The organism is Streptomyces sp. URMC 129, from assembly GCF_051386415.1.
GTDB lineage: Bacteria > Actinomycetota > Actinomycetes > Streptomycetales > Streptomycetaceae > Streptomyces.
The window spans coordinates 1-54,623 of sequence record NZ_JBPQTQ010000012.1 but is presented as its reverse complement, the minus strand read 5'-3'; the positions used below and the strand labels follow the sequence as shown (position 1 = coordinate 54,623).

Here is a 54,623-nt window from a genome sequence, read left to right as displayed (position 1 = left end):
CCCACCGGGCCCGCGCCCGCGCCCGGCGCGACACCGCCGCGCGTGCCGCTGCCGCGCCGCGCGGCGGCCGAACTGGTCGGCACGGCGGCCCTGGTGGCGGTGGTGATCGGCTCGGGCATCCAGGCCACCGGGCTGACCGACGACGTCGGCGTCCAGCTCCTGGCCAACGCGCTGGCCACCGTCTTCGGCCTCGGCGTGCTCATCGCCCTCCTCGGCCCGGTCTCCGGCGCGCACTTCAACCCCGTGGTCACCCTGGCCGAGTGGTGGACCGCCCGGCGCGGCGGGCCCGGCGTCACCGCCCGCGAGGCCGCGCTCTACATACCGGCCCAGACCGCCGGGGCGATCGGCGGCGCGATCCTGGCCAACGCCATGTTCGACCTGCCGGCCGTCGAGTGGTCCGCGCACGAGCGGTCCGCCGGGCACCTGCTGCTGGGCGAGGTCGTGGCGACCGCCGGGCTGGTGCTGCTGATCTTCGGCCTCGCCCGCACCGGCCGCCTGGCCCTGGCCGCACCGGCCGTGGCCTCCTACATCGGCGCGGCGTACTGGTTCACCTCCTCGACCTCCTTCGCCAACCCGGCCGTCACCGCCGGGCGCGCCTTCAGCGACACGTTCGCGGGCATCGACCCCGCCTCGGTGCCCGGCTTCGTCGGCGCGCAACTCCTCGGCGGCGTCGCGGGCCTGGCCCTGGTCGCCCTCGTCTTCGGCCGCCGCGCCGGGAGTTGAGCGGGGCAATACACTTCCCGGAGACGGGGGAAGCGTCGCCGGACGGGGGGCCGTGGAGTGGCATCGACCGCGTATCCGCCACGGGTGTTCATCAGCCACAGCTCGCGGCTGCGCACCCCCTCGGAGCTGCGCCCTGGGGACACCCTCAACAGGCACCGCCACCGCAAGAAGTTCGTCGCCACCCTGCTGCGCCTGCTGGAGACCGGGCTGACGGCGGCCGGGTTCGAGGTGTGGATCGACCGCGGCCGGCTCCCCCCGGGCGAGCCGTTCGACCCGAAGATCCACGTGGCCCTGCAACGCTGCGACATCGCGGTGTTCCTCATCGACCTCGACGCGCTCGACGCCGCCTACGTCCGCAAGGAGGCCACCATCCTGATGTGGCGGCTCCAGATGGGCGACACCCACGTCGTGCTGCCCGTGCTGCTCGGCGGCGTCACCGAACGGGACCTCGCCGCCAGCGGCCTCGGCGCCCCGGTCGGCCTCGACACCCTGGTCACGCTGCGGCCCGCCACCACCAAGCTCAACCGGACGGCGGCCGAGACGGTCGCCCGGGAGGTCACCGAGGCGCTCACGCACCGCCTCCCCGAGGCGCCGCCACCGGCCGCCGCCACCCCCGCCGCCCGCTGGATCCACGACTTCGCGGAGTACATCTCCGGCATCTCGGAGGAGCGGCTGTGGCGGGTGGCGGAACGCCTCGGATTCGGCCCGGACGACTGGGCGCGGGCGCGCGAGGACCCCCACCTTGCGGTGGCCTCCGCCATGCTGGGCGCCGACCTCGCCCCGGCGTCCCAGGCCATCGTGCAACTCGCGGATCTGATCGACGAGGAGGGCGCCCGGACCCGCGTGGTACGCCGCGCGCTGCCGCTGTGGGTCGACCTCGACGCGGCCAAGATCGTCGCCGACGTCACGAAACTCCCCGCCCACCGCAGGGTCCTCGCCCTCACCACCCCCGCGCTGCGCCTCGCGGAACACGTCGTCCAGCGCGCCACCTGCGCGGCACCCGAATACGCCACGCAGCGCCTGCCCGACGCCGTCGGGGAGGCCGCCCACGCCGAGCTGCTGGAGCGCTACGACACCACCCTGCGCCGGCTGCTGCACCTGTCCGCGCGCGACTCCCCGGACGAGATCGCCGCCGAACTCGACTCCCTGGGCGGCGGCGTCTTCGTCCTGCTCCGCTGCGAGAACCTGCGCCCCGGCACCGCGGCGAGCGTGCTCGGCGCCCTGCGCGGCCGATTTCCCGGCGTCGTTTTCGTCGCGCTGGCCAGGAAGGAGAGCCTAGTGTGGCAGCAACTCGACGCGCCGCAGGCGTATCGCGGGCTGGACGACGGCCAGGAGCGCAGCGCCCGCAGGTACGTCAGCCGGACGGCGAAGCTGATAGGGGAGGACATCGCCGTTGACAGTGACGACTAGACCAGTGGTGAGCCGCCGATGAGCGGCGAGTCCGGGCTCGATGAGCTGCTGGCGGCGGTCGACGGGCTGCCGACCGTCCCGCCGGACGCGAGCGGGGTACCGCGCCGCGGCGACACGCGGGACGGGCGCGTCTACGTCACCTCGCCGGAGATCGTCACGGCGGTCAAGGTCGCGCTGGTGACGGGCCGTCCGCTGCTGCTCTCCGGCGCGCCCGGCTGCGGCAAGTCCAGCCTGGCCGGCTATCTGGCCCGTCATCTCGCCCTGGACTACTTCGAGTTCACCGTGACCGACAGCGCCGACCCGCAGCACCTGCTGTGGCGGATGGACACGGTCCGCCGGCTCAACGACGCCCAGCTCGGGCTGCTGAACGCCGAGCGCGGCCGGGACCTGGCCCACCCCTACCTGGAGCCGGGCCCGCTGTGGTGGAGCCTCAGCCCGGAGACCGCGCGGCTGCGCGGTGCCCCGCCCGGCGCGGCCGGACCGGACGGCTTCGTCCCCGCCGCCCCGCCCGTCCAGTTGCCGGACCACACCCCGGCCAGGCCCGGCGCCGTGCTGCTCATCGACGAGATCGACAAGGCCGACAGCTCGTTCTGCAACGGGCTGCTCGTCCCGCTCGGCAGCCGGCAGTTCTTCGTCCCGCCCATCGAGACCCTGGTGCGGGCCGACGAGGGGCGGCTGCCCGGCAGCCCGATCGTCCTCATCACCACCAACAACGAGCGCGACCTGCCCGGCGCGTTCGTCCGCCGCTGCGTGGCCCTGTCCATCCCGCCGCCCGACGCGGACAGGCTGATCGAGATCGCCGGCCGGCACTTCGGCGGCCAGGACCTGCCCGAGGAGGCCCGGCAGCAGATCGCCCTGCTCGCCAAGCGCGTCACCGGCCAGGAGCACCGGGAACAGACCGGCCGGCCGGCGAGCACCGCGGAGTTCCTCGACCTGGTGCAGACCCTGCTCGCCCTCGGGATCGGCCTGGACAGCGAGGAGTGGTCCACGGTCGAGCAACTCATCATCGAGAAACGGGACGTCCGCAGCTCCAGGCTGCTGGAGTGGTAGCGATGGAGCTCGCCGACGCGCTCAGGATCCTCGCGAGGAGCCGGCACTTCGAGGGCGCGGAGCTGGACCTGGCGCTGTCCTACGTGGGCTGTGCCCGCTCCGCCGGGCCGGGCGGGGCGGCACCGGCCGCCGCCGACCCCGACGCCGCGGGCGACGAGCCCGGGGCCGGGGCGCCCGCGGACGACGCGCTGCTCACCCGCGGCCGGACCGACGGCTGGTCCCTGCTCAGCGACGCCGAACTCGACGCCGCGGCCGTGGACTGGGACGACACCGCCCGGGGGCCGGGCGAGCCGGGCGGCGCTCCCGGCCCGCACGGCCGGCGCCCCGGCGCCCGGCACCGCCGCGCGCGCACCCCCGATCCGCGCCACATCACCCCGTTCGTCCTGGACGGCGACCGCGTGCCGGCCCCGGCCCCCCGGTACGACCCCGTGCCGCCGCCGCTCCCGGCCGACGCCCCGGCCCCGGCGTCCGCCACCCACTCCGTGATCGACCCGCGCACCGCCGCCACCACCCTGCACACGCTGCTGAAGCGGCCGGTGCGCGGCGCCGAGATCGACGTCGACGAGCTGGTCCGGCAGCTCGCCCTGGCCCTGCCGGTCACCCGGGCCCCGCGGCTGGAGCAGGACCAGACCGGCCCGCCGCTGCATCTGCTGTACGACACCAGCCTGTTGATCGGCCCGTACGCCGGTGACGTGCGGCAGCTCGTCCTCCTGGTGCAGGGCCTGTTCGCGGCCGGGGGGCTCCAGGTCCGCGCCTTCCGGGGCAGTCTGCGCGGCGGCTGCGGCAGCGGCCCGGTGTGGACCTGGCGGCCGTTCCAGATTCCCGCCCGCCCGTCCACGGTCCTCCTCATCAGCGGCAGCTTCGGCGACAACCTGCCGCAGCGGGGCCGCGAGCTGGAGGAGTTCACGGCCGAACTCCAGCGCAAGGGCCACCACGCCCGCGTGCTGTGGCTGGGCGACCCGCCCGGCCTGCGCGAGGCCGGCCGCACGACATGGCGGGTGATCAGGACATGACGGCAGGCGGGGACCCGGCCGGCCTGCTCTCCCCGGAGCTGCGCCGCCGTCTGGAGGAGCCCCTGGCGGGCGTCACCGACCCCGGACTGCTGGTCCTGGCCGCCGCCCTGTGCACGCCGCCGCTCGTCCCGTACCGCCTGCTGCGCCGCATGCGGCGGGCGCTGCTGCCGCCCGGCACCCTCGGGGTGGAGGGCGTCCTGTGCTCCGCGTGGTTCGTGGAGAGCGCCGCGGCCGACGGCTTCGCCCTCGACCCGGGCTTCGTCACCGCGCTGCGCGGCAGGCTGCGCCGGGCGCTGGCCGACGACGGCCTGGCCGCGGACCGGGAGGCGCTGCGCGGCCTGATCGAGGACGAGACGGCCGCTCTCGCGCCGCTGCTGCGGCTGGAGGAGAGCCTGTGCTGGGCGTACGTCACCGAGCCGGACTTCGGGCCCGTCGTCAACCGCATCCTGACGCGGGTCGTCCACTCGGTGGCGCGGGACCACCGCACCCGGATCCTGACCTGGGTGGCGGGGGCGTTCTCGCGGCTGCCGGCCGACGTGTTCACCGGCTCGGCGGCCTGGGTGCTCGCCCAGCTCTGCGGCGCGGCCGGTCTGCCCCGGCCGAAGCTCGACTGGCCCGCCGGGGGCGTCGACGACGAGTTGCTGCACGACGCGATGGCGCTGCTGCCGGACACGCTGCTGGGTCTGCACCGGGACGGCGAGACGCTGGAGATCGGCCTGATCGGCGGGCGCCGCCGGGTGGCCATCCCGGTGCCCGCCGTGACGCCGAAGCTGGTGACGGTGGTGCGGCACGGCGCGGAGCCGGTGACGACGCGCATGGTGGTGGACCTGTCCACCGGGCCCGTCCGCGTTCCCACCGGCCGCGCGGCGGTCGACATCCGGGACATGAGCGGCCGGGTCTACCGGCTGGCCGAGTTCGCGGCGGACACGGAGACCGCGCCGGAGGACGCCGACGTCGCGGAGACCCTGGCCGAGCTCGACCGCCGCTGGCGGGCGCGGCAGACGTTCGCCGCCGACGTCACCCGCGTGCTGCCCAGCGGCAAGGGACTCATCGTCTCCTTCCCGGAGTTCCCCGGCTGCACGGCGCTGCTGCCGGCGAGCCGGGCGCACGTGCGGCAGGCGTTGAGCCAGCTCGTGGACCGGCGGGTCCGGGTCCGGGTCATCAACATGGACCGGCCGCTGCAGCGGGTCGTCGTGGAGCGGGTGCCGGGGCAGTGGAGCAGCGGCACCCTTCAGGTCGGCACCCGGTTCCGCGGTCCGGTCACCAACAAGGTGTCGTTCGGCGTCTTCGTCTCGTTCGCGGAGGCGGCCGGGCTGGAGGAGATCGACTTCGACGGGCCCCGGCTGGACGGCCTGGTCCACCGCACCGAGCTGGAGTGGTCCCACGAGTGGAGCGACGCCCGGGAGTTCCCGGTCGAGCTCGGGGACCTCGTCGACGTCCACGTGCTGGACATCGACGCCGAGCGGCAGCGGGTCACCCTGTCGTTCAAGCGCACCCGGCCCGATCCCTGGGACGTCACGCTGTCGCGGGTCCACGTGGGCGACCGGATCACCGGGCCGGTGGTGCGGGTCCTGCCGTTCGGCTGGTTCGTCCGGGTGGCGGAGGGCGTCGACGCGCTGCTGCACCCGTCCGAGGCGCCGGAGGGCAGCGAGTTCCCCGTCGGGTCGGAGATCTCCTGCTGGGTCCTGGCCGTCGACCCGGAACGGCGGCGGATCTCGCTCACGCTGCGCCCCCCGCCGTGGCCGGACGCTGCCTGACGCCGGGCGCCCGCTGTCCGGGCGCCCGCTGTCCGGCGCGCGCGAGCGGGCCCCGCCGGGCGTGAACCGGCGGGGCCCGCCCGCGTCATCCCGCCCGCGTCATCCCGGCCACGTCAGCCGGTCAGCCGTGCGGTCGGTCACCGTCGGTCATCCGGCGTCCGGGACGGGGTCGCAGGCGCCGTCGATGAAGGTGATGGAGCCGGCGCCACCGCCCTCGGTGAGGATCACCGTGTCCCCGTCGTCCAGGTGGTAGGTGAAGTCCTCCGCCTCGCCGCCGGTCGTGCCCTGTTCCCCGTCGCCGGGCTCCCCGCCGTCGGGGGCGTGGGCCCGCGCCACCTCCGGACCGATCACCGTCGCCCCGCCCGCGACGCTGGTGAAGGCCGCGGTGTCGGCGCCGGGCGGGGGCGGCGGCAGCTTCCCGGGGGCCCCGGGCGCGGCATCGTCGTCGAACGGCCGGCAGAGGTAGCCCTCCGGCGGGTTGGAGACGGTCGCCACCCCGGCGTCCCGCAGCATCCGGGCGAACTCGTCCACCTCCTCCGCGCCCTCGGGCCACTGGGAGATGTGCACGACGATGCCGCCGTCACCGGTGCGCTCCACCGCGTAGGCGGGGGTGCCCGCCCCGCCGGGCAGCAGGACGAAGGCGGCGGCCACGGCGGCGGCGCCCGCCAGGCCCAGCCCGGCCCGGCCCGGGGTCACCAGCCGGCGGCGGGCCGCCGGCCGGCGCTCCCCGGCGGCGGCCAGCGCGACTTCGCGCTTCAGTTCGGTCAGCAGACGGTCCTCGAAGGTCGTGGTCATGATTCGCTCCCGGAGTACGAAACGATCGGGTGGCCGGCCGGGGACGCCTGCGCGGCGGCGCGCAGCGTCCGGCGTGCGCGGTGCAGGCGCACCCGCGCGGTGACGGACCGGATGCCCAGCGCCGCGGCGGCCTCCGCGACGGTGAGCTGGTCGGCGACGATGAGTTCCATGACGGCCCGTTCCCCCTCGGGCAGGTCCGCGAGGGCGGCCAGCGCCCGGCGGCCGTCGCTCTGCGCGGCGAGCTTGTCCTCCAGCCGCGCGATGTCGTCCGGCTCCAGCAGACGGCGCCCGGCGATGCGGCCGGTGAGGAGCGACTCGCGGGCGGCGCGGCGCCGTTCGGCCGAGGCGACGTTGCGCGCCACGCCGTACAGCCAGGCCCGCTCGCTGCCCCGCTGCGGCCGGTAGGTGTGACCGGAGTCGATCACCGCGAGGAACACCTCGGCGGTCAGGTCGGCCACCGTGTGCGGGTCCGCCACACGGCGCGCGATGAACCCCGTCACCGCGTCGATGTGGCGCCGGTAGAACTCTTCGAACGCGCCCGGGTCCCGGGCCGCCGCGGCGGGCCCGCCCCGGCTCCTGTTGCTCATGTTCACGCGAGTGTTCACGCGAGGGTGTCCTCTCCTGGTCCTGCCTGACACCTGTACTTGGCAGGACGCGGGAGAAGCGTTACCGACGCGCTCAGCCCGGCTGTCCGGCCGGGGCCAGGCCGGCGGACGGGAACGAGCCGGGCCGGGCGGTCGTCGGCCTCCGGCTCGCGGACGAGCGGCAGCACCCGGGACCCGAAGTACGCGACCTCCTCCTGGCGGTGGAGGAAGCCGAGCAGGACGGCGATCTGCTCGGGGGTGCCGATCAGGCCGGTGCGGAACCCGTCGTGGTACTGCACCAGGTTCTCGTACGTGGAGTCCTGCCACGTGCCCTTGCCGTCGGCGGTCGGCGGGCCCGCCTGCCGGACGGCGGCCCCGAAGCCCTCGACGGCCTCGGTGTCCGCGCGGGCGACGATCTCGCGCGGCACCTCCGCTCCCGGGCGAGGACCTGCTCCGTGATGTCGGACCCGGCCGTGAAGACGCCGCGCACCCGGCCGGACGGATCGCGCATCGGTGACATGGTGACCGCCCAGGTCGTCACCCGGGGGTCGCCGGGGGTCGGTGCGGACACCTCGTAGCGGATCGGCTCCCCGGTCCTGCCCACGGCGCAGCACGTCCACCACCGAGTCCGAGAAGGCCGGCGCCGAGGGCTCCCGACCGGCCTGGGCCCGCAGGCGCACGTCGTCCACGACGTCCCCGGGCACCTCCCGGCCCGCCGGTCCGAGCAGCCGCCGGGGCGCGGCGTTCATCCGCGGGATCCGTCCGTCGAGGCCGTGGACGGCCGGGGTGAGCGGGGAGTCCGCGAAGGCCCACGCCACCATCGCGGACTCCTCCGGCGCGGCCGTCAGGAACCCCTGGTACCCGCCCGCGCCGTCCACCAGGGGCAGCGCCCGCGCGCTCGTCCTCACCACCCCGCCGTCCCGGTGCCGCAGTGCCAGCGGGCCGCTCCAGCCCCAGGGCCCGGCCACACAGCGGCGGACGAGTTCCGAGACGTCCTCCGCGAGCAGGCCGGCGCCCGGGGTCCCGACGGCGTCTTCCGTGGCGACGCGAGCAGTTCCGCCGCCCCCGGCTCCACGCCGTGACGACGCCCCGGGGGTCCACCGCCGCCGACGCGACGGCGCCGGGCACCACGAAGGCGCTGTCCGCCTCCCGTGGCCCGGACGGTCGGTCCATCGGCGCTCATCCTCACCACCGCGGACGCCGTCCGCCGTGACACGCGCGGAGGATCGCCGCGCTGCCGCCGACGACGACGGTCAGCGCTCCTCGCCCGGCCGTCGGGGTGACAGCGCCGGGCCGCCGGTCCGGGCTCAGCCGGGCGCGGGGCCGGGGACGCGGACGGCGAGGAGGGCGACGTCGTCCTCGTTGGCGTCGGGGCGGACCCGGGCCAGCAGCCGGTCGCAGAACGCGTCCAGGGAGTGGTGGGCCAGGGCGCTGGCCTCCCGGCGGAGGCGGGTCAGGCCCTCGTCGATGGAGGTGCCGGGGGACTCGACCAGGCCGTCGGTGTAGAACACGAGCGTGGACCGGGGCGGCAGCGTGGCGGTGGCGTCGGCGCGGTGGGCGGTGATGCCGGTGCCGAGCAGCAGGGAGGAGCCGGCTTCGAGGAAGTGCGACCGCCCGTCGGGGTCGATGAGCAGCGGCGGCGGATGCCCGGCGTTGGTCCAGCACACCTGCCACCGGCCGTCCGCCGCCCGCTTCATCCGGGCGAACACCAGGGTGGCCATCGACGCCTCGGCCAGGTGCACGACCGCCCGGTCGAGCCGGTCGACGACCTTGCTCGGCGGCTCCTCGTGGGACCACGCGTAGGCGCGGAGCATGTTGCGCACCTGCGCCATCCCGGCGGCGGCGTCGAGGTCGTGACCGACCACGTCGCCGATCGCCAGGGCGGTCGCCCCGTCGGACAGCACGAACGCGTCGTACCAGTCGCCGCCGACCTGGGAGGCGAGCGGCGCGGGGACGTAGCGCGCGGTCATCGCGAGGCCCGGCACGCGGGGCAGCTGCGGCAGCAGATGCCGCTGCATGGTCTCCGAGACCCGCCGCTGCCGCTGGTAGAGGCGCGCGTTGTCCAGCGCCAGCCCCGCCCGGCGGGCGATGTCGTTGAGCAGGGACAGCTCGGCGCCGCCGAACGCGCCGGGCCGGGTGGAGCGGCCCAGGGTCAGGGCGCCGAGCACGTCCCGCAGGCCGCGGATCGGCGCGATGGCCGCGGAGTGCATGCCGGTGGCCCGGAACAGGGCCTGCTGCGCGACGGCGATGCCCGAGTCAGGCGGCCCCTGGTAGTTCTCCGGACCGGCCAGGGACGGGGCCGCGCCGCGCAGCGCCCGGGACAGGGGCATCGGGGACTCCTGCGGCACGGGCGGCATCGGGCCCTGGAGGTCCTCCCGGTTGACCAGGACGCCGTCCTCGTGGCCGACCACGGCGGTGCGCCAGACCTCCTCCTGCTCGGTGATCAGGTCGATCACCACCCAGTCCCCCAGCCGTGGCACCAACAGCCGGACCAGCCGCCGCAGGGCCTCGTCGATGTCCAGGGTGGAGGTGAGGAGCGTGGTGGTCTCCGCGAGCAGCGCCAGCCGGTCCAGCTCGGACAGCGGCACGGACGGGTCGCTCCGCTCCCAGTCGGTGCCGCCGACGCCCACGGCGGCCCCGGAGCCCCCGCCGGGGACGGTCTCGTGGAAGACGACCAGCGCGCCCACCGTCTCCTCGCCGATCCGGCACGGGGTGACCAGCCACGCCATCGGCAGCGGGGTGCCGTCCCCGCGCTCGAACCAGCCCTCGTCGGCCTGCACGGTCCGGCGGCCGAGGAAGGCGTGCATCATCGGGCACTGGGCGCGGGGGAGGGTCTGCCCGGTGCTGTCGCGGTGCAGCAGGTCGTGCGCGTCCTCGCCGAGCAGGTTCCCGGCGCTCCGGCCCAGCAGCGCCTCGGCGCGGGCGTTCACGTCGATGATCCGGCCGCGGTCGTCCACCACGTACATCCCGAGGTCGGGGAGGTCGGGCAGCCCGCCGAGCAGGTCGGCCCGCTGGGCGGGACGCCTCGGACCGGCTCTCCCGTCGTCGTCCGGAACGGTCATGACCGCGCCGCCTCCCGCTGCCCGCTCGAAGCTCCCTGTGCCGGAACACCTTGCCACGGAAAGCGGGGGCGGTGGCCCGGTCCCGGAACCCGGGTATCGCGCCTCGCCGGTCGCGGCCCGGTGCAACGGGCCGGTCCGCGGGCCCGGCGGCGGAGCCGCACGGGTGAAGGGGCGATCCGGGCGAAACGTGCTTATGGTGCTGAATACCCCCCTCGTGGGGTGACCGGGGGTGACGGACACCCGGCCCGCCGCGTCGGGCAGCCGCCCGCACAGGAGGCACACATGCGAAAGTCCACCTGGGTCCTCACGGGCTCGGCAGCCCTGCTGCTGGCGGCCTCGGCCGTGACCCGGCTGGCGGTCTACCCGGCCATCGACCAGGTCCCGTCCGACCTCGACGTCACGCTCGCCTACGAGGGGAAGGCGTCCCTGCTCAACGCCTCCGCCCTGGAGTCCGGCGATCTGGCCGACGCGTTCCTGCGGGACGTGCCCGTGACCGTGGACCGCCGCGTCAAGGTCGAGGACACCAGCGGTGACACGGCGACCGTCTCCGACCGGCAGACCCTGAACGGCCCCGACGGCGAGCAGCTCGCCGACGTCAGGAACCGCTGGGCCCTGGACCGCCGCGACCTGGACGACCGGCCGGTGCCGGAGGGCAGCGACGCCGAGCCGCACCGCGGGCTGGTGATCGGATGGCCGCTGGACCCGGAGCAGCGGGACTACCGGTGGTGGGACTTCGCCACCGGCACCGAGGTGGACGCCGTCCACGACGGCACCGAGTCGGTGGCGGGCCGCACTGCGTACGTGTACCGGATCCGGGCCGAGGGGCCGCTCACCGACCCCGACCTCTCCGCCGACCTGCCCCCGGCGCTGCCCAAGGAGGCCGTGAGCGGCATCGCCGCCGCCCTCCCGGCCGACCAGCGGCCGGAGGCCGCCGGGCTCGCGGCGCTGCCCGACACCGTGCCGCTCACCTACACGTCCACCACCGACCTGCGGGTCTGGGTCGACGCGGACACCGGCGTCGTGGTCGACACCGAGCAGCGCCGCGTCCTGGTCGCCCACACCACCGACGAGGCCGGGGCGGTGACGCTGTTCCCCGTCTCCGACGTGGACGTGCGCCTCACCGGCGACAGCGTGCGGGACCGGGCGGACTACGCCGAATCCGCCGCCCGCGCCCTGTGGCTGGTGGGCACTGTCCTGCCCCTGGCGCTGCTCGTGCTCGCCCTGCTGCTGCTCGCGACGGTGGCCTGGCGCGCCCGCAAGCGGCGGCTCTAGCCGCCTCGCGGAGAGCGGTCAGGGCCGGGCGCTCCGCTTGTGGGCGCCCGGGTGGGCGTGCCGGGCCGGGCCGCCGAGCGTCATCTGGCGGACGATCTGCTGGAACGCGGCGAGGGCGGAGATCGGCGGGATGCCCGCGACGGCGACGCCGGTCACGGTCATCGGCGCCTGGGAGACGCACAGGACGACCGCGAAGCCGGAGAACACCATCACCACCGACCAGGAGTGCTTGGTGTGCCGCTGGTACAGGGCGGCGCGCAGGATCGACAGGGACGCCACCAGCCACGGGCCGTAGATCAGCAGCGGCCAGCAGGACGTCAGGGCGGGGGAGGTGGCGGAGGCCGCCGCGTCCCGCAGCGGGTCGTAGGAGACGAGCCCGCCCAGCACGCTGAGCATGGCGACCAGCGCGGTGGCCAGGGCCGCCAGCAGCAGGCTGACCCAGCGCAGATACCGCAGGCGGGACCACTCGACGCGGCGCGCGGCGGGCTCCCGCCGCCGGCGGTGCCGGGCGGCGGGGTTCTCCCGGGAGGACCGGGGCGCCGGGATGCCGACCACCCGGGTGCCGGCGGCGGGGGCGCGCAGCCGCCGGGTGCTGTCCCAGTCGTCGTCCAGCCACCCGCCCATCAGCGCGGCGTCGGCATCGGCGTCGGGCCCGGGATCGGGCCAGGTCAGCAGATGTGTCTCGTCCGCCGCGGTCCACGGGCAGACACGGGGGTCGTGTGTCACGTGTGCGGGCCCCCTTTCCGCTCGGGGCGCGGCTCGTGCGCGGAGTGTGGCAAGGTCATACGTCGCCAACGAGACCTTTGCCCGGTGGATATGGCTTTCGGTCGTTCATCCTTCCTTCGTGGGGTTTGCGGGCTCTTGGTGCCTCGTGTCTCCCTCTCGGGTGCGGCGTGTCGAGGTGCGCGCGGGCGCCGTGCGGGTCGTCCCGGCGGACGGTTTACGGTCGGGGCGTGCCCACGATCGCCCGACCGGAAGGCTCCGCCGTGCTCGTCGCCCGCTCCGTCGCCCTCTTCGCCGTCGCCGCGCTCTTCGAGATCGGCGGCGCCTGGCTGGTCTGGCAGGGCCTGCGCGAACACCGCGGCTGGGTCTGGACCGGCGCCGGAGCCGTCGCCCTCGGGCTCTACGGGGTGGTGGCCACGTTCCAGCACGACGACAACTTCGGCCGCGTCCTGGCCGCCTACGGCGGGATCTTCGTCGCCGGGTCGATCGCGTGGGGCGTCGTCGCGGACGGCTACCGCCCCGACCGCTGGGACCTCGCCGGCGCGGCGGTGTGCCTGGCCGGGATGGCACTGATCATGTACGCACCCCGCGGCCACTGAAACCACCGCCGCACCGGGCGGGCCCCCCGTTCGCCGCCCCATGAAGGTCCCATGAGGGCCCCATGAAGGCCCCGGCCACGTAGGAGCCACGTGACCGGAGCCTTCCCGCCCCCCCTTCGGGCGAGACCACGGTAAGGAACGGGCGGGCGGGCGGACCAGGGTGCACGGTGCGCGATTCCGGCCGCCGGGTGTGCACGGTGCTCAACCGGCGGGCGCGGCACCCGTGATGGTCAGGGCGTGGACCAGGTCGTGGACGCCGGAGCCGGTGGTGAGCAGGTCGCGGTTGAGCAGGCGCTCGGCGGTGCGGAGGCGGGCCCGGACGGTGTTGCGGCCGATGCCCAGGTGCCGGGCGGTCCGCTGGGCGTCGGCGTTGGCGTCGATCCACGCGCGCAGGGTGGCGGGCAGGTCCCGGTGGCGGGTCTGCCGCAGGGGGCGGAGGAACTCCTCGGCCCAGGCGACGGCCGGAGCGGTGCGCAGCAGCTCCGCCAGCGCGGGCCCCGGCCGTTCCGGATCGGCCGCGGCGTCGGGCGGCGGGTCGGCGAGACTGAGCGCCAGGTCGAGCACGGCGCGGGAGCGGATGTCGTCCAGGTCCATGCCGAGCGCCTGTTCGGCGCGCCTGAGATGGGCGGTGACGGTGTTGCGGCTGATGTGCAGCAGGCGGGCGACGGCGCACCGGGAGAAGGTCAGGGCGAGGCGGGTGACCTCGACGGTGAGCTTCGGCAGGGAGTGCGTCGGCCGCAGGACGGCGCGGGCCCAGACGACGGCCTCCGGGCGCGGCAGCAGACCCGTCAGCGGCGCCTGGCCCCGGTAGGCGGCCACGCGGTCGGGGGAGTTGCGGGCGACGGCCAGGGCGTGCAGGGCCTGCCCGTACGCCTCGCCCGTCGCGTGGAGCGGGTGCGGGCCGCTGATGCCGAGCAGGTAGTGCGGGTTCTCGTCGACCAGGCGGCGCAGCACCTCGTCATGGCCGCCGCCGCGCCCGGACGGCCCGGGCGGCCCGGGGTGGCCGGACGTGCCGTCGCCCCCGGGCCGGTCCGGGGGTTCGGGGACGAGGCAGATCAGGTGCTCCTCGAACGCCGGGCAGTGCACCATCAGGCCCGAGCCGTGGTAGCCCGACGGGTCCTGGTGGGCCTGCGCGATCCGGTCGCGGTCCTCCGGCGAGCAGTGCAGCACGTGCACCCGCAGGCGGTCCGCGTCCAGCAGCGCGGGCACGGCCTCGGTGGTGATGCGGCGGGCCAGGGCCAGGTCGCCGGTCAGCAGGGCCGTGAACACGGCGAACCTGAGCTGCCGGGCCTTCCCCTGGTAGCCGCGGGACACCTCGCCGTCCTGCCGCGCGCGGGCCAGGAGCGCGGCGACGCTGCCGGTGTGCGAGGCGAGCGACACCACCTCCCGGCTCAGCGGCGCGGAACTTGCCGTCACCAGCACCGGCCGGGGCCCGCCCGGGCCGAGGGCTTCGAGGTGGACCTGCCGCGCGCCGACCTCCACGGCCGCCGCGGCCATCTGTCCGCCGGACAGCCGGGCGAGGAGGGGCTCCAGCGGTTCGAGGACGTCGAGGGGGAAGCGCTCGGTGGCCGCGACGACCTCGCCCTCGCCGCTGATCAGCGCGGCCTGCGCACCGGTCTGCCGGTGCAACCAGGCGAAGACGTCGCTGAGTTCGGGGCCCGCGGGCCGGGACGTCTGGCGCCGCAGCTCGCGCAGGAGTTCGTCGAGACGTTCCGCGCGCCACCGTTCCGTACCGGCCTGACCGCTCACCGACGTGTCCTCCCCTGGCCCGCCCCGGCGCGGACTCACCCCCAGTCATAGCCCGATCGCGCCCGGCGCGCGAGGCGAGTGTCAGCCGACTGTGCCGCCGCCCGCCTCGATCAGGTGCAGCAACTCGTCGGCCGCGCGCTCCACTTCGTGGGGACGGCCGGGGCGGACCAGGTGTCCGGCCTTGTCGCCCCACTTCGGGGAGACGTGGTACCGGGTGCCGTTGAGCCGCATCGCGAGCGTCTTCCCGCCGGTGAAGCGGACCTTGCTCGCCCGGACGCGGCCCATCGGGGCGCTGTCGATCACGCGGCCCCGGGAGCCGAGGAGTTCGAGGACGCCGTTCTCGACGATCACGTAGCCGTGCTGGGCGAGCGGCCGGATGCCCTTGCCGATCTGCACCTGGTCGACGACGTATTCGGGTTCAGCGTGGGCGGTCATGCCGTCCTCCGTTTCTTCCGGGATACGGAACTCCCCGGGTACCCACCGCCGTTGAGCGAAACCCCGCCAACCGGCCCGGGCGGCGACGGGGAACGGTAGCAGTACGCGGCGCAGGCCCACAGACGGATGGCTCCCGTCGTGCCCACCTGGCGCGCCAGGACGCCGAGATACGCGCCGCACAGCGCGCAGTGGGTGCCGGCCGTCTGCCCCGGCGTGAGCCCGGCGCTCATCTCCGGCCGCCCCGGCCCGGCCGGACGCTGCGGGTGATCCACAGCAGGGTGGTGGACCGCATGGTGAACGTCTCCCCGCCCTGGAACTCCAGCCGCTTGCCGCCGTGCGGCAGCGCCACCATGTCCCGGACGGTGTGCACCTGCCCGCCGACCAGGAGCTGATCCCCACACCGGACGGCCGAGGCATCGACCTCGACCGCCACCATCACGCCGGGCGGCGCCGTCATCGATCGGTTTCCCGTCCTCCGGGGGCCGGGCACGAGTGGTCCTCACCGCTGAGGACCAAGTGCCCGCAGCCGCAGCGGCGCAATGCCCGGACCGGTACGGGGAAGCGCAGCACCGGCTCCGGCGTGGGCAACGATGGGGACGTGCTCTCGCCTTGAGGGCCCGTGATCACCTCCCGTAGTGTTGTCGCTACGAAAAGGAAACGCGTGGAGCAGTGCCGGCAGCGGACGCCGGGCCGGACTCTTCGCCGGACTTTCCGGCCGGACGACGGACTTTGACGGGCTTGTGTCCGCAGTACGGTGAGCTTGGAAGAAGCAGGAGGCACCCATGGCCGAGCCGACTCCTTTCCAGGAGGAGTGCGTCAGACGGGGATGGGAGCGGCCGGCCGCGTTCCTCCGGGCCTACAACGAGACGGCGCAGCTCATCGGGGAAGAGGCAACGCTCACAGACCGTCGACTACGTCGCTGGCGGCAGCCGGACCCACCGTGTCCGCGTTCTCGGGCATGGCGCGTACTGCACGCGATGTTCGGTACCAACCCCGAGGAACTCGGGTTTCCCAGCCCGCCGTTCCCTCCCGACGAAGCCGTGCCTCAACCTCATCAAGGATCGAGTGTGGACAGACGTGCGTTCGTCGCTGACACCATCGGTGCGACAACGGGCCTTTCTCTGCCTCAGGCGAGAGTTGCGGGTACGACACACGTGGCCGAACTCCGGGAAGGGCTACGGTCGCTGTACGCCCTCGACGACGCCTACGGCGGAGTCGATGTGCGCTCGTTGGCCGTGCGGCACCTGAGCCGTGTACGCCGAGTCATCAACACCACCAGTTGCCCGGAGTCCATCGCGCGCCAATTGCAGCTACTGGCTGGGGAAACGGCCGAGCATTGTGCTTGGCTGCACTACGATGCCGACGATCAGGAACAGGCGCGTCGTTACTGGGGCGAGGCCCTCGCTATCGGAACCATGCTCGGAGACACCGGTCTTGAGGCCCTGGTACTGGCATCCCTGAGCATGCAGTCGCTCCACGACGGGCGGCCACGGGACGGCTACGACTTCGCCCGCGCCGCACGGCAGCGAGCGCAGAGCATGGGTTCTCCGAAGCTCATTTCCTTGGTCGCCGCTCGCGAGGCCCGAGCACTGGCCCAGTTGCGCGACGTGCGCGCTGCGCGCCGTGTCTTCGCCGAGGCCATGCGGATGGCGGACCGGGAGGGAGGCAGGCCCGCGCCTGCCTGGGCCGCCTTCCACGGACAGGCGGAGATCGACTTCGCGCAGGGGTTGTTGCACGCGGAGACGGGCCATCACAAGGCGGCTGTGCCCTTCCTTCGTGCTTCCCTGGGACACCAGGGAAGCACCTACGGCCGCAACAGAGCCTTGTACCGGCTCACCCTGGCGCGGAGTCTGATCCACAGCGGGGAAGCCGAAGAAGCCGCCCACGAAGCAGTGGGGGCACTGGAGCATCTGGTCGAAGTCCGGTCCGGCCGTGTCCTGCGCCGGTTGGCGCAGGTCCGTGATGGGCTGGCCGTGATCGACACCGCTTCGGCCCGGTCGGCAGTGGGCGTGATCAACGCACACCTCGGGTGAGGAGATGCTCCATGGGCGAGGACCTTGTCGTGCGGCGCGCCGGGGGTGGCGACGGGGCCGGGGAGCTTCTTGACGCGTTCCTGCCCGCCTACACCGAGGTCTACGCCGAGCCGCCGTACCGCGAAGGGCCGCAGGACGTCGCGGAGTTCGTGGCGGGCTACCCGCACCAGGTCGGCCGGCCCGGCTTCCGGCTGGTGTTCGCGGAGAGCGGCCGGGAGGTCGTCGGCTTCTCCTTCGGCTACCGGCTGGCGCCCGACACGGCATGGTGGGACGGCTCGCTCGAACCGCTGCCCGGGGACTTCACCAGGGAGACCGGCCACCGGACGTTCGCCGTCATCGAACTCGCCGTACGCGCGCGTTGGCGCCGTCGTGGGGTCGCGGCGCGGCTGCACGGCGAGTTGGTCCGGGGCCTGGCCGTGGAACGCCTCACGCTCACCGTGCGGCCCGAACCGGAGGCGGCTCCGGCCCGTGCGGCCTACGCCGCGTGGAACTACCACAAGGTCGGGCGGTCACGGCCGTGGGACGGGGCGCCGTTGTACGACCTCATGGTGCGCGACGCGGCAACGACCCCACAGGGCTGAGGTGGGCCGACTCCTGCTCCCGCCCGGTGGGCGGGCGGGTGGCGGACCGGTGGGCCAGGCACAGCTTCGTCAGCTCGGCGTTGAACTGCGCGCCCGTCAGCAGCGTCAGGTTGGACACCCACAGCCACACCAGGAAGACCACGATCCCCGCCAGCGAGCCGTACAGCCGGTTGTAGGCGCTCACGTGCGAGGCGTACAGGGCGAAGAACGCCGACGCCGCCAGCCACAGCAGCACCGCCAGCGCGCCGCCCGGCACCCCCCGGTGCGGGGGCCGGGCACCGGCCGGGCCGGTCCGGAACAGCACCAGCACCAGGCCCGTGACCAGCACCAGCAGCAGCGGCCACTTCAGCACGTTCCACGCCGTCGTGCCCGCCTCCACGGTGTCCAGCATGCGCCCGATCGCGCGGACCGCCCCGGCCGTCAGCACCAGCACCGTCGCGCTGGCGACCAGCAGCGCCAGCAGCCCCAGCGCGGTGAGCAGCGTGCGCGGCACCGCCCGCCACGGCGGCCTGCGGTCCACGACGCCGTGCATGTTGTGCAGCACCCGCCGGAAGACGCTCAGGTAGTTGTACGCCGACAGCAGCGCGCTCACCGTGCCGATGACCGCCAGCAGCCACGCCGCCGAGGGCTGGTCCGCCAACTCCACCAGCGCGGTGCGCACCTCGTACCGGGAGTCGGCCGGGACCAGCGAGCTGAGCTGGCCGATCAGCTCCGGCGCGGCCGACGGATGGGCCAGGCTCGCCAGCGACAGCACGACCAGCACGGTCGGGAAGACGGCGAGCACCGAGTAGTACGTCAGCGCCGCGGCCCAGTGGTCGATGTCGTCCCGCCACAGCGACACCGGGGTCCGGCGCAGTGCCACTGCCCAGCGTTCTGGCCGCAGTTGATCGTCGTGCATGGCCGAGTCACCCGATCCTGGCCGCCACGAGGAGATGCACGGCCCAGACGGCGAGCACCGCGACTATCACTCCCACCGCCGGGGAAGTCCGTTGCGTCCAGTGCAGCTTGCCGTGTTCGCGCATGGTCTCCTCCTTCCTGCTGTTCCTGGTACGGCCCGGTCCCGCCGTCACTGCACGCGGGGCTCGCCGTCCCCCAAGTCCTCGTCGGGCAGCCGGACATCGACGACCGAGATGTTGACCTCCACGACCTCCAGGCCGGTCATCCGCTCCACGGCCGCTATCACGTTCTCCCGGACGTCCCGCGCCACGTCCGTGATCGGCACCCCGTACTCGACCATCACGTCGAGGTCCACGGCCGTCTGCCGCTGCCCGACCTCCACCTTCACGCCCCGGCTCACGCTCGGCCGCCCGCCCGGCACCCGGTCGCGCACCGCGCCGAGCGTACGGGACAGGGTGCCGCCCAGCGCGAACACCCCGGGCACCTCGCGCGCGGCCAGACCGGCGATCTTCTCCACCACACCGCCCGCGATCGACGTCCGGCCGCGGGTCGCCGCGGGCTCCTGGGCCCCGGCCGAGCCCTCGCTCACCGTCGTGCCCGAACGGCCCGCGGGAGCGGCGGCGGACGCGGACCCGCGGGCGGACGGGGACGCGGAGGCGGACACCGGGGCGGGGACGACGACGTCGGTGGCGTGGTCCGTGTCGTGGGAGGCTGTCTGCACAACCATGGCTGTTCCTTTCAGTCCTGACCGGGCGTCGGCTCGGCGTTTTCGCTCCGACACCCTGTTGGACACTGTGCGGCGCGATTCGTCACGCTCGTTTACCCAACTTTTTCCATGAACCGACGACGAACCGACGACGAAGGAGCCGGTGCGTGGCCGACGAGGCGGCGTCAGGGACGCCCGACGCCCTGCTGGCGGTCCGGGCCGGAGAGGGCGACGAGGGCGCCTTCGAGGTGCTGGTCCGGCGGCACGGCCCGGCACTGCTGCGGCTCGCCACCCACCTGCTGGGCGACCCGGCCGACGCGGAGGACGCCGTGCAGGAGGCGTTCGTCAGCGCGTGGCGGCGACTGCCGGAATTCCGGGGCGACGCCGCGTTCGCCAGCTGGATGTTCCGCATCGTCACCAATCGTTGTCTGAATCAGCTCCGCTCCCGGCACGGCGCGGCTCCCCTCGACACGGTGTCCGAGCGCGCCGCACCCGAGCATCTGACGTCGCCCGCGCGTACGGTCGAATCGACGGCCGCGGTCCGCGCGCTGCACGCCGCGCTGGCACGGCTGTCCCCGGAACAACGCGCCTGCTGGGTGCTGCGGGAGTTCCACGGGTTGTCGTACCAGGACATCGCGCAGGCGGTCGGCATCAGCCAACAGGCCGTCCGCGGCCGGATCTTCCGGGCCAGACGCTACCTCACGGAGGCGATGGAAGCATGGCGCTGAACGAACCGCCCGGCGAACGGTCCGGTGAGCCGGCGGACGAGCCCGTCGACGGCGAACCGCTGCCCTGCGGACGGTCGTTGAGGGAGGTCTGGGATCTCTGGGACGAGGGCCCGGCGGACGCCGACCCCCACCTCCGCTCCTGCCCCCACTGTACGGCCGCCCTCGACGAGCTGCGCCTGCTCGGGGACGTGGTGCGGCAGACCCGGACGGCCGAGCCGGCCGAGCCCGGGACGCACGCGGTGACCGCCCGCGTGATGGACATCGTGCGGCTGGAGCTGCGGCCGGGCCGCACCCTGCCGCTGGGCGAGCCGGACGAGGACACGTGGGTGGTGGAGGCGGCGGCGGCCCGGGTCTGCCGCGCCGCCGCCGAGTCGCTGCCCGGCGTGCGGGCCGGGAGCTGCCGCGTCGCACCCCCGGAGGACGGCGCCCGGCGCGGCCCGGTGCGGGTGCGGCTGGAGATCGTGGCGGACCTGTCGTGGACGGTCCCGGCGCTGGCGGACGCGGTCCGGGACCGCGTCGCGGCGGCGGCCCGGGAAGACCTCGGCCTGGACGTGGACGCCATCGACGTGGCCGTGGTGGACATGACCGACGCGGGCGGAGCAGCACGCGAGGAGATGCCGTGAGCGCCGCACGCGTGGCCGCCGGGCTGGGGATGGCGACGCAGGCCGCCGCCTCTCGCCGCGGGGGCGGAGAAGCGAGCGAGGAGATGCCGTGAGCGCCGCACGCGTGGCCGCCGGGCTGGGGATGGCGACGCAGGCCGCCGCCTCTCGCCGTGGGGGCGGAGAAGCGAGCGAGGAGATGCCGTGAGCGGTGGCGGGCACACAGAGCTGGAGACCCTGGTGCGGCAGACCGCCGCGACGGCGGCCCGCCGGGTGCCGGGCGTGGCGTTCCTGCGCCCCGGCCTCACGGACCGGCTGCGCGGCGCGGGGGCGGGCCGGGCCTCCCGGAGCGTGGCGGGTGTCCGGGCGACGCGCCGTCCGGGCGGCGGCTGGGACGTCACCGTTCACCTGGCCACCCTGCACGGCCACCGGGCCCTGGACGTGACGCGCGCGGTCCGGGCCGCGGTGACGGCGGCGGTCGCCGAGGCCGTGGGCGATCCCGGGTGCCCGGTCCGGGTGACGGTCACGGTGACCGGGCTGGCCTGACGCCTGATGTGCGAGCCCGGCCCGGCCGCGTCAGGATGGAGGGACGGAGCCAAGGAAGCGAGGCGCAGCATGGAAACCGAGACCTGGAACGTCCGGGTGTCCATCGACTCCGAGGGCCGCCTGACCCGGGCGGAGGCGCGGCTGACCGACAAGCCGGACACCGTACTGGTCAGCGAGGGCACGGCCCGCGCCAACCCGGAGGACGAGAACGTCCCCGCGATCGGCCGCGAACTGGCCGTCGCCCGCGCCCTGTCCGAGCTGTCCCACCAGCTGGTGCACCTCGCGGTCCAGGACATCGAGTCCCACACGCACCAGCCGGTGACCCACCTGCGCACCTGAGCACGACGGCCGCCGTCCCGGGCGCGCGGCGCGCCGACCTATCCTGGCGCGGTGACCAGCACCTCTTTGTCCGTCCCCGAGCAGCTGCGCGCCGCGCTCGACCGGCTGCTCGACGGCCTGCCGCAGCGCCAGGCGGCCTCGGCCGTCGAGCGGCTGATGGCCGGGTACCGGGGGCAGTCCCCGGCCGGCGCGCCGGTGCTCCGGGACCGCGCCGACGCGGTGGCGTACGCCGCCTACCGGATGCCCGCCACGTTCGCGGCGGTCTCCGCCGCGCTCCGGCGGCTCGCCGCCCGGCTGCCCGGCTGGACGCCCGGCGGCCACCTCGACCTGGGCGGCGGCACCGGCGCGGCCGTCTGGGCGGCGGCGGAGATCTGGCCTGACGGGGACCGGGAGACCGTCGTCCTCGACCGGGCCGGGCCCGCCATCGACCTCGGCCGCGAGCTGGTACGGCTCGCCCCCGGCAGCCCGCTGCGGGCGGCGCAGTGGCGCCTGGAGAGCATCGGCGCCACCCCGCCCGCGATTCCCGCGCTGCCCCTGACCGACCTCGTCACCGTCTCCTACGTGCTGGGCGAGCTGCCCGAGGCCGTCCGCGACGCCGTCGTCGACGCGGTGGCACGGGCCGGGGCCGCCGTGGTCCTGGTCGAGCCGGGCACCCCGGACGGCTACCTGCGCATCCGGGCCGCGCGCGACCGCCTGGTCGCCGCGGGGCTGCGCGTCCTGGCGCCCTGCCCGCACGACGGCGCGTGCCCCATCGCGGTCGGCAGCGACTGGTGCCACTTCGCGGCCCGCGTCAGCCGCTCGGCACTCCACCGGCGGGTGAAAGGCGGCGTTCTCCCGTACGAGGACGAGAAGTTCGCCTACGTGGCCGCCGTCCGCCCCGGCCCGGACCCGGCGGCGACACCGGACCCCGCGCGGATCGTGCGCCGGCCGCTGCTGCGCAAGGGGCAGGTGCTGCTGGACCTGTGCACGCGGGACGAGGGCCTGCGCCGCGAGACCGTCTCCAAGCGCCGGGGCCCGGAATACCGGGCGGCGCGGGACGCCGGGTGGGGGGAGTCCTGGCCGGTTTCTCCCGATTACCCATCCGAGCCCGTCTCAGGGCAGGATGTGCGCCACACCGGCGACCAGACCGTGCAGTAGCGGAATAAACAGCCCGGGCAGCGGTGCTGCTGGGCTTACCGGGATGGAAGTGAAGGCGCTAGGAGGCCCATGGAACGCGAGAGCCGAGTGCCCCGCTGGTTGCGTCGCGGAGCCCGGGGCGCCGCCGCCGGAGCCGCCGCCGCCCGTGCCCGTGAGGAGCTGCTGCTCGCCGCCGCCGAGGCGGGGTTCCCGCTGGCGCCCGCCGCGTACCCGCAGGACTACGGCTGTTCCTGCGAACGCATCGGCTGTCCCACCCCCGCCCGCCACCCCGTCTCCCTGACCTGGGCCACCCAGGCGACGACCGACCGGGACCAGATCCTGCGCTGGCTGCGCGCCGACCCCAGCGCGAACTTCGTCACCGCCACCGGCCGGGCCCACGACGTCCTGGACGTCCCGGCCGCCGCGGGCTACGCGGCGCTGGACCGGCTGACTGCCGAGGGCGTCGAGGTCGGCCCGGTCGCGGTGGCCGACCCGGACCGGGTCCTCTTCTTCACCACGACCCGCGGCACGCCGGACGACGAGGACGAGTGGTGGCCGTGCGAGCTGGACTGCCACCCGGAGACCATGGACGAACACCCGGGCCTGCGCTGGCACTGCCGCGGCAGCTACGTCCTGCTCCCCCCGTCCCGCCTCCCGTCCGCCGCCGACGACGCCTCGGTCCGCTGGCTCCGCGGCCCCGAACACCCCCTCCCCGAACCCCTGACCCTGCTCGAAGCCCTCACCGACGCCTGCGCCCACCACGCGGCAACGGAACCGGCTCACTGAGCGGCACGAACGCCCAGGTCGGGAAAGAACGGCGAGCACTATCAGCCCATCAGGCCACCGTCACGCCTCGGTGATCGGCCCATGCCTCGGCTGCTTCGGCCATGGCCCTGAGCCACGATTCCTCGGGCTTCTGTCGGGCGAACGCCCAGTGCATCCGGACCCTGGTGGCGGCGAAGGCATCGATCGCCTCCGGGGCCGCGGTCGCCCACGCCTTGCATCCGGCAGCCCACGACTCGGCGGATGCGGGGCTGTGACCGGATGACACGAGCTGCACCACGAGGCGAGCCGACATGGTGGCGCTGCCGCACGGCGGCAAGCGGCTGGAGTTCCAGGGCGGGGAGACGTTCACCATGCGGTCCACCACGCTGCTGTGGATCACCCGCCGTGTCCGGCCGGGCCGGGGCGGCCGGAGATGAGTGCCGGGCTCACGTGGGGACAGACGGCCGGCACCCACTGCGCGCTGTGCGGGGCCTATCTCGGCATCCTGGCCCGCGAGATCGGCACCCGCGGAGCCACCCGCCTCTGGGCCTGCGCCCCCTACTGCCCCCGCTCCCTTACGGCATCTCGTCGTTCACCAGAAGCAGGCCCTGTAGCGCCGCTTCCGTGGCCCGCTGATACTGGCTAATGGGCCTTCGAGTACGCGTATGAACGTCCAGCGAGCAGAGATGGATGCTGAGAGAGACGTACCACGAGTGGCAGCCGAACGCCTCCGGCGCTGGCGCTCCGTGATAGTCGTTCAGGCACTCATCGCGAGGAGTTTGTGCAGCCGTTCCCCGGCCTGGCCCACTGCGATGGTCTCCGTCTCGCCCGTCTTCCGGGAGGTGAGCTCCACCGTGCCGCCTGCGATCCCCCGTCGGCTGACGGTCACGCGGTAGGGGATTCCGATCAGCTCGATGTCCCTGAACTTGGCGCCAGGGCGTTCGTCCCGGTCATCGAGGACCGTGTCGACGCCCTCGGCCACCAGCCCGCTGTAGAGGTCTTCCGCCGCCTGCCGGACCGCCGCGTCGTCTCCGTTCAGGAGTACGACAGCCACCTGGAACGGAGCCACCGCGACCGGCCAGACGATGCCCTTCTCGTCGTTACCGCCCTCGACGATCGCCGCCATCGCCCGTTCGACGCCGATCCCATAACAGCCCATGATCGGCTTCACCGTGGCGCCCTGCGAGTCCAGTACCGTGACGTCGAGGGCTTCCGTGTACTTGTGGCCGAGCTTGAAAATGTGTCCCACTTCCACGGTCCGTACGGCGTCCAGCGGGCTGCCGCACTGGGGACAGGGCTCGCCGGCGGTGACCTCCCGCAGGTCCGCCCACCGGGCAACGGCGATGTCGCGCTCGACGTTCACGCCGCGCACATGCCGGCCGTCCGTGTTCGCGCCCGTCGCCATGTCGCGACGCCCCCGCAAGGCTTCGTCGGCGATCACGGGCAGGCCGGTGACGCCGACCGCCCCCAGGCTGCCAGGGCGCGCCCCCAGCGCTGCGATGATCTCCTCTTCGCGGGCCGGGCGGGCGGCGACGGCACCCGTGGCATCCGTCAGCTTCTGCTCGATCAAGGCGTGGTCGCCCCGCAGCAGGACCAACGTCAGTTGGTCGTCCAGCACATACACGAGCGTCTTGATCTGGCGGTCAGCGGCAAGGCCGTGCCGTACGGCCAGATCCTCGATCGTACGGACGCCGGGGGTGTCGAAACGCTCGGGCTGGGCCAGCCGCTCCGCGTCCTGGACGGGCGCGAGTGCGGATGTGGCCTTCTCGACATTGGCCGCGTAATCGCAGGCCAGGCAGCGGACCACGATGTCCTCACCGGCCTCGGAGGGGCACATGAACTCGACCGACGTGCTCCCGCCCATGCTTCCGCTGGAAGCCTGAACGGGAATAGCCGGAACGCCCAGCCGGTCGAAGATGCGCCGGTACGCCTCGAAGTGCAGGTCGAAGGACCGGTCGAGCCCTTCGGGGCCCAGGTCGAAGCTGTAGGAGTCCTTCATCGTGAACTCACGAACCCGGATCAGGCCGGACTTCGGCCGTGGCTCGTCCCGGAACTTCGTCTGGAACTGGTACCACATCTGGGGAAGCTGCTTGTAGGACTTCAGCTCCCGCGCCAGCGAGGTGATCACTTCCTCGTGGGTCATGCCCAACGCCAGCTCCGCCCCCTTGCGATCGGTCAGGCGGAACATTTCCTCGCCCATGGCGTCCCAGCGCCCCGACTTCTCCCAGAGCTCGCGGGGGTGCACCGTCGGCATGACGAACTCCTGGGCGCCGATCCGGGTCATCTCCTCACGGATCACCTCGGTCACCTTGGCTCGCACCCGCACGGCGAGCGGCAACAACGAGTAGTGCCCGGCCATGAGCTGCCGGATGAAGCCCGCCCGGACCAGCAGTCGGTGACTGACGGCGTCCGCCTCGGCCGGATCTTCCCGGAGGGTCGGTGTGTATAGCTGAGACCAGCGCATGAGCAGCAACCTAACGTACCGAGGCAGACCGGAAACAGTCATGGCAGCGGGCCGGGAACTCCCGGCACTGCGCTGCTGGCACGGGCCCCTCAGATCATGCCCTGGTGCCGGGCTCACCTGGGCACAGACGGCCGGCACCCACTGCGCGCTGTGGGGGCCTGTCCCGGCATCCTGGCCCGCGAGATCGGCACCCGCGGAGCCACCCGCCTCCGGGCCTGCACCCCCTACCGCGCTCGCCCCCGACGCCGGACGGCCGGAAGCGTCACCCGGAGGCCACCTTGACGGGTGGCCGGACCGAGGCGACGCTCGTGCCCATCGCTCATGTGAGTGCTCACAGAGGAGACTGGTGGCAACAGCGGTACGTGAGGCACTGTCCAGGGCCAGGCGCTCGGCGGTTCACCTGGAGATGCGCGACAGCTACATGCGCGACGACCCGGCGTTCCTCCGCTGGCAGGAGGGATACCGGCCGGACCCGGACGACCGGGCGTCGTGGTGGCGTTCGTGGCTCGACGTCGTGGCCGGGACGACCGGCCGGGGCGTGGTGATGCGCCGTCTCCGTGTCGTGTCCGAGCCGATCAGCGACTACATCAGGTACGAGTACGACGGAACGTTCACCAACGTCGCGGCCGGCGAAGAGGTTCGCTGGCTGCCGAGGTCGAGGGCACGCGACCTGCTGCTTCCGGTGCTGGACGGCTGGGTGATCGACAACGAACTGCTGATCCTCCACCACTTCAGCGGCGACGGGCAGTGGACCGGACCGGGGATGGAGGTCTCCACCGATCCGGCTCTGGTCAGGCTGTACGGCACGGCGTACGAGTCCGCTTGGGAACGGGCGATTCCGCACGCAGAGTACCGGCCCGCGTAGACGTCAGGCGAGGTACTTCCCGTGCGGGATCGCGCGTTCCCACACCGCGTCGAACGTGGCGGCGCACCGCTCCGCCACGGCCGGGTCTTCGACCTGGTCCGTGTGCACCCATCGGCCGTTGCCGTCGAAGATGTTGAACTGGACGACGCGGCCGTCGAACAGCCAGAAGTCGTTTCCCGGCAGGCACAGATCCGATGCGTTCCGCCGGGGCAGCCAGCGGACTTCCTCGCCGGCCGCCACGTTGGTGAACGTGAACGAGTGCTCATAGGCGATGTAGTCACTCACCGGCTCGGAGACCACGCGGGCGCGGCGCATCGCAACGCCCCTGCCGGTGACCTCCTGAACCAGGTCCAGCCACGGACGCCACCAGGAGGCCCGGTCGGATGGATCCAGACGATGCCCCTGCTTCCAGGCCGCGAAGCCCTCGATCTCGTTCTCCACACCGTAGGTGTCGCGCATCTCCAGATGAACCGCCGAGCGTTCGGCGGAGCGGAGCAGGTCGGCAAAGCTGCTCAGGCTCTGCGACATCCAGCGCCTCCCTCAGGACCAGGATCATGGAACGGGCCGTCCTTCGTCCCCACAAACCTTAGGCCCACAACGCCCGTGCGTGCCGGGTCCGTTGCCCTGTGTGGGGGCTACGGCGTCATCAGGGGGCGGAGGAACGCCTGGGCGTCCTGGAGGGATGCGCCCGGGGTGCCGGTGTGGTCGACCGAGGGGTAGGTCTTGTACGTCAGGGGCTCGCCGGCCGCCGTCAGGTCGTCCACCAACTGGTCGGTCAGGAACTGCGCCACCACCTCGTCCGCCTCGCCCTGGGCGATGAACACCGGGGCGTCGTAGCCGCTGGTCGGGACGTCGAACGTCGCGCTCATCACCTCCTCGAACGCGTCGTCCAGCGGCTTGCTCAGCAGTTCACCGATGTCGATGCCCTGGGTGCGCTCCCACATCGCCGGGTTGCACAGCGTCTCGGCGTCCGTGACCACCTCCCGGCCGAGCGGGCTCAGGTAGGAGTCCATGGAGAAGCCGGGGTTGGCGGCCTCCAGGCCGGCGAAGATGTAGGCGAGCAGCGGCACCAGCTCCGGCGTGAGCGTGATGTCCGGGTTCAACTCGGAGACGATCGGCGTCAGGTTGGACGGCGGCGCGCTCGCCACCGTGCCCCGGAAGTCCAGCTCGGGGGCGTACTCCTCCGCGAGATTGCCGGTGAACAGCGCGGCGTGCCCGCCCTGCGACTCCCCGGCCACGGCCCACCGGTCCGCGAACAGCTTCGGGGCCAGCTTCCGTGCCGTGCGCACGATGTCGACGACGCCGCGCGCCGCCACCTCGCCGTCCAGATACGGGTGGACGCCGGGGCCGCCGAGGCCCGCGTAGTCCGTGGCGACGACGGCGTAGCCCGCCTGGAGCCACGCGCTCAGATAGCTCTTGCGGCTGATCGACGCGGGGTTGGCCGACGGTGCGCAGGCGTCCCCGAGTCCGGTCGTGCCGTGGGCCCAGGACAGCACCGGCCAGCCACCGGCCGGGGGCGTGCCGCTGGGCGTGTAGATCAGCCCGCTCACCACGATGGGTTCGCCGCCGACCCCGGTCGAGGTGTACGTGATCCGCGCGCCGAACCCGGTGCCCGCCGGCCGTTGGGCCGCAGTCAGTGTCTTGATGCTGAGCACGGTTCCGGTGCCCGGCGCGGCGGTGACGGTGGGCAGCGCCGCCGATGCCGGTGCGAGACCGGTGACGGAGCCGAACGCGACCGTGGTGAGGGCGAGCGAAGCGGCCACGGCCGCCCGGCGCAGATTCATGGCCGGAGGATAGGCAGCGACACCGGCCGCCCGGGAGGGCGGTGGCGGGAATTGTTGCGGGCCGGACAAGCGCGGGCCGCCGCCTTGGCAGCGGCCGAGTGCCACGCGATCCGCTACTCGCCCGTCGCCGCGACGACGCCCGCGAGGCCGCCCTGGATCTCGATCTCGCCCTCGCCCTCGGGGACCCGGGCGGCCAGCGTGACCACCCATTCCATCGTCAGCGCCTGTTCGGCCGGGGACTCCATCAGGGACTCCACCAGCGGGTCCACCACCAGCGGCTCACCGGGAGCCATGGTCTTCTTCTCGAAGTTCTGCGAGGTGAACAGCACCAGCGCGCCGCCGTCCTTCAGGCGCAGCGCCGCCGGCGTGTAAGCCGGGTCCTCGGCCGCCTGGTCGCGGAACTCGGTGACGAACTCCGGCTGCGAGTTGGCCGCTTCGCGCGCCGCCAGGACGTCCGTGGTCCACGGGCCGTCGGTGAACGGGCCCTCGCCCTCGCTCGCCAGGTAGTCGGCGTAGGCCGCGCTCATCCCGCCCGGATCCATGGCGAGCCCGGAGGCGTTGTCGCCCCCGGCCGGGATGTCCTCCAGGTAGCCGTCCGCGTCCTCCGCGAACTCCGGGAACGTCGCCTCCGGCAGCAGCGAGAGATAGGAGACGGCCCACTGCTCGTCGATGCTGTCGCGGGTGAAGATCATCAGCCAGCGGTTCTCGGCGTCCCGGGTGTTCTGGGCGTCCACCGCGAAGAACTTGGGCCAGCCCGCCTGCTGGGGTATGTGGTAGTGCGCGTCGGTGAACTCGGAGGGCGTGTAGTTGATGTTGCCCTCGGGAGTCACCGCGTGCTTGGCGGTCAGCTCCGCCTCCCGGATCGCGCCCCACGGGCCCGTCTCCACCGTCGAGATGAGCTCCGCGTCGTACGCCTCCAGGGCCTCGTTGCTGGTCTCCACGTAGCGCTCGAACGCCTGCCGCGCCTCGTCCTCGGAAGCAGTCGGCACGACGGCGCTCGCACCGTCCACCGCCACCGACAACTTGCTGCAGCCCGACAGGGACGTCACCACCGCCAGGGCCGTGACCAGCCCCGCCGTGGCCGTCGTCAGTCGTGCTCGCACCCGCATCGTGGGCCCTCCCCGTAGGTCTCGCTCCGGCGTTCTCGCTCCGGCCCACGCATCGTATCCGTGTGCCGCGTGCGATGATGCGCCGCATGGCGGGGACGACGGACACCATGACCTTCGGCGCGGCGATCGCGCGGCTGCGCGGCGCGCAGAAGAGCGCGAAGGGCGTTTCGCTGTACTCGCGCTACGTCAACCGGCCGCTGGGCCGGGTGCTGGCCGCCGCCGCCTACCGGGCCGGGCTCACCCCGAACCAGGTGACCGGCGTCAGCGCGGTGTTCAGCTTCGCCGCCGTCGCCGCCGTCGCCCTCGCGCGGCCGTCGTGGGGGCTGGCCCTGGCGGTGTACGCGGGTCTCGTGCTCGGCTTCGCGTTCGACTCGGCCGACGGTCAACTCGCGCGGCTGCGCGGGGAGTCGAGCCCGGCGGGGGAGTGGCTCGACCATGTCGTGGACTGCGCGAAGATCACCGCGATGCACACCGCCGTGCTGATCTCGTTCCACCGCTTCTTCGCCCTGCCCTCGGAGGGCTGGCTGCTGGTGCCGCCGGCGTTCCAGTTCGCCGCCGTGCTGATCTTCTTCGGCGGGCTCCTCACCGACAAGCTCAAGCCCAAGGCCACGGCCTCGCAGGGCGGCACGCCGCCCCCCTCGCGGCTGCGCGCCGTCGCGCTGCTGCCCGTGGACTACGGCGTGCTGTGCGCCGTGTTCCTGCTGCTCGGCAGCGAGGACGCCTTCCGGTTCGGCTACGCGGCGCTGTGCGCGGTCTACGTGCTCTTCTTGGCCGCGTTCTCGGTGAAGTGGTTCCGCGAGCTGTCGGCCCTCAGCGCGTCCAGGGCGCCCCTGAGCTGAGTGCTGGACGTGTGCACGGTGTAGGGGAAGTAGACGATCTCCACGCCCACGGACGCGAAGTCGCGCTCCAGCTTCTCGCCCTTGGGGGTGCCCCGCCAGTCGTCGCCCTTGAACAGCACGTCGAACCGGACCTGTTGCCACGTCTCCAGCTTGTCCGGCACCGTCTCCACGAACGCCGCGTCCACGTAGCGGATGCTGCGGACGATCTCCAGCCGCTCCACGAGCGGGATCACCGGCGGGCGTCCCTTCGCGAGCTCCGCCATCTCGTCCGAGACGACCCCGGCGACGAGGTAGTCGCAGCGGCTTCTGGCATGTCTGAGCACGTTCAGGTGCCCGACGTGGAAGAGGTCGTAGACCCCCGGCGCGTAACCTACGGTGTGCGGCATTTGCCCGAACCCCCCACTGGATTCACCGGCCTCCCCGGCCCCTCGGCCGGACCACCGAACCATAACGCCGGAACGGCCGCCGGTGAGGTCCGCATGCTGACATGGGGTGGAGTTCTGCCGATAGGCTGGATACTCATCGCAGTCGGGGGAGGCGGATCGAGGGGGAGGAGTCTCACAGTGCGCGACATGCCACGCTCCGGCGGCGAACGCTTGCTGCTCGTGTCGACGAACTACGCGCCGGAACAGGCCGGTATCGGCCCGTACGCGACGCAGATGGCCGAGCACTTCGCCGCCGCGCGCGGCGCCGAGGTGCACGTGCTCGCGGGCATGCCGCACTACCCGGCCTGGCGCGTCGAGGCGGCGTACCGGGGCACGTGGCGCGCCGCCGAGGAGCGCGCCGGGGTGCTCATACACCGAAGACGCCACTCCGTGCCCACGCGCCAGACGGCCGCCCGCCGGGCCCTGTACGAGGCGTCGATCCTCGCCCACGGCCTCGTCGCGCCCCCGCGCCTGGCCCGCCCCGACGCCGTGCTCGCCCAGGTGCCCAGCCTGGCCGGCGGCGTGCTCGCGGGCCGCCTCGCGCGCCGGTACGGAGTCCCGTATGTCCCGATCGTGCAGGACCTGATGGGCGCCGCCGCCGAGCAGAGCGGCATCAGCGGAGGCGGCCGGGCCGCGTCCGCCGCGTCCGCCGTGGAGCGCCGCATGCTGCGCGGCGCCACGCTGGTCGGCATCATCCACGACACCTTCCGCGAGCGCGTCCACGCGCTCGGCGTCCCCGAGGACCGCGTCCGCCTCGTGCCCAACTGGTCGCACGTCAGCGGCCCCGTCCGGCCGCGCGAGAAGACCCGCGCCGGGCTCGGCTGGCCGCCGGACCAGACCGTGCTGCTGCACTCGGGGAACATGGGCCTCAAACAGGGCCTCGACGTCCTGGTCGACACCGCCCGCCACGCGCCCGAGCTGCGCGTCGTGCTGATGGGCGACGGCAGCCAGCGCCCGCGCCTGACCGAGCTGGCCGCCGGGGTGCCCAACGTCGAGTTCCTGCCGCCCGCCGCCCCCGAGGACTTCCCGGACGTGCTGGCCGCGGCCGACGCGCTCGTCGTCACCCAGCGCGCCGCCGTCCTCGACATGAGCGTGCCGTCCAAGCTCACCTCCTACTTCGCGGCCGGCCGGCCCGTCATCGCCTCGGTCGCCGCCGAGGGCGGCACCGCGCAGGAGATCCGCCGCTCCGGCGCCGGCCGCCTCGTCCCGCCCGAGGACCCCGCCGCGCTGGCCGCCGCCGCCCGCGCGCTGGCCGCCGACCCCCGCGCCGCCGACGCCATCGGGACCCGGGGCGCCGGGTATGCCCGCGACCACCTGTCCCGCGAGGCGGGGCTGGCCCGGGTGACCGCACTGCTCGACGAGGCACTGTCCCTGGCCGGGCGCCCCGTCCGGAAGGAAAGAAGAGACGCATGAGCGCAGCGCGCGACGACAGCCGCGGCTTCGCGGTCCACGGCGGACAGGGCGGACAGGGCGGCCCTTCCGGCCACCCGTACGACGAACCGGACCTGCTGCGGGACCAGTTCCGCCAGTTGCTGCGCTACCGGCTGCTCATCATCTGCGGCATCCTGCTCGGCCTGGCCGGCGGCGGCTGGCTCGGCGTGACCGCCAGCGAGACGTACATCGCCACCAGCGAGATCACCGTCCGGGTGCCGACGGCCGATCCGCTGGCCGAGACCACCGCCGTTGACCCCGTGGTGATGGGCTCCGAGCGCCGCACCGCCGTGAGCAACATCGTCGCCCAGCGCGCGGCCGAGAAGCTCGGCGTCCCCGCCGACCGGGCCAAGGGCCTCAAGAGCGGCCTCCAGGTCACCAACCCGCCCAACACCGAGGTGCTGCGCTTCGCGTACTCGGCGGACGACCCCGAGGTGGCCGCCCAGCGGGCCAACGCCTTCGTCGACGCGTACCTGGAGAACCGCGAGGACGACGCGCTGGCCAGCATCCAGCGCACCGTCGACTCCTACCAGGAGCAGCGCGAGCCGCTGCTGGAGCAGCGTGCCGACCTGGAGGACCGCCTCGCCGTCAGCGTCGAGGGCACCACCGGCTACGACCGCATCATCGCGGACCTGTCGGGCGTCAACGACGAGATCGCCGACATCAACGCCGACATCGCCGCCCTCTCGGCCCTCGACACCACCGGCGGCCGGGTCATCACCGAGGCCACCCCGCCCGGCAGCCCGTCCGGCCCCGGCCTGCCGCTGCTGCTCGGCCTCGGCTACGTCGTCGGCATCGGCATCGGGCTGCTGGCCGCCTGGGTGCGGCTGGTGTTCGACCCCACCGTCCGGTCGGCGGGCGACGTCACCCGCGCCCTGCGCGCCCCCGTGCTCGGGGTGCTGCCCCGCACCGGCCGCGGCCACCCCGACCAGCTCCTCGCGGAGGGCAGGCTGGCCGAGGAGTACCGCTCGGTCGCGTTCCGGCTCGCCTACGACGAGACGTTCGCCCAGCGCCGCCGGCTGCTGGTGGTCGCGCCGCGCGGCAGCATCGAGACCCCGCTGGCCGCCTCGGTCAACCTCACCGCCGCCTTCGCGGAGATGGGCATGGACGCCCTGCTCGTCGAGGCCGACCTGCGCACGCCCACGCTCACCGACCAGCTCCGGCACGCCGACGGCGTCCGCCCCGGCTGGGCCAGCACGCCCGCCCGCGGCGACGGCGGCTGGCCGGCCGGCCTGCGCGTGCCGATAGACGCCGGCGAGTCCGGCATCTTCGACCTGGTGCCCGGCCGCCGCGTGCGGAACGTGCCGCGCGCCCTCACCTCCCCGGCCGCCACCCAGCTCATCGGGCACGCCGACACCCGGGGCTCGGTCGTCGTCGTCCTGGCGCCGGCCGTGCTGTCCTACGCCGACGCCATCGCGCTGATCGACCGCGTCGACGGCGTGCTCGTGGTGTGCGACCCCAGCCAGGTGCGCCGCGACGACCTCGCCCGGGTGCGGGAGCTGGTGGTCGGCGCGGGCGGCATCCTGCTCGGCGCGGTGCTGCACTCCTGGGGCAGCGGCAGCGACCACGACCGGCGCGACCCGCACGACGGCGAGGCCCCCCGGCACGCCGCGCCCGCCGCGGGTTCCGGCGCCCCGGCCGCGCCGCGCCCGCGCGCCGACGACCGCGTCCGGTACCGCGACGCCCCCGCGCGGGACCGCGAGCGGGAGCGGGAGCGCGAGCGCCGCCTGCCCCGGCCGCCGGATCCCGAGCTGCGCGACATCGGCTCGGAGACGCTGGGGCTGCGCATCCTCGACCCGAGCGACCTGGAAGACGGCTCCCCCCGCCAGTGACGGCCGTGACGAAACGCAACGCGGCGGCCGTCGCATCGGTCGCGGACCAGGGCGTGGCCGCGCTCACCAACATCGCCGTGGTGGTGTGCGCGGCCCGGCAGTCCACCGCCGCGGACTTCGCCTCGTTCGCCGTGGTCTACACCGTCTTCGCGCTGCTGCTGGGCGTGGCCGGGGCCTACGTCGGGCAGGCGCTGGTGCTGCGCCGGGGACCGGACGACGAGCTGCACGGGCACTGCGTGGCGTCGGGCGCCTTCACGTTCTACGCCTCGGCGCTGCTCGGCGCGGCCCTGTCCCTCGTCACCTTCGCGATCCCCGGCGGCATCGCCGGGGGCCTTGCGGCGCTCGGCCTGGTGCTGCCGGTCGTGCTCACGCAGGACACGCTGCGGTACGCCTTCGCCGTGCTGCACCGCCCGCACCTGGCGCTGGCCGCCGACACGGTGCGCTGCGCCGTGGCGATCCCGGTGCTGGCGCTCCAGCCGTACGGCACCGGGCCCGGCCGCATGGTGCTGGTCTGGGGGCTGTCGGCGCTGCCGGCGGTCCTGCTGTCGGTGCTGCTGCTGGCCCGCCTCGCGCGCGGCGCGGTGCGTGGCGCGGTGCGCGGCGCGCGGGTCCGTGCGCTGCTGGACCCCCGGCACCTGGGGCGCCGGTTCGCGGTGGAGTTCGGCGTGGGCAACGGCGCCTCGCAGCTCGCCATCGTCGGCCTCGGCGTCCTGGGCAGCCCGCTGGCGGTCGGCGCCCTGCGCGGCGCCTCCACGCTCTTCGGGCCGATGAACGTGCTGTTCAACGCGGCGACCGGCTTCGGCCCGCCGCTGCTGAGCCGGGTCCGCACCCCGCACGGGCAGGCCCGCGCCGCGGCCCTGGTGGGCGGTGGCCTGGCGGCGGTCGCCGCGCTGGTGGCCACCGCGCTGGCCGTGCTGCCCGACGGCCTGGGCCGGGAACTGCTCGGCGACACCTGGGAGTCGGCGGCCCGGCTGCTGCCCGCGACGGGCAGCCAGTACGCGGCGATGGCGATGGGCACGTGCGGCCTGCTCCTGCTGCGGGTGCTGGCGCCGCGCGCCACGCTCTCCATCCAGGTGGTGTTCTCGGCGGTGTCCGTCGCCAGCCTGCTGACCGGCTACGCCGTCGGCGGTGTGCCGGGCGCGGCCTGGGGCCTGTGCGTCGGCTCGGCCGTCAAGGCGGGCGCGGTGTGGCTGCGGGCCGCGCTGGAGCTGCGGACGGTCGTGCGGCACTGAGCCGCCCCGTGGCCGGGCCCGGGCGTCAGGTGCCGAGCTGCCACACCGCGTGCGCGAAGGCGTCGGCGGTGCGGTCGAGGGCGGTCCCGGAGACGTTGTCGAGGTCGTCGCACGCCTGGTGGTAGCAGGGGTCGAACGGCTCGCCCGCCGTTCCGTCCCACAGCGCGGCCTGGTCCTCGGTCATGATCTCCGCGGCGCCGGTGAACACGCCGCTGACCGGGATGCCCGCGTCGAGGAACGGGACGTGGTCGCCGCGCCCGGCCATCGCGGCGGCCGGTTCGGTGGGGACGCCGTGCGCGTCGAACCAGTCGGTGAGGGCGGCGGCGAGCGTGGGGTCGTCGTCGTAGACGAAGTAGCCGGTGTTGACGGAGCCGACCATGTCGGCGTTGAGGTAGCCGGTGAGGGCGGCGCGGTCGGCGTCGGGGAGGCTGTCGAGGTAGTGGCCGGAGCCGATCAGGCCCACCTCCTCGGCGCCCCACCAGGCGAACCGCAGCGCCGTCTCCGGCCGCAGGTCGGCCTCCGCGACGGCCAGGGCCACCGCGAGGAGGACGGCCGAGCCGGAGCCGTTGTCGTTCGCGCCGGGCGCCCCCGGCACGGTGTCGAGGTGCGCGCCGGCGAGCAGCGCCCCGTCGCCGGTGGCGTGCGGCCACTCCGCGATCAGGTTGTAGCCGGTGGTCCCGGCGTGGGTGAACTTCTGCTTCACCGTCTCGAACCCGGCCTCGTCCAGCAGGGCCTGGAGGTGGTCCACGGCGGCGGCGTGTCCCGGCCCGCCGTGGGCGCGGTCGCCGCCGGTCGCGTCGGTGAGCTCGGTCAGGTCGGCGAGGTGGCCGAGGACGGCGGCGGCGTCGATGTCGGGCGCGGCGGTGGCGGCCGTGCCGGGGCGTGGCGCGGCGGCTCCGGGGCGTGGCGCGGCGGCGGCGGTGCCTGTGAGCAGGAGGAGGCAGGCGGTCAGGGCGGCGGCGCGGGCGCGGAGGGAGTGGGGGAGGTGGGTCACGGCCCGCATCGTGCCGCGCCGGGACCGCGCCGGGCGGCCCGCCTCACCGGAGCTGGGCCCTCGGATCCCCGCGCAGGGTGGTCACCAGGGCCAGGCAGAGCAGCGCGATGCCGATCCGGCCGGACGCCTGGAGCAGGGAGCCGCGCAGCAGGATGAAGCTGTACCCGGCGAGGACGGGGACGACGACGGCCAGCACGTTGCCCGGCGAGGGATCGTCCACCGTCTGCTGCACGTACCGGCGGTCGGTGCGGGCGGCCAGGTAGCCCACGGCGAGGAAGCCGCCGATCATGCCGGCCGCCCCGAAGTCGAGCCACAGCTCGGCCCAGAGCGGGGAGGAGAGGTTGGCGCTGTTGGTGCCCATCCAGCCGCCGACCAGGAAGCCGGTGTCCTGCGGCTTGCCCTCCCACACGCCGCGCGGCACGAAGAACAGCGCGGCGCCCGCCACCTGCTTGCCGTAGGTGTGGCCGTGGCCGTCGGCCTCGTAGGTGATGGTGTTGGCGAACATGTTGACCTGGTCGTAGTCCTTGACGACCAGCGGCTCCAGCAGCGACTGGGTCTCCACCTCCTGCCGCCCGTTCTCGTCGTAGCGGAAGCGGTCGGTGAACGGGAAGACCAGCAGCGCGAAGATCACGCCCAGCGCCAGCGCCGCCCGGTACATCACGGGGCTGCGCGGGAAGACGGTGAAGAGCAGCGCGAAGAGGACCGTGAGGAACCAGTAGCGCGGGTTGGAGATCGGGTTGTTGACGATCGCGTTGATCACCAGCAGCCCGGCCCAGGGCAGCAGCACGCTCGGCCGCCGCCGCGCCGAGCGGGAGGTGACCATCCAGCGGGTCAGGAAGAGCAGCGCGAGCATCGCCGGGACGGTGCCGAAGCCGCGCAGCAGCGCGTTGCCCGCCTCGCCGCCCCCGCCGTCGGCGGCCCCGGCGCCGGTGGCCGCGTCGAGGCTGGCGCTGATCTCCTGGCGGCTGGCGAAGAAGACCGCCGGGCCGCCCAACTGCACGATGAGCAGCGCGCTCGCCACGTAGGCGACGGCGATCAGGATGTAGAGCCGCTGCCGGTGCACGGCGGCGGGCGGCCGGCGCCGGCCGCGCATCGAGGGGCGGTGCCGGGCCAGCAGCGCGCCGACGTCGAACGCGGCCATCCCGCACAGCACCAGCGCGGTCGCGAGCTGGGTGTCGCCGCGCGGGCCGAGCACGGGCGTCGGGTCGCGGCCCAGGACGCTCTGCGCGAGCGGCGCGATGCCCATGGCCAGGTAGCTGAACAGCCAGAAGGCGCCCTGGATCAGCCGCCGCCGCCCCGAGAGCACCATCGCGCACAGGCGGATCCCGGCGTACCCGGCGACGACGAGCTGGAGATAGAAGGTGGTGTCGCGGACGCCCTCGCCCGGGTGCGCGGCCACCGCCAGGGGCAGCACGCAGACGATTCCGGCGACCAGCGGCACGGACAGCGGCCGGGACAGCACGGCCCGGCCCCCCGGCACCTGCCGCGCCCGCGCGGCGAAGTCCACCGCCACCGTCCCACCCCCTGCGCGCCTGCCCTGCCCCCGGCCGAGCGGCCAGTCTAAGCGGTGGCCCGGCCGCGTGGAGGCCGGGTGGAGGCCGGCCGGATACGGCTCCGCAACAGGCGGTGAACACTGGCCAAAGGCTCACCGACCGGGGCCGCCGGGCCGTGTCCGGGCTCGTAGGGTGGCCCCACCCCCACTCATGTCGATCAGTGGCGCTCGCGCGAGGCGGAGGCGGAGGCGGTCATGGGCAACTTCCCGTGGGAGGTCATTCTCGCGGTCCTCGGTGTCGTCGTGCCGATCATCGCCGCGCTCTACGAGTTCGTGGTCTTCGGCCGCAAGCGCCTCGGCTACCGCGTGCAGATGGACACCACCGCCACCGAGGAGGTCCACTCCGAGTACGCGGGCGCCCTCCAGGAGTTGTGCCGGGCGGACGGCACACCGCTGGCCGACCCGTCGTTCGTGCTGCTGCGCATCGAGAACAACGGCGCCATCCACATCGACACCAGCGACTACGCGGTGCTCGACGACGACAAGGTCGGCATCCGCGTCCGCTTCCCCGGCCGTCGCGTCGCCGGGATGGTGGTGACCGAGCTCAGCGACACGTTCCTGCGCCACTCGTTCGGCGACGGCTCGGGGCTCAGCGTCCGCGACGGCGTGATCGAACTGCCCAAGGTGCCCATGAACCGCGGCGCGCACTACAAGGTGCTGGCCGCCCTGGAGCGGGCCGACGAGACCACCCCGGGCGCCGCACCGCGCGGTGAGTTCGACCCGCCGGAGATCATCGGCGGCATCAAGGGCGGCGTGGGCAACGGCGGCGTGCAGGAGACCCAGAGCAGAACCGGCACCTCCTGGCAGGCCGTGACCCTGATCTGCTTCCTCGTGCTGGTCATCCTCGGCCAGTTCGGCCTCACCCTGGGCGAGGACGACACCGCCGCCCCGCTGGACTGCGCGACCGGCCACCTGACCCTCACCGGCTCCACCGCCTTCGCACCCGTGCTGCGCGAGGCGTCCGACGCCTACGCGGAGACGTGCCCGGACGCCACGTTCACCCTCGACGCGCGCGGCAGCCACGGCGGGCTGGACGAGCTGGACCGGGTGGGCCGGGAGAGCGGCTCGGAGAGCCCGGGCATGCTGGCGTTCTCCGACGGCCCCGCCACCGCCGAGCACGCGCGGCTGCGGCAGCGCCCCATCGCGTTCTCCCTCTTCACCCTGGTCGTCAGCGAGGAGGCCGGGGTCGAGCGCCTCAGCCTCGACGACGTCAGACGGGTCTTCACCGGGGAGGTCGCCAACTGGAGCGACGTCGGCGGGCACGACGTGCCGGTCCGCCTCGTCGGCCGGCTCACCAACTCCGGCACCCGCAGCACCTTCGAGCGGCGTGTCCTGGACAACGAGTCCGAGCCCCCGCTGACCTCGCAGGACTGCCGGCGGCTGCTGGAGGGCCGCGGCGGCGTCGTCCGGTGCGAGGTGGAGGGCACCGCCCAGGTCCTCGACACCGTCGCCCGCGTCGACGGCGCGGTCGGCTACAGCGCGGTGGGCGAGGCCGAGGAGCACGACGACGAGCTGGTCCTCGTGCAGATCGACGGCCAGGACGCCTCCCTCGAAGCCGCCGATCTCGGCACGTACCCCTTCTGGGAGACGGAGTACGCCTACACCTACGGCGAGCCCGCCGCCGACTCCCTCGCCGCCAGCTTCCTGCGCTACCTGACGAACGAGGTCGGCCAGGACATCGTGCGGTCCCACGACCACCACCCCTGCGCCCAGCTCCGGAACCCCCTGCTGTGCCAGCCCGAGACCGGGGAGAACGCCCCCGCCGTACGGTGACGCACGGACCGTGCGGCAGGATGGCGGTATGACGGACACCCTCTCCGCGCTGGTGTTCCGGCGGGCGGACGACCGGGACGTGCCCGAGCTGGTCCGGCTGCGCGACACCGCCGCGCGCTGGCAGATGGAACGCGGCATCGACCAGTGGCGCCCGGGGGAGCTGGGGCCCGGCCACTTCCGCGCGCGGCTGCGCGAGGGCGAGGTCTGGATCGCGACGCTCGGCCCGGACGGGCCGCTCGCCGGCGCCTGGGAGCTGTGGTGGGAGGACCCGGCGGCCTGGGGCGACCAGCCGCCCGACGCGGGATACATCCACCGCCTGATGATCGACCGCCGCACGGCACCGCCCGGCGCCGGCCGCCGGATGCTGGACGGGGCGGAGCGGCGCATCGCGGCCACCGGCCGCACGCTGGCCCGCCTGGACTGCCTGTCCACCAACCCGCGCCTGCGCCAGTACTACCAGGACGCGGGCTACGTGGTGCGGGGCGAGCAGCCGGGGAAGGACGGCGACGGCGGGAAGCGGTACGCGGTGACGCTGCTGGAGAAGCCCCTTGCGCGTCGTTGAGCTGCACACCTACCCGGTCAAGGGCTGCGCGGGCGTGTCCCTGACCACCGCCGTCACGACCCCGGCCGGGCTCGCCCACGACCGGACGTTCATGGTCACCGACGCGGACGGCGTCTTCCGCACCCAGCGCCGCGACCCGCGCCTGGCCCTGATCCGCCCCCGCGTCGCGCCGGACGGCACGGCACTGACCCTGGCCGCCCCGGACCGCGACCCGCTCGCCGTCCCCGTGACCACCACGGCGCCGCGCCGCCCGGTCCTGCTGTTCAAGGACCACTTCGAGGGCATCGACCAGGGCGAGGCGGCGGCCGAGTGGCTCACGGAGTTCCTCGGCGCCCCCAGCCGCCTGGTCCGCGTCCCCCCGGACCACGACCGCTCGTGCGGCTACGCGGACAGTTGCGCGGTCCACCTCACCACCCGCGTCTCCCTGGCCGCCCTCGACGCCCGCACCCCCGGCACGGCCGGACCGCTGCCGATGGCCCGCTTCCGCCCCAACATCGTGCTGGACGGCGAACCCGGCGCCCCCCACACGGAGGACCGCCTGCGCCGCCTCACGATCGGCACCACGGGCCTCGCCTTCACCAAGACGGCGATCCGCTGCTCGGTCACCCTGATCGACCCCACCACCGCCCACCGCGCCGGCCCGGAACCCCTCCGCACCCTGGCCACCTACCGCCGCACCCCGGAGGGCGGCGTCTCGTTCGGCGTCAAGTTCGCCGTGACCACCCCCGGCGCACTGTCCCTCGGCGACGAGGCGACGGTGACGCAGTGGGCGCGGTAGGCAGGCGGCGCGGCCTCATCGCGGGCCGCGCGGTGGGGACCGGCCGGTTCCGCACCGGCCAGATCCGCTGCCGTGACCCCTACCACGACCCGTGGAACGGCGAGGAGCGCGCGGGCTGGTGCCGCACCTGCGACCGCTGCGGCGGCGACGGCTGCTGTGACCGCGACCGCGGCTGCTGAGCCCGCGCCGCTCCCCGGCGTTCACCGGCTGCCGCCGGGTGTGCTCAGGGACGTGGGACGCCGATCGGGTTGGGCATCGGGATCACGCCGCTGTCGATCAGGTGGCGGCTGAGGGGGGTCGCCAGGCGGATCGCCTCCTCGGTGTCCTCGCGGCCGAGGTGGGTCACGGGGTCGGCGGCCAGGCGGTCGGTGTCCTCCTCGATCGTCAGCCGCAGCGCGTGGCCGCGGTCGGTGAGTCTGCCGTCGGCGGTCAGCAGGCCCCGCGTCATGAGGCGTTCGCGGGCGCGGTCCCACTCCTCGTCCGTCCAGCCGCGGCTGGTCTGGATGACGTCCCGCGAGACGGCGCCGGTCGCCACGTGCGTCATGCCCGCCTCGACCCCGGTCAGGCCCGCGTGCACCAGCGCGACGACGTGCCCGTCACCGCGGTGTTCGCGCAGCACCGTGGCCGCCAGCCATAACCGGCCGACCAGCGCGGCCGGCCGGGGCACCGCCGACCAGGCGGCGGCCAGCGCCCGCCCCTCGTGGCCGCAGCCCCGCACGGCCCGCTCCAGCAGGACGGTCAGCCGCTCCAGTTCCTCGCGCTCCACGAGCGGCAGGGCCCGTTCCAGCGCCGCCTGCGCGGCGCCCATCCGGGTCCGCAGCACCTTCTCCGGCGAGGCGTAGGACCAGGCGTCGGGCAGCGCCCGCCCGACGCGGCGCGGCGGGAAGGCGAAGAACAGGGCCTGCGCGGCGCCCGCGTCCAGCGGCCCGGCGGGCGCCACGCGGCCGGCGAAGTACCCCATCCACCAGCCGATGAGCCCGGCGGAACGGGCCGCCTCGGCCGGCTCCGGGGCGAAGTACACCACCGCGTGCAGCGGTTCGGTCGCCTTCCACAGCCGTCTGGCGAGCGTGTCGGTCCCGGCCACGTGGCACCGCCTTCCGTTGTATACGGATTCCACCGGGGACACATCATCCGTCGCCGGCCCGGAGAAGGGGAGTGCGCCTGCCGGGGCCGCCGGTGGTGAGACTTCCCACAGCCGGACGGGAGTCCAGGACTGCGCGATCACCCGCTCCGCCGCCACCCCGGTCCGCGCCCGGGCGACGGCCGCCTTCCCCGCCACGGCGTCCCCGCCGCGTTCGCCCACCGGTACCGTGCGGTCGTCCCGTCCTCCGCGACCTTCTCGGCCGTCGCGTACAGCCCCATCCGCCACCGGTCACTCGGTGCGATCAGTCCGGTACTCGCTCGAACGGGAGTCAAACACCCGCACGACCTGAGATCATCGTGCGAGCACTCGGTGCCGGAGGAGCGCCGGAAGAGTGCCGGAGGAGGGGAGCAGCCGTGAAGGTGCTGCATGTGGTGACCCTGCACACGCCGACGCACGAGTTCGGCGGGCCCACGCGGGTCGCGCTGAACCTGTGCCGGGGGCTGCGCGAGCGGGGGGAGCGGGCGGTGCTCGTCGCGCTCGGCGACGGGTTCGGCGGGGAGCCGCTGCCGCGGGACGTGGACGGGGTGCCCGTCCGGCTGTTCCAGGCGCGGCACGTGCTGCCCCGGTTCGAGGTGAGCGGCATCACCTCGCCCGACCTGCTGGCCAGGGCCTGGGGATACGTGCGGTCGGCGGACGTCGTGCACGTCCACCTCATGCGGGACCTGATCACGCTGCCCATCGCCCTGCTCGCCCTCCAGGCCGGGACGCCGCTGGTGCTCCAGACCCACGGCATGGTCGACCCGACGGAGAAGCGCGTGGCGCGGCTCGTCGACGCGCTCGGGGTGCGGCGGGTGCTGAGGAAGGCCGACGCCGTGCTCTGCCTCACCGACCGCGAACTCCGCGAGACCGCCGAAGTGGTGGCGCCCGAGCCCATCGCGCCGCAGTTCCGGCTCGTCAACGGCGTGGCCGCGCAGGAGAAGCGGCGCGCGACGGCCGGGCCGCCGACCGTGCTGTACCTGGCGCGGGTGCAGGCCGGGAAGCGGCCGGAGGACTTCGTCGGCGCCATGCCCGCCGTCCTGGAGCGGTACCCCGACGCGCGGTTCGTGCTCGCCGGGCCCGACACCGGCGCGCTGGAGGAGACGCTGGCCCGGGCCGAGGCGCTGGGCGTGCGCGGCTCGCTGGACTACGTGGGCGCGCTGGACGGCGACGAGGTGACGGAACAGCTCCGCGCCGCCGACGTGTTCGTGCTGCCGTCGGTGCAGGACGCGTTCTCCGTCTCCGTCCTGGAGTCGATGTCCGTCGGCACGCCCGTCGTCGTCACCGCCACCACGGGCCTGGCACCCGACGTCGAACGGGCGGGCGCCGGGCGGGTGGTGGCGAGCGAGCCGGACGCCGACAACGGGCCGCTGGTCGCGCGGGCCGTGCTGGAGCTGCTCGACCCGGAGGCCAACGAGGCAGCCTCCATCGCCGCGTTCGAACTCGTGCGCAAAAGCTTCACCATCGACAGCGTGCTCGATACGCTGCTCGGCATCTACGCACGTCTGCGCACGCGGGCGTGAAGGTGTCGTGCGCGCTCACCGCACCCGCCCCCTCCCAGGAGCGGTGGGCGCGCACCGGCGCATCGCGGCGGCGCGCTACGCCGACCGGCCGCCGCGCATCTCCCGCGCCTTGAGGCCGATCTGCCAGCGGTAGAAGCTCATCGCCAGCGCGTAGTCGAACCCGGCCCGGCCGTCGAGGAAGCCCCGCCGGTAGACGTAGGCGTAGGCGAACGACACCAGCGGCTTCAGCGGCGCCCGGTGGAAGAGCTGGCCCTGCCGGGTCTTGGCGCTCCGGATCTGCTCCCGCACCTCGGGGTGCTCCTCCAGCCACGCCTCCCAGTCCGAGTACCGGTTGTGCCGGTCGAACCAGGTGCGGACCGGGTCGAGGTCCATGTGCTCGATCGGGGCCCTCAGCCGGTACACCGGGTCGGCCAACGGCTGGTAGTGGCCCTCCTGTTCGCCCATGCCGGGCGCGTCCAGGTCGTCCGGCTCGGGGAACCGGGCACGGGTGCGGTCCAGCAGCGCGCGCTTGACGATGGTGTAGCCGTGCCGCAGCCGCTTCCCGCCGAACCAGTAGCCCAGCGGGATGTCGAACGCGGCCGGCTTGACCGGCCGGCCGTCCAGGAAGATGCGGCGCAGCTCGGCCAGCAGCTCCGCGCTGGGCATCTCGTCGCCGTCGATGAACAGCATCCACGGGATCTCGGGCCGCACGTGGTCCAGGCACCACTGCTTCTTCTTGGGGTACTTGCCGTCCCACGTGTACGGAACGACCTCCGCGCCCTCGGCCTTGGCGAGCGCGCGGGTGTCGTCCGTGCTGTCGGAGTCGACGACGACCACGGCCGCGAAGTGATCGATGACCGAACGCACCGTGGTGGTGATGTTGGCCGCCTCGTTCTTGGTCGGTATCGCCACCACGATCGGTAGACGGGTCACGCTTCTCCCTCGGTTTGTCGTTCACTCGTCCCGGGACTCGGCCTGGGACTCGGCCAGCAGGTCGGCGTACTCCGGGCACAGGTGCTCCACGGCGGCCTCGGCGTTCGGGATCTCGCCCTCGGCCAGCGCCTCCGGGATGGCCCCGGGGTCGTGCCGGTCGAGATAGCCGAGGCGGTCGCACGCCTCCGTGCCCAGCTCCAGGACGGCCGCGGGATCCGCGCCCTCCGGGACCCGGTCGGCCAGGTACTCCTGCTGCTCCTCGGTGAACTCGCCCTCCGGGGGCGTCAGTTCGTCCGTGGGCACCGTCTCGTCCGGGATGCCGTCGTCGGTCGGCTCGCCGCTCCCGCCGTCCTGGCCCTCCACCGAGGGCGAGGCCGAGGGGTCGGGCGGGGCCGCGTCGTCGCCGCCACCGCCACCGCCGCCGCAGGCGGTCAGGGACAGGGCCAACGCCGCCGCCGCGGCGGCCACCAGGGCCGCCGCGGCACGCGATGCCCGCGCGGTACGCGTCAGGCGCAGGTGCATCAGGGTGCTCCGAAGGTCAGCAGGAGCTGGGGACGGTAACTCGACGTGGTGTACTCGCTGGACCACAGCCACAGGCTGTCCGTCCCGGTGCTGGTCAGCGCCAGGTCGAGCGACCCGCCCAGGGCCGATCTGATGGTGTTCAGATCGAGCTGGACCGTGTGCGAACCACCGGGCGTGTCCGGCGCGTTGAGCGTGCCGAGCACTGTGCTGCCGAGCGCCGGTCTGGTGCCGTAGGTGGTATCGCTCTCCGTCCACGAGCCGGTGATCGGCACGACGCGGAACTCGTCCACCGATCCGGCGACCGAGTCGCTGCTGACCCGGACCCGCAGCGCGGCGCTCTTCAGCACCTGGCCCGAGGGGGCCGACGGCAGGTCGAAGTCGAGGTAGCTCTCGTACGCCGAGGAGCCGCGCACCGCGAGCGAGGTGCTGTTCCCGTAATTGCTGCTGGCAGCCGCGCCGTTGACATAGGTGTCGGCCGTCGGCTCCACCGCGGTGACCGTGTCGGTCGGCGCCGTCGCCGCCGCGTAGTGCGCGGCGATGCGGGACGCGGAGAGCTGGCTGCCGTAGATCGCGACCTCGTCCATCTGGCCGTTGAAGAAGTCGCTCGACGGGCGGCCCGGCCAGCCCAGCAGGCTGTCACCGCCGGTGCGCCAGTAACTCGTGGCGTTCCGGGTCGAGGTGGTCAGGATGCTGCTGGCGACCTGCTGCCCGTCGACGTACAGCCGCATGCCGTTGGCGCCGACCGTGGCGGCCACGTGGTGCCAGCGGCCGTCGTTGTACGAGCGGGAGCTGGTGATCGTCCGGTACGTGGTGTTGTACAGGCCGAACGTCAGCCGGCCGTCGTTGAGCATGTACAGCTTGTTGTCACGGGTGGTGCTGGTCTCCTGGGTGCGGTTGCCCTGGCCGATGAGCTGGCCGCCGGAGGTGGTCGAGGTCTTGAACCACGTCTCCAGGGTCAGCCGCGTGACGCCCGAGTAGATCCGCTCGCTGGAGGTCCACTCGTCGGTGCCGTTGTAGGCGATGCCGGTGGCGTCGGGGCCGGGCACGGCCGGCGGGGTCACGCCGCGCGTCGGGCCGCCGCGGTGGACGCCGTTGCTGTTGTTGCCCGAGGAGTCGGACGCGAAGGTGTTCGCCGGCTCGTCGAACCGCCAGTACAGCAGGGGGTTGTCGGCGCGCACGGCGTTGGCGTAGGGCTGGCCGCTGCTCGCCGCCGTGATGGTGACCGGCGTCGACAGGGCGCTGACGTTGCCGGCGGCGTCGGTGGCGGTCACCCGGTAGGTGTGGGACTCGCCCGCCGTGACGTTCGTGTCGGCGTACGTCATCTGGGGCCGCACCCACGGCAGCGACGAGGCGTTCACCGTGTGGACCGGTGTGCTGCCGCCGTCGCGGTAGACGCGGTAGGTGAGCAGGCTGTCGTCCAGGTCGAGGCTGGGCCGCCAGGTGAAGTCGATCCGGCCGGGCACCAGGCTGGTGGCGTGGGTCTCCGGCGTCGACGGGGCGCCGCTGTCGGGCGAGCTGGCGAACCGGGTCAGGCCCCACTGCGCCACGCCGTTGACGGTGGTGAAGCCGCCGCCGACCCACAGGAAGTCCCGGTCGTCGGTCGGGTGGTCGGTGGACATGGCCAGCACGCGCGGGCCGATCGCCTCACCGAGGCCGTCGTTGGTGTTGGGGAACCAGCTGAGCTTCGTCTGGTCCGTCACGTCCTGCGCGAACAGGTGGTAGCGCGGCTGGTTGGGGAACTCGCCCATGCTGGAGCAGTCGTGCGCGTGGTGGGCGCTGTACAGGGCGTCGTTGTACGGCAGGACGTCCTGGGTGGCGCCCAGGCAGGTGTCGCGCCAGCGCTGGTCGAACGTCTCCAGGCTGAACGCGGCCCTGCCGTCGAACACCCCGCTGCCGGAGCCCTCGTTGCCGGTGTAGAAGCTGGTGGAGTCGACGGCGATGGACTGCACCGTCGAGTTGGTGTGGAAGAACCCGACCGGGTAGGTGCGGACGTTGGCGCCGGTGTCGGCGTCCACGACGGCCAGGGCGTGCGAGTCCGCGCCGTTCATGCGGAAGAAGTCGCCGCCGAGGATGATGTGTTCGCCGTCCGGGGTGAGCGCGATCGCCTTGCCGATCTCGTCGGCGTCGGCCCGCCAGCTCTGCACGGCGCCCGCGGTGTCGACCAGGCCGAACCGGTTCCGGGCCACGCCGCTCAGCTCGGTGAAGTCGCCGCCCAGGTAGACGCGGTCGGTGTCCGCCTCGATGGCCCGGACGATGCCGTTGGCCGCGGTCGGGAAGGACTTGCGGGTGCAGGTCGGGATGTCGAACGCGGCCAGGCTGCTCGCGCCGACGCCGTTCACCGAGCCGAAACTGCCGCCGACGTACAGCGTGTTCCCGTCGGGGGAGACGTCCATCGCGCGGATCGTGGCGGTGCCCGAGCCGATGGTGAACGACAGGTCGCAGCCCTCGACCGGCTCGCCCGTCGCGGCGTCCAGCGCCGCGAAGTTGACCGCGGGCTGCTCCTGGGTGCCGGAGGCGGCCCCCGGCGGGCGGATGGTCGAGAACGTGCCGCCGACGTAGACCACGCCGTCGGACTCGGCCATCGCGTGGACGATGCCGTTGGTCTGCCACGTCGGCAGGTCCTCGGCCGTCACGCCGACCGGCGGCGTGAGGGCCTCGGCGGACGAGCCGTTCAGGACATCCGTCCCGGCCAGCACGCCCGAGGCCAGCGCCAGCACGGCACCGACGGCCACTCCGGCCCGCAGACCGCGCCTGCGGTGTCTGCCGCGGGCGGTGCCCTGTGCCTGTCGTCGAATCCTCATCGCCTCACCCATTTCCAGCTACCCGGATTTCCCCGGACTTGCGCGCACTTGATGACCAACGGACCGGGCTGCTGGTTGTGCACTTGTTGTTACGCCTACGGCGCGAATCGGTAACGCTCATCGGTCGATGCGGACCCGTGCCCCGCTCAGCTCCGCGTCCAGCATGGCGATGTCCGCCTCGACCATCAGTTCCGCCAGCTCGCGCCAGCGGACCGCGGGCTCCCAGCCGAGCAGGTCGCGCGCCTTGCTGGCGTCACCGACCAGCGCGTCGACCTCGCTGGGCCGCTCGTACTTGGGGTCGAACAGCACGTGCTCGGTCCAGTCCAGGCCGCCCGCGGTGAACGCGGCCTGGAGGAAGTCCCGCACGGTGGCGGGGACTCCGGTGGCCACGACGTAGTCGTCGGGCTCGTCGCGCTGGAGCATCCGCCACATCGACTCGACGTACTCGGGGGCGTACCCCCAGTCCCGCACCGCGTCCAGATTGCCCATGTACAGGCGGTCCTGGAGGCCGGCCCGGATACGGGCCACGGCGCGGGTGATCTTCCGGGTGACGAACGTCTCACCGCGGCGCGGCGACTCGTGGTTGAACAGGATGCCGTTGACCGCGAACATCCCATACGCCTCACGGTAGTTCACCGTCGACCAGTAGCTGTAGACCTTGGCGCAGCCGTACGGGGAGCGCGGGTGGAACGGCGTCTTCTCGTTCTGGGGCGGTGGGGTCGCGCCGAACATCTCCGAGGACGAAGCCTGGTAGATCCGGGTGTCGATGCCGCTGGCCCGGATCGCCTCCAGCAGCCGCAGCGTGCCCAGGCCGGTCACGTCCGCGGTGTACATGGGGGCGTCGAAGGAGACCCGCACATGCGACTGGGCGCCGAGGTTGTACACCTCGTCGGGGCGCAGCTCGCGGAGCAGGTTGACCAGCGCCACGCCGTCCGAGAGGTCGGCGTAGTGGAGCACCAGCGTGCGGCCGGGCTCCTGCGGGTCCTGGTAGATGTGATCGATCCGTTCGGTGTTGAAGGTCGACGAGCGGCGCACGAGTCCGTGCACCGTGTAGCCCTTCTCCATGAGCAGCTCGGCCAGGTAGGAGCCGTCCTGGCCGGTGACACCGGTGATCAGCGCGGTTTTACCCATGAATGATCCCCTAAATGAATCTGGTGTGGTCATTGTGTGACGGGTGCCTGGCACAATCCGGTGCCATGACAACTCTGCTGCAGCCGGCCGCCCGGGTATTCGTCGCGGGTCACCGCGGCCTCGTCGGGTCCGCCATCGCCCGTGTCCTGACGGACGAGGGCTACGACGTCCTGACGATGACCCGGGCCGAACTGGATCTGCGTGACGCGGAGCGGACGCGGGAGTACCTGTGCGACGTCCGGCCGGACGCCGTGGTGCTGGCCGCCGCCACGGTGGGGGGGATCATGGCGAACCAGACGTTCCCCGTCCGCTTCCTCGAGGACAATCTGCGGATCCAGCTCAGTGTGATCGCCGGGGCGCATGCCGCCGACGTCGACCGGCTGTTGTTCCTCGGCTCGTCGTGCATCTACCCGAAGCTCGCCCCGCAGCCCATCGCCGAGGAGGCGCTGCTGACGGGGCCGCTCGAACCGACCAACGAGCCGTACGCCCTGGCGAAGATCGCGGGGATCTCCCAGGTGCGCTCCTACCGCCGGCAGTACGGACGGTCCTACATCTCCGCCATGCCGACAAATCTCTACGGGCCCGGGGACAACTTCGACCCCGAGACCTCCCATGTGCTGCCCGCGCTGATCCGCCGCTTCCACGAGGCGAAGCGGGACGGCCGCGCCGAGGTGGTGCTGTGGGGCACCGGGACGCCGCGCCGCGAGTTCCTGCACAGCGACGACCTGGCGCGGGCGTGCCTGCTCCTGCTGCGCGAGTACGACGACGAGTCGCCGGTCAACGTCGGCTGCGGCGAGGACCTGACGATCGCGGAGCTGGCGGCCACGATCGCGGACGCCGTCGGCTACTCCGGCCGCGTCGCGTGGGACCCGGCCAAGCCGGACGGGACACCGCGGAAGCTGCTCGACATCGGCCGGCTGCGGAAGCTGGGCTTCGCCCCGCGGATCCCGCTGGCGCGGGGAGTCCGCGAGACGTATGACTGGTGGCTGCGCCATGGTGCGTGAGGCCCCCTAGTACGCGCCGCGGCCGTCGACCACGGCGCGGAGCGTGCGGGCCAGGACGTCGAGGTCGCCGGTCACCGACCAGTTGTCGGTGTAGAAGAGGTCGAGGGCCAGCCCCTCGTCCCAGGAGAGGTCCGAGCGCCCGCTGACCTGCCACAGCCCGGTCAGGCCCGGCTTCACGCCGAGCCGGCGCAGCTCCACCGCGCCGTACCGGGCGACCTCCTCGGGCAGCGGCGGGCGCGGGCCGACCAGGGCCATCTCGCCGCGCAGCACGTTGACGAGCTGCGGCAGCTCGTCCAGTGACGTGCGGCGCAGCACGCGCCCGAGGCGGGTGACGCGGGGGTCGCGGCGGATCTTGAACAGCGGCCCGGCCAGGTGCTCGTTGGCCGCCTCCAGTTCGGGACGCCGCCGGTCGGCGTCCGGGACCATCGTGCGGAACTTCCAGAGGGTGAACGGTCTGCCCCGGAAGCCGACGCGGGTCTGCCGGTACAGGACCGGGCCGCGGGAGTCGAGCCGCACGGCGACGGCCAGCGCGGCCAGCAGCGGGCTGAGGACGAGAAGGATCACGCCGGCGGCCACCCGGTCCAGGACGCACTTGAGAACGGGCTGCGCGCCCCGGCGCAACGGTGGCGCGACATGCAGGAGGTTGAGGCCGGCGGGGGCGGAGACGGACAGCCTGCGCAGCGCCACATCGGTCAGGCCGGAGGCGATCGCCAGCGACAGCCCGGCGTCCTGCACGGCCCAGGACAGGCGCCGCAGCCGCTCACCGGTGAGTGTCGCGCCGGGCACGACGAGCACGAGGTCGGCGTCCTGGCGGCGCGCGGCGGCCAGCACGGCGGAGCCGTCCGGCTCCCCGGGTATCAGGTCCGGGACGGCGTGGGTGAGTTCGGGCGGCCCGGCGTCGGGCAGCCGGCCCAGCTCGGGCACGCCACTGGTCAGCTCCCCGGGGCCGGCCGTCACGGAGCCGATGACGACGTAGGCGTGGTCGGTGCGGGCGGCGAGCTGGGCGGCGACCGCGTCGGCGGGGCCGGGCTCGCCGACGACCAGGACGCGGCGCAGGGCGTGGGCCTGGTGGCGCTGTCCGGTCAGGTGCGCGTGGATCGCCGCGCCGGTCACGCCGGTGACCAGCAGCGCCGGGGTCAGGCCGAGGAGCGCCGAGGAGACGGCGGAGCTCTCCCCGGTCACCGCGCGCAGACCGGCGAGCAGGCCGAGCAGGACCAGCCAGTCGTGGACGGTGGCGAGGAAGCCGCGCGACTCGCCCAGGGTGCGGGCGCCGTAACGGCGGTGGACGCAGCGGACGGTGAGCCAGAACAGCGTCGCGACGACGGCGGCGGCCACCGGCCGGGCCTCGGGCACCAGGGAGTAGACGAGCGTGACGGGGACGAAGACGCCCAGCGCGTCGGCGGCGACGGCGACCGGCGGATACCAGCGAGCGGTGTCGCGGCTGCGGACCGAGCGGCGTCCGGCCACGGTTGGTCTTCGGACGCTGCCTGTACGCGACGGTTGTGGATGACGCATGAACCCCCCAAGGCCAGGATGCGACAACGCTGCGGAGACAATGTAACGACCTGTGGCGACAAAGAAGGCGCGCCTTCATCTCCCCGTGAGTGCGCGCCTCTGCCGCTGGAAAAGATTAGGGCATCCAACAACCGTTTGGCTGTCGTTTGTTGAAACTTTCCGAAAGCGCCCGGTTCTCCGCCCGGATTGCCCTGGTCTGCCCCCTGGGTATATGCGCATGGCGACAGGGTCGTCGCCCCGCGTTGCTCACCGGACTCGCAACATCGGGCGGGGGAAAGGCGAAGAAAGCGTGAGGGTTTGTTTGAACTCCGCGAAGCCCTATCGGGCCACCGGACCGACCGCCGACAGTGCTTCCGCGAACGCCCGGACGGGCAGCGCGGCGGGCGGTTTCCCGTACACCGCGAGCGACACGCGGCGCAGGTCGTCCGGCAGCCGGTCGGCCCGCACGCCGGGGTTCCGGTGCGCGGCGAGCGCCAGCCCCGGCAGCACCCCGACGCCGAGCCCGGCGGCGACGAGCGCCTGCACGGCCACGTAGTCGTCCGTCTCGAACGTGATGCGCGGGACGAATCCGGCGCGTTCGCACAGCGCGGCCAGATGGGTCCGGCACCGTTCGCAGCCGGCGATCCAGTTCTCCCCCGCGAACGTGGCGAGTTCGCACCGCGGCCCGGCGAACTCCCCGCCGGCCGGGGTCACCACGTACATCGGCTCCTCCAGCAGCGGCGTCACCGTCGTGTTGCGCCGGTCACCCGGCACCGGGTCGCCGTGCTCGAAGATCAGTGCCGCGTCCACGTCCGCGTTGCGCAGCGCGGTCAGCGCCTCCGGCGGCTCGGCCTCGGTCAGGGCCAGCTCGATCCCGGGGTGGTCGGCCGCCAGCTTGGCGGCGGCCGGCGGCACCAGCGTGGCCAGCGCCGAGGGGAAGGCGGCCAGCCGCACCCGCCCGGTCCGCAGCCCCGCGTGGGCCGCCAGCTCCGCGCGGGCCGACTCGACCTGGCCGAGGATCTCCTCGGCGCGGGCCACCAGCAGCCGCCCGGCGTCGGTGAGCAGGATGCCGCGCCCGGCCCGTCGCACCAGCGCGACCCCCACCTCCGCCTCCAGCTTGGCGAGGTGGTGGCTGACCGAGGGCTGCGCGTAGTGGAGGGCCTCGGCGGCGGCGGTGACCGAGCCCTCGCGGGCCACCGCGACCAGGACCCGGAGCCGGGTGAGGTCGAACACGCGGGAACTATAGACAATGTCGATGACTCCAGAGAAAACCGGCATTGGATCTATTGATCCTGTTCGTGGCACGGTGCCCGTATGCGACCGCCGACCATCACCGACGCCCTGCGGGCCCGCCGCCTGCTGGCGGACCACCTGCCGCCGACCCCGATGTGGTCCTACCCGGCGCTCGACGCCGTCGCGGGCACCACCGTGCTGGTCAAGCACGAGAACGTCCAGCCGACCGGCGCGTTCAAGGTGCGCGGCGGCCTCACCCTCCTCGCGGGGATGGACCCGGCCGAGCGCGCCCGCGGCATCGTCGGGTACTCCACGGGCAACCACGCCCAGTCCCTGGCCTACGCCGCCGCCCGCTTCGGCGCGCCCTGCGTCATCGTCATGCCGGAGAACCCCAACCCGGTCAAGGCCCGCGCCGTGCGCGCGCTGGGCGCCGAGCTGATCGAGCACGGCCCCGACCTCGACGCCGCCGCCGCGCACGCCGGGAAGATCGCCGCCGACCGCGGCATGCGGCCGGTCAGCGCGGGCGACGAGCCCGCCGTGATCGCCGGGGTGGCCACCGCCTATCTGGAGGTCTTCGAGGCCGAGCCCGCGCTGGACACGGTCGTGGTGCCGGTCGGCGGGGGCAGCGGCGCCGCCGCTGCCTGCCTGGTCGCCGCGGCCGTGGCCCCCGGCTGCCGGGTCGTCGCCGTCCAGTCCGCCGCCTCACCCGCGGCGTACGACTCCTGGCGGGCGGGCGTGCCGCTGACCCGGCCCAACCGCACCCGCGTCGAGGGCCTGGCCACCGGCTGCGGGTTCGCGCTGACCCAGGGGATGATGCGCTCGCACCTGGCCGACTTCCTGCTGGTGGACGACGACGCCATCGCCGAGGCGCAGTGGACGCTGATGCGCGACGCGCACACCCTGGCCGAGGGCGCGGGCGCCGCCGCGCTGGCCGCGGTGCTCTCCGCTCCCGGGGAGTTCACCGGTCAGCGGGTGGCCGTGATGTGCACCGGCGGGAACGCCGGCGAGCGCGAGATCCGCGCCTGCGGCGGCCTCACCGCGGCCTGAGCGCCCCGCCTGTCGTCAACCGCAGTCGCAGCATTCGCAGCACTCACCGCACTCGTCCTTGCGGCACCAGCCCTGGCGCCGCTTGCCGTTCCACGGGTCGTGGTAGGGGTCGCGGCAGCAGATCTGGCCGGTGCAGAACAGGCCGGTCCACACCGCGCAGCCCGCGATGAGACCCCGCCGCCTGCCCCGGTCCGGGGGCGCGCCGGGTGGCCCGTACGCGCCCTGGGCGCCGTGTGCCCCCTGGTGGTGTGTGGTGCCGAAGGCGCGGTCGATGGCGTGGCGGAGTTCGTGGTCCAGCAGGGTGTGCGCGAGGGCGCGGTCGGTGAACTCCACCTCACCCAGCGCCAGCCGTATCCCGTGCGCGGCGTCGTCACACAACCGCCGCACCTCCGACAACGGCGTACCCGTCGCCGCGATCGGGTTCCACACCCCCGACGCCGCATCCGCCGCCAGATCCTCCACCGCGTCCAGCAGATGCGCCACCCGCCCGAACAACCGCCCCGCCTCCGCCAGCGGCCCCGCATTACCCGGCCGCCCCGCCAGCACCGCGGTATGCGCGAACGCCGCCCCCGTAGCCGTTTCCGTCGGCTCCGTCACCACCACCAGCGACGTCCCCGGCCCCGCCAGACCCTCCACACCCTGCTGCACCTGGTGCGCCGGCTGATCGCGCTGCGCCGGACCACCCCGGAGCTGGGCAGCCGGGCCGGGGTCGAG

The 54,623-nt window shown here is 73.9% G+C and carries 52 protein-coding genes and 2 pseudogenes (1 of these 54 running past the window's edge); 28 read left to right on the top strand and 26 right to left on the bottom strand.

The features are described 5' to 3' along the window. The 5 genes from ACSNOC_RS04515 to ACSNOC_RS04495 form a co-directional block, all read left to right on the top strand. Window positions 1–723, top strand: partial view of an aquaporin gene (locus ACSNOC_RS04515; protein ID WP_436745908.1) — the 3' portion only. The gene continues 36 nt to the left of window position 1, outside the view; 723 of the gene's 759 nt are visible here — the last part of the coding sequence; its start codon lies beyond the left edge, outside the window; its stop codon occupies window positions 721–723. An 84-nt stretch (window positions 724–807) separates the two neighbouring features. Next, window positions 808–2,133: a toll/interleukin-1 receptor domain-containing protein gene (locus tag ACSNOC_RS04510; RefSeq protein WP_436745907.1), complete on the top strand. Its 1,326-nt coding sequence runs from the start codon at window positions 808–810 to the stop codon at window positions 2,131–2,133. Window positions 2,134–2,151: 18 nt separating this feature from the next. After that, window positions 2,152–3,183 carry an AAA family ATPase gene (locus ACSNOC_RS04505; RefSeq protein WP_436745906.1) on the top strand — a complete coding sequence of 344 codons (1,032 nt, stop codon included), beginning with the start codon at window positions 2,152–2,154 and terminating at the stop codon, window positions 3,181–3,183. A gap of 2 nt (window positions 3,184–3,185) precedes the next feature. Continuing rightward, window positions 3,186–4,196 carry a hypothetical protein gene (locus ACSNOC_RS04500; protein WP_436745905.1) on the top strand — a complete coding sequence of 337 codons (1,011 nt, stop codon included), beginning with the start codon at window positions 3,186–3,188 and terminating at the stop codon, window positions 4,194–4,196. Further along, window positions 4,193–5,953, top strand: a complete 1,761-nt coding sequence (locus ACSNOC_RS04495) for a S1 RNA-binding domain-containing protein (RefSeq protein WP_436745904.1) — start codon at window positions 4,193–4,195, stop codon at window positions 5,951–5,953. The genes ACSNOC_RS04500 and ACSNOC_RS04495 overlap by 4 nt, the downstream gene beginning before the upstream one ends. 147 nt (window positions 5,954–6,100) lie before the next feature. Here ACSNOC_RS04495 and ACSNOC_RS04490 read toward each other — a convergent pair whose 3' ends face one another. The 4 genes and pseudogenes from ACSNOC_RS04490 to ACSNOC_RS04475 form a co-directional block, all read right to left on the bottom strand. After that, on the bottom strand, window positions 6,101–6,748 hold the full coding sequence (locus ACSNOC_RS04490) for a hypothetical protein (RefSeq protein WP_436745903.1): 648 nt from the start codon (window positions 6,746–6,748) through the stop codon (window positions 6,101–6,103). Beyond that, window positions 6,745–7,335, bottom strand: coding sequence for an RNA polymerase sigma factor (locus ACSNOC_RS04485; protein WP_436745902.1), 591 nt, complete (start codon window positions 7,333–7,335; stop codon window positions 6,745–6,747). The genes ACSNOC_RS04490 and ACSNOC_RS04485 overlap by 4 nt, the downstream gene beginning before the upstream one ends. A gap of 14 nt (window positions 7,336–7,349) precedes the next feature. Further along, window positions 7,350–7,754 (bottom strand): annotated as a pseudogene (locus ACSNOC_RS04480) (hypothetical protein); the annotation flags it as partial. An 885-nt stretch (window positions 7,755–8,639) separates the two neighbouring features. After that, on the bottom strand, window positions 8,640–10,394 hold the full coding sequence (locus tag ACSNOC_RS04475) for a SpoIIE family protein phosphatase (RefSeq protein ID WP_436745901.1): 1,755 nt from the start codon (window positions 10,392–10,394) through the stop codon (window positions 8,640–8,642). A 282-nt stretch (window positions 10,395–10,676) separates the two neighbouring features. Here ACSNOC_RS04475 and ACSNOC_RS04470 point away from each other — a divergent pair, with 282 nt between their 5' ends. Further along, entirely contained in the window at window positions 10,677–11,666 is a 990-nt protein-coding gene (locus tag ACSNOC_RS04470) for a porin PorA family protein (protein WP_436745900.1), read from the top strand. An 18-nt stretch (window positions 11,667–11,684) separates the two neighbouring features. On the opposite strand, the gene ACSNOC_RS04465 is transcribed toward ACSNOC_RS04470, so the two are convergent. After that, entirely contained in the window at window positions 11,685–12,392 is a 708-nt protein-coding gene (locus ACSNOC_RS04465; protein ID WP_436745899.1) for a DUF2637 domain-containing protein, read from the bottom strand. A gap of 260 nt (window positions 12,393–12,652) precedes the next feature. On the opposite strand from ACSNOC_RS04465, the gene ACSNOC_RS04460 reads away from it, so the two are divergent. Next, the gene (locus tag ACSNOC_RS04460) at window positions 12,653–12,988 is read left to right on the top strand and encodes a YnfA family protein (protein WP_436745915.1); all 336 of its coding nucleotides are present in this window, start codon (window positions 12,653–12,655) and stop codon (window positions 12,986–12,988) included. A 201-nt stretch (window positions 12,989–13,189) separates the two neighbouring features. Here ACSNOC_RS04460 and ACSNOC_RS04455 read toward each other — a convergent pair whose 3' ends face one another. The 3 genes from ACSNOC_RS04455 to ACSNOC_RS04445 form a co-directional block, all read right to left on the bottom strand. Continuing rightward, window positions 13,190–14,737 carry a helix-turn-helix domain-containing protein gene (locus tag ACSNOC_RS04455; protein ID WP_436745898.1) on the bottom strand — a complete coding sequence of 516 codons (1,548 nt, stop codon included), beginning with the start codon at window positions 14,735–14,737 and terminating at the stop codon, window positions 13,190–13,192. Window positions 14,738–14,818: 81 nt separating this feature from the next. Further along, a complete protein-coding gene (locus ACSNOC_RS04450) occupies window positions 14,819–15,172 on the bottom strand; it encodes a hypothetical protein (RefSeq protein ID WP_436745897.1) in 354 nt (117 codons plus the stop codon). A gap of 226 nt (window positions 15,173–15,398) precedes the next feature. Beyond that, complete coding sequence (locus ACSNOC_RS04445; RefSeq protein ID WP_436745896.1) at window positions 15,399–15,629, bottom strand: hypothetical protein; 231 nt, start codon at window positions 15,627–15,629, stop codon at window positions 15,399–15,401. Between the two features lie 697 nt (window positions 15,630–16,326). Here ACSNOC_RS04445 and ACSNOC_RS04440 point away from each other — a divergent pair. Both ACSNOC_RS04440 and ACSNOC_RS04435 read left to right on the top strand, forming a co-directional pair. Beyond that, window positions 16,327–17,205, top strand: a complete 879-nt coding sequence (locus ACSNOC_RS04440) for a hypothetical protein (RefSeq protein ID WP_436745895.1) — start codon at window positions 16,327–16,329, stop codon at window positions 17,203–17,205. Window positions 17,206–17,216: 11 nt separating this feature from the next. Then, a complete protein-coding gene (locus ACSNOC_RS04435; protein WP_436745894.1) occupies window positions 17,217–17,786 on the top strand; it encodes a GNAT family N-acetyltransferase in 570 nt (189 codons plus the stop codon). On the opposite strand, the gene ACSNOC_RS04430 is transcribed toward ACSNOC_RS04435, so the two are convergent. Together ACSNOC_RS04430 and ACSNOC_RS04425 are read right to left on the bottom strand one after the other, a co-directional pair. Then, complete coding sequence (locus ACSNOC_RS04430) at window positions 17,749–18,684, bottom strand: YihY/virulence factor BrkB family protein (protein WP_436745893.1); 936 nt, start codon at window positions 18,682–18,684, stop codon at window positions 17,749–17,751. The two genes, ACSNOC_RS04435 and ACSNOC_RS04430, sit on opposite strands and share 38 nt — an antisense overlap. A 168-nt stretch (window positions 18,685–18,852) precedes the next feature. Next, the gene (locus ACSNOC_RS04425) at window positions 18,853–19,410 is read right to left on the bottom strand and encodes an Asp23/Gls24 family envelope stress response protein (protein ID WP_436745892.1); all 558 of its coding nucleotides are present in this window, start codon (window positions 19,408–19,410) and stop codon (window positions 18,853–18,855) included. A gap of 146 nt (window positions 19,411–19,556) precedes the next feature. Here ACSNOC_RS04425 and ACSNOC_RS04420 point away from each other — a divergent pair, with 146 nt between their 5' ends. The 6 genes from ACSNOC_RS04420 to ACSNOC_RS04395 all read left to right on the top strand — a co-directional run bounded on the left by ACSNOC_RS04420 (window position 19,557) and on the right by ACSNOC_RS04395 (window position 23,503). Then, entirely contained in the window at window positions 19,557–20,117 is a 561-nt protein-coding gene (locus tag ACSNOC_RS04420; protein WP_436745891.1) for an RNA polymerase sigma factor, read from the top strand. Next, window positions 20,108–20,740, top strand: a complete 633-nt coding sequence (locus ACSNOC_RS04415) for a hypothetical protein (protein ID WP_436745890.1) — start codon at window positions 20,108–20,110, stop codon at window positions 20,738–20,740. The genes ACSNOC_RS04420 and ACSNOC_RS04415 overlap by 10 nt, the downstream gene beginning before the upstream one ends. Window positions 20,741–20,920: 180 nt before the next feature. Further along, entirely contained in the window at window positions 20,921–21,262 is a 342-nt protein-coding gene (locus ACSNOC_RS04410; protein ID WP_436745889.1) for a hypothetical protein, read from the top strand. A gap of 69 nt (window positions 21,263–21,331) precedes the next feature. After that, window positions 21,332–21,601, top strand: coding sequence for a DUF1876 domain-containing protein (locus ACSNOC_RS04405; protein ID WP_436745888.1), 270 nt, complete (start codon window positions 21,332–21,334; stop codon window positions 21,599–21,601). Between the two features lie 51 nt (window positions 21,602–21,652). After that, entirely contained in the window at window positions 21,653–22,738 is a 1,086-nt protein-coding gene (locus ACSNOC_RS04400; protein WP_436745887.1) for a small ribosomal subunit Rsm22 family protein, read from the top strand. Window positions 22,739–22,807: 69 nt separating this feature from the next. After that, the gene (locus tag ACSNOC_RS04395) at window positions 22,808–23,503 is read left to right on the top strand and encodes a bifunctional DNA primase/polymerase (RefSeq protein ID WP_436745886.1); all 696 of its coding nucleotides are present in this window, start codon (window positions 22,808–22,810) and stop codon (window positions 23,501–23,503) included. Between the two features lie 49 nt (window positions 23,504–23,552). Here ACSNOC_RS04395 and ACSNOC_RS04390 read toward each other — a convergent pair whose 3' ends face one another. Continuing rightward, on the bottom strand, window positions 23,553–23,780 hold the full coding sequence (locus ACSNOC_RS04390; RefSeq protein ID WP_436745885.1) for a hypothetical protein: 228 nt from the start codon (window positions 23,778–23,780) through the stop codon (window positions 23,553–23,555). 13 nt (window positions 23,781–23,793) lie between these two features. On the opposite strand from ACSNOC_RS04390, the gene ACSNOC_RS04385 reads away from it, so the two are divergent. Next, window positions 23,794–23,919, top strand: coding sequence for a hypothetical protein (locus tag ACSNOC_RS04385; protein WP_436745884.1), 126 nt, complete (start codon window positions 23,794–23,796; stop codon window positions 23,917–23,919). A 320-nt stretch (window positions 23,920–24,239) separates the two neighbouring features. Here the strand turns inward: ACSNOC_RS04385 and ACSNOC_RS04380 are convergent, their stop codons facing one another. Next, a complete protein-coding gene (locus ACSNOC_RS04380; RefSeq protein ID WP_436745914.1) occupies window positions 24,240–25,946 on the bottom strand; it encodes a proline--tRNA ligase in 1,707 nt (568 codons plus the stop codon). A 346-nt stretch (window positions 25,947–26,292) separates the two neighbouring features. Here ACSNOC_RS04380 and ACSNOC_RS04375 point away from each other — a divergent pair, with 346 nt between their 5' ends. Further along, a complete protein-coding gene (locus ACSNOC_RS04375; RefSeq protein WP_436745883.1) occupies window positions 26,293–26,811 on the top strand; it encodes a DUF6879 family protein in 519 nt (172 codons plus the stop codon). Window positions 26,812–26,814: 3 nt separating this feature from the next. On the opposite strand, the gene ACSNOC_RS04370 is transcribed toward ACSNOC_RS04375, so the two are convergent. The 3 genes from ACSNOC_RS04370 to ACSNOC_RS04360 form a co-directional block, all read right to left on the bottom strand. Then, window positions 26,815–27,339: a DUF6879 family protein gene (locus tag ACSNOC_RS04370; protein ID WP_436745882.1), complete on the bottom strand. Its 525-nt coding sequence runs from the start codon at window positions 27,337–27,339 to the stop codon at window positions 26,815–26,817. A 107-nt stretch (window positions 27,340–27,446) separates the two neighbouring features. Continuing rightward, window positions 27,447–28,595, bottom strand: a complete 1,149-nt coding sequence (locus ACSNOC_RS04365; protein ID WP_436745881.1) for a lipase family protein — start codon at window positions 28,593–28,595, stop codon at window positions 27,447–27,449. A 113-nt stretch (window positions 28,596–28,708) separates the two neighbouring features. Beyond that, window positions 28,709–29,704, bottom strand: coding sequence for a hypothetical protein (locus tag ACSNOC_RS04360; protein WP_436745880.1), 996 nt, complete (start codon window positions 29,702–29,704; stop codon window positions 28,709–28,711). Between the two features lie 86 nt (window positions 29,705–29,790). On the opposite strand from ACSNOC_RS04360, the gene ACSNOC_RS04355 reads away from it, so the two are divergent. Then, complete coding sequence (locus ACSNOC_RS04355) at window positions 29,791–30,543, top strand: CDP-alcohol phosphatidyltransferase family protein (RefSeq protein ID WP_436745879.1); 753 nt, start codon at window positions 29,791–29,793, stop codon at window positions 30,541–30,543. Here ACSNOC_RS04355 and ACSNOC_RS04350 read toward each other — a convergent pair. Next, window positions 30,459–30,929 (bottom strand): adenylyltransferase/cytidyltransferase family protein, encoded by a 471-nt coding sequence (locus ACSNOC_RS04350; RefSeq protein WP_436745878.1) that lies wholly within the window; start codon window positions 30,927–30,929, stop codon window positions 30,459–30,461. The two genes, ACSNOC_RS04355 and ACSNOC_RS04350, sit on opposite strands and share 85 nt — an antisense overlap. Window positions 30,930–31,115: 186 nt before the next feature. Here ACSNOC_RS04350 and ACSNOC_RS04345 point away from each other — a divergent pair, with 186 nt between their 5' ends. Genes ACSNOC_RS04345 through ACSNOC_RS04335 form a run of 3 tightly spaced genes read left to right on the top strand, consistent with a single transcriptional unit; the run spans window position 31,116 to window position 35,463 of the window. Beyond that, the gene (locus ACSNOC_RS04345) at window positions 31,116–32,381 is read left to right on the top strand and encodes a glycosyltransferase (RefSeq protein WP_436745877.1); all 1,266 of its coding nucleotides are present in this window, start codon (window positions 31,116–31,118) and stop codon (window positions 32,379–32,381) included. Beyond that, window positions 32,378–34,231: a lipopolysaccharide biosynthesis protein gene (locus tag ACSNOC_RS04340; protein WP_436745876.1), complete on the top strand. Its 1,854-nt coding sequence runs from the start codon at window positions 32,378–32,380 to the stop codon at window positions 34,229–34,231. The genes ACSNOC_RS04345 and ACSNOC_RS04340 overlap by 4 nt, the downstream gene beginning before the upstream one ends. A gap of 5 nt (window positions 34,232–34,236) precedes the next feature. Continuing rightward, window positions 34,237–35,463 carry a hypothetical protein gene (locus ACSNOC_RS04335; protein WP_436745875.1) on the top strand — a complete coding sequence of 409 codons (1,227 nt, stop codon included), beginning with the start codon at window positions 34,237–34,239 and terminating at the stop codon, window positions 35,461–35,463. Window positions 35,464–35,488: 25 nt separating this feature from the next. Here the strand turns inward: ACSNOC_RS04335 and ACSNOC_RS04330 are convergent, their stop codons facing one another. Beyond that, the gene (locus tag ACSNOC_RS04330) at window positions 35,489–36,466 is read right to left on the bottom strand and encodes a M28 family peptidase (protein ID WP_436745874.1); all 978 of its coding nucleotides are present in this window, start codon (window positions 36,464–36,466) and stop codon (window positions 35,489–35,491) included. A 34-nt stretch (window positions 36,467–36,500) separates the two neighbouring features. Continuing rightward, complete coding sequence (locus ACSNOC_RS04325) at window positions 36,501–37,970, bottom strand: O-antigen polymerase (protein ID WP_436745873.1); 1,470 nt, start codon at window positions 37,968–37,970, stop codon at window positions 36,501–36,503. Window positions 37,971–38,204: 234 nt separating this feature from the next. Here ACSNOC_RS04325 and ACSNOC_RS04320 point away from each other — a divergent pair, with 234 nt between their 5' ends. The 4 genes from ACSNOC_RS04320 to ACSNOC_RS04305 are packed head-to-tail and all read left to right on the top strand — an operon-like array spanning window position 38,205 to window position 41,301. Then, window positions 38,205–39,782 (top strand): PstS family phosphate ABC transporter substrate-binding protein, encoded by a 1,578-nt coding sequence (locus tag ACSNOC_RS04320; protein ID WP_436745872.1) that lies wholly within the window; start codon window positions 38,205–38,207, stop codon window positions 39,780–39,782. 28 nt (window positions 39,783–39,810) lie between these two features. Continuing rightward, window positions 39,811–40,344 (top strand): GNAT family N-acetyltransferase, encoded by a 534-nt coding sequence (locus tag ACSNOC_RS04315; protein ID WP_436745871.1) that lies wholly within the window; start codon window positions 39,811–39,813, stop codon window positions 40,342–40,344. Further along, on the top strand, window positions 40,331–41,122 hold the full coding sequence (locus tag ACSNOC_RS04310) for an MOSC domain-containing protein (RefSeq protein ID WP_436745870.1): 792 nt from the start codon (window positions 40,331–40,333) through the stop codon (window positions 41,120–41,122). The genes ACSNOC_RS04315 and ACSNOC_RS04310 overlap by 14 nt, the downstream gene beginning before the upstream one ends. Continuing rightward, window positions 41,110–41,301 (top strand): hypothetical protein, encoded by a 192-nt coding sequence (locus ACSNOC_RS04305; protein WP_436745869.1) that lies wholly within the window; start codon window positions 41,110–41,112, stop codon window positions 41,299–41,301. The genes ACSNOC_RS04310 and ACSNOC_RS04305 overlap by 13 nt, the downstream gene beginning before the upstream one ends. A gap of 44 nt (window positions 41,302–41,345) precedes the next feature. Here ACSNOC_RS04305 and ACSNOC_RS04300 read toward each other — a convergent pair whose 3' ends face one another. After that, window positions 41,346–42,206, bottom strand: coding sequence for an SCO6745 family protein (locus ACSNOC_RS04300; protein ID WP_436745868.1), 861 nt, complete (start codon window positions 42,204–42,206; stop codon window positions 41,346–41,348). Between the two features lie 413 nt (window positions 42,207–42,619). Here ACSNOC_RS04300 and ACSNOC_RS04295 point away from each other — a divergent pair, with 413 nt between their 5' ends. Further along, on the top strand, window positions 42,620–43,765 hold the full coding sequence (locus ACSNOC_RS04295) for a glycosyltransferase (RefSeq protein ID WP_436745867.1): 1,146 nt from the start codon (window positions 42,620–42,622) through the stop codon (window positions 43,763–43,765). A 75-nt stretch (window positions 43,766–43,840) separates the two neighbouring features. On the opposite strand, the gene ACSNOC_RS04290 is transcribed toward ACSNOC_RS04295, so the two are convergent. The 4 genes from ACSNOC_RS04290 to gmd all read right to left on the bottom strand — a co-directional run bounded on the left by ACSNOC_RS04290 (window position 43,841) and on the right by gmd (window position 49,131). Next, window positions 43,841–44,677: a glycosyltransferase family 2 protein gene (locus tag ACSNOC_RS04290; RefSeq protein ID WP_436745866.1), complete on the bottom strand. Its 837-nt coding sequence runs from the start codon at window positions 44,675–44,677 to the stop codon at window positions 43,841–43,843. 21 nt (window positions 44,678–44,698) lie between these two features. Then, window positions 44,699–45,199, bottom strand: a complete 501-nt coding sequence (locus tag ACSNOC_RS04285) for a hypothetical protein (protein WP_436745865.1) — start codon at window positions 45,197–45,199, stop codon at window positions 44,699–44,701. After that, window positions 45,199–48,000: a LamG-like jellyroll fold domain-containing protein gene (locus tag ACSNOC_RS04280; protein WP_436745864.1), complete on the bottom strand. Its 2,802-nt coding sequence runs from the start codon at window positions 47,998–48,000 to the stop codon at window positions 45,199–45,201. Before ACSNOC_RS04280 ends, ACSNOC_RS04285 begins: the two co-directional genes overlap by 1 nt. Window positions 48,001–48,117: 117 nt before the next feature. Further along, entirely contained in the window at window positions 48,118–49,131 is a 1,014-nt protein-coding gene (gmd, locus tag ACSNOC_RS04275; RefSeq protein ID WP_436745863.1) for a GDP-mannose 4,6-dehydratase, read from the bottom strand. Between the two features lie 65 nt (window positions 49,132–49,196). Between gmd and ACSNOC_RS04270 the strand changes: the two genes are divergently transcribed. Continuing rightward, window positions 49,197–50,135 (top strand): GDP-L-fucose synthase family protein, encoded by a 939-nt coding sequence (locus tag ACSNOC_RS04270; RefSeq protein WP_436745862.1) that lies wholly within the window; start codon window positions 49,197–49,199, stop codon window positions 50,133–50,135. A gap of 6 nt (window positions 50,136–50,141) precedes the next feature. On the opposite strand, the gene ACSNOC_RS04265 is transcribed toward ACSNOC_RS04270, so the two are convergent. Then, window positions 50,142–51,650, bottom strand: a complete 1,509-nt coding sequence (locus ACSNOC_RS04265) for a sugar transferase (RefSeq protein ID WP_436745861.1) — start codon at window positions 51,648–51,650, stop codon at window positions 50,142–50,144. Window positions 51,651–51,968: 318 nt separating this feature from the next. Continuing rightward, window positions 51,969–52,862, bottom strand: a complete 894-nt coding sequence (locus ACSNOC_RS04260) for a LysR family transcriptional regulator (protein WP_436745860.1) — start codon at window positions 52,860–52,862, stop codon at window positions 51,969–51,971. 81 nt (window positions 52,863–52,943) lie between these two features. Between ACSNOC_RS04260 and ACSNOC_RS04255 the strand changes: the two genes are divergently transcribed. Continuing rightward, window positions 52,944–53,909: a threonine ammonia-lyase gene (locus tag ACSNOC_RS04255; protein ID WP_436745859.1), complete on the top strand. Its 966-nt coding sequence runs from the start codon at window positions 52,944–52,946 to the stop codon at window positions 53,907–53,909. 15 nt (window positions 53,910–53,924) lie between these two features. On the opposite strand, the pseudogene ACSNOC_RS04250 reads toward ACSNOC_RS04255, so the two are convergent. Continuing rightward, window positions 53,925–54,623: pseudogene (locus ACSNOC_RS04250) on the bottom strand (hypothetical protein); the annotation flags it as partial.

What these genes read in the sequence shown, in the direction of transcription:
- ACSNOC_RS04505 (WP_436745906.1), top strand. Translation starts at nt 2,152, where the DNA reads ATGAGCGGCGAGTCCGGGCTCGATGAGCTGCTGGCGGCGGTCGACGGG.
- ACSNOC_RS04500 (WP_436745905.1), top strand. Translation starts at nt 3,186, where the DNA reads ATGGAGCTCGCCGACGCGCTCAGGATCCTCGCGAGGAGCCGGCACTTC.
- ACSNOC_RS04495 (WP_436745904.1), top strand. Translation starts at nt 4,193, where the DNA reads ATGACGGCAGGCGGGGACCCGGCCGGCCTGCTCTCCCCGGAGCTGCGC.
- ACSNOC_RS04490 (WP_436745903.1), bottom strand. Translation starts at nt 6,748, where the DNA reads ATGACCACGACCTTCGAGGACCGTCTGCTGACCGAACTGAAGCGCGAA.
- ACSNOC_RS04485 (WP_436745902.1), bottom strand. Translation starts at nt 7,335, where the DNA reads ATGAGCAACAGGAGCCGGGGCGGGCCCGCCGCGGCGGCCCGGGACCCG.
- ACSNOC_RS04475 (WP_436745901.1), bottom strand. Translation starts at nt 10,394, where the DNA reads ATGACCGTTCCGGACGACGACGGGAGAGCCGGTCCGAGGCGTCCCGCC.
- ACSNOC_RS04470 (WP_436745900.1), top strand. Translation starts at nt 10,677, where the DNA reads ATGCGAAAGTCCACCTGGGTCCTCACGGGCTCGGCAGCCCTGCTGCTG.
- ACSNOC_RS04450 (WP_436745897.1), bottom strand. Translation starts at nt 15,172, where the DNA reads ATGACCGCCCACGCTGAACCCGAATACGTCGTCGACCAGGTGCAGATC.
- ACSNOC_RS04445 (WP_436745896.1), bottom strand. Translation starts at nt 15,629, where the DNA reads ATGACGGCGCCGCCCGGCGTGATGGTGGCGGTCGAGGTCGATGCCTCG.
- ACSNOC_RS04435 (WP_436745894.1), top strand. Translation starts at nt 17,217, where the DNA reads ATGGGCGAGGACCTTGTCGTGCGGCGCGCCGGGGGTGGCGACGGGGCC.
- ACSNOC_RS04430 (WP_436745893.1), bottom strand. Translation starts at nt 18,684, where the DNA reads ATGCACGACGATCAACTGCGGCCAGAACGCTGGGCAGTGGCACTGCGC.
- ACSNOC_RS04425 (WP_436745892.1), bottom strand. Translation starts at nt 19,410, where the DNA reads ATGGTTGTGCAGACAGCCTCCCACGACACGGACCACGCCACCGACGTC.
- ACSNOC_RS04415 (WP_436745890.1), top strand. Translation starts at nt 20,108, where the DNA reads ATGGCGCTGAACGAACCGCCCGGCGAACGGTCCGGTGAGCCGGCGGAC.
- ACSNOC_RS04405 (WP_436745888.1), top strand. Translation starts at nt 21,332, where the DNA reads ATGGAAACCGAGACCTGGAACGTCCGGGTGTCCATCGACTCCGAGGGC.
- ACSNOC_RS04395 (WP_436745886.1), top strand. Translation starts at nt 22,808, where the DNA reads ATGGAACGCGAGAGCCGAGTGCCCCGCTGGTTGCGTCGCGGAGCCCGG.
- ACSNOC_RS04385 (WP_436745884.1), top strand. Translation starts at nt 23,794, where the DNA reads ATGGTGGCGCTGCCGCACGGCGGCAAGCGGCTGGAGTTCCAGGGCGGG.
- ACSNOC_RS04380 (WP_436745914.1), bottom strand. Translation starts at nt 25,946, where the DNA reads ATGCGCTGGTCTCAGCTATACACACCGACCCTCCGGGAAGATCCGGCC.
- ACSNOC_RS04370 (WP_436745882.1), bottom strand. Translation starts at nt 27,339, where the DNA reads ATGTCGCAGAGCCTGAGCAGCTTTGCCGACCTGCTCCGCTCCGCCGAA.
- ACSNOC_RS04365 (WP_436745881.1), bottom strand. Translation starts at nt 28,595, where the DNA reads ATGAATCTGCGCCGGGCGGCCGTGGCCGCTTCGCTCGCCCTCACCACG.
- ACSNOC_RS04360 (WP_436745880.1), bottom strand. Translation starts at nt 29,704, where the DNA reads ATGCGGGTGCGAGCACGACTGACGACGGCCACGGCGGGGCTGGTCACG.
- ACSNOC_RS04355 (WP_436745879.1), top strand. Translation starts at nt 29,791, where the DNA reads ATGGCGGGGACGACGGACACCATGACCTTCGGCGCGGCGATCGCGCGG.
- ACSNOC_RS04350 (WP_436745878.1), bottom strand. Translation starts at nt 30,929, where the DNA reads ATGCCGCACACCGTAGGTTACGCGCCGGGGGTCTACGACCTCTTCCAC.
- ACSNOC_RS04345 (WP_436745877.1), top strand. Translation starts at nt 31,116, where the DNA reads ATGCCACGCTCCGGCGGCGAACGCTTGCTGCTCGTGTCGACGAACTAC.
- ACSNOC_RS04340 (WP_436745876.1), top strand. Translation starts at nt 32,378, where the DNA reads ATGAGCGCAGCGCGCGACGACAGCCGCGGCTTCGCGGTCCACGGCGGA.
- ACSNOC_RS04330 (WP_436745874.1), bottom strand. Translation starts at nt 36,466, where the DNA reads ATGCGGGCCGTGACCCACCTCCCCCACTCCCTCCGCGCCCGCGCCGCC.
- ACSNOC_RS04320 (WP_436745872.1), top strand. Translation starts at nt 38,205, where the DNA reads ATGGGCAACTTCCCGTGGGAGGTCATTCTCGCGGTCCTCGGTGTCGTC.
- ACSNOC_RS04315 (WP_436745871.1), top strand. Translation starts at nt 39,811, where the DNA reads ATGACGGACACCCTCTCCGCGCTGGTGTTCCGGCGGGCGGACGACCGG.
- ACSNOC_RS04285 (WP_436745865.1), bottom strand. Translation starts at nt 45,199, where the DNA reads ATGCACCTGCGCCTGACGCGTACCGCGCGGGCATCGCGTGCCGCGGCG.
- ACSNOC_RS04280 (WP_436745864.1), bottom strand. Translation starts at nt 48,000, where the DNA reads ATGAGGATTCGACGACAGGCACAGGGCACCGCCCGCGGCAGACACCGC.
- gmd (WP_436745863.1), bottom strand. Translation starts at nt 49,131, where the DNA reads ATGGGTAAAACCGCGCTGATCACCGGTGTCACCGGCCAGGACGGCTCC.
- ACSNOC_RS04270 (WP_436745862.1), top strand. Translation starts at nt 49,197, where the DNA reads ATGACAACTCTGCTGCAGCCGGCCGCCCGGGTATTCGTCGCGGGTCAC.
- ACSNOC_RS04265 (WP_436745861.1), bottom strand. Translation starts at nt 51,650, where the DNA reads ATGCGTCATCCACAACCGTCGCGTACAGGCAGCGTCCGAAGACCAACC.
- ACSNOC_RS04255 (WP_436745859.1), top strand. Translation starts at nt 52,944, where the DNA reads ATGCGACCGCCGACCATCACCGACGCCCTGCGGGCCCGCCGCCTGCTG.